The organism is Frigoribacterium sp. NBH87 (genome assembly GCF_014217665.1).
Classification (GTDB): domain Bacteria; phylum Actinomycetota; class Actinomycetes; order Actinomycetales; family Microbacteriaceae; genus Frigoribacterium; species Frigoribacterium endophyticum.
Window position 1 is genome coordinate 1 of record NZ_CP043651.1, and the last position, 52,535, is coordinate 52,535.

The 52,535-nt window shown below is 65.8% G+C and carries 69 protein-coding genes and 1 pseudogene (1 of these 70 running past the window's edge); 31 read left to right on the plus strand and 39 right to left on the minus strand.

Going from position 1 to position 52,535, the window contains the following annotated elements:
* The gene (locus tag F1C15_RS15515; protein WP_255465627.1) at positions 1-456 is read left to right on the plus strand and encodes a DUF4396 domain-containing protein; all 456 of its coding nucleotides are present in this window, start codon (positions 1-3) and stop codon (positions 454-456) included.
* Between the two features lie 144 nt (positions 457-600).
* Here F1C15_RS15515 and F1C15_RS16375 read toward each other — a convergent pair whose 3' ends face one another.
* The 5 genes from F1C15_RS16375 to F1C15_RS15540 all read right to left on the minus strand — a co-directional run bounded on the left by F1C15_RS16375 (position 601) and on the right by F1C15_RS15540 (position 5,152).
* Complete coding sequence (locus tag F1C15_RS16375) at positions 601-1,122, minus strand: helicase associated domain-containing protein (protein WP_185234541.1); 522 nt, start codon at positions 1,120-1,122, stop codon at positions 601-603.
* Positions 1,038-1,460 (minus strand): helicase associated domain-containing protein, encoded by a 423-nt coding sequence (locus tag F1C15_RS16380; protein ID WP_370543635.1) that lies wholly within the window; start codon positions 1,458-1,460, stop codon positions 1,038-1,040. Before F1C15_RS16380 ends, F1C15_RS16375 begins: the two co-directional genes overlap by 85 nt.
* 325 nt (positions 1,461-1,785) lie before the next feature.
* Positions 1,786-3,492 carry a glycosyltransferase gene (locus F1C15_RS15530; RefSeq protein WP_255465628.1) on the minus strand — a complete coding sequence of 569 codons (1,707 nt, stop codon included), beginning with the start codon at positions 3,490-3,492 and terminating at the stop codon, positions 1,786-1,788.
* On the minus strand, positions 3,489-4,697 hold the full coding sequence (locus F1C15_RS15535) for a hypothetical protein (RefSeq protein WP_185234545.1): 1,209 nt from the start codon (positions 4,695-4,697) through the stop codon (positions 3,489-3,491). The genes F1C15_RS15530 and F1C15_RS15535 overlap by 4 nt, the downstream gene beginning before the upstream one ends.
* Positions 4,691-5,152, minus strand: coding sequence for a MarR family winged helix-turn-helix transcriptional regulator (locus F1C15_RS15540; RefSeq protein WP_185234547.1), 462 nt, complete (start codon positions 5,150-5,152; stop codon positions 4,691-4,693). The genes F1C15_RS15535 and F1C15_RS15540 overlap by 7 nt, the downstream gene beginning before the upstream one ends.
* Positions 5,153-5,367: 215 nt before the next feature.
* Here F1C15_RS15540 and F1C15_RS15545 point away from each other — a divergent pair, with 215 nt between their 5' ends.
* Positions 5,368-5,952: a recombinase family protein gene (locus F1C15_RS15545; protein WP_185234549.1), complete on the plus strand. Its 585-nt coding sequence runs from the start codon at positions 5,368-5,370 to the stop codon at positions 5,950-5,952.
* Between the two features lie 154 nt (positions 5,953-6,106).
* Here F1C15_RS15545 and F1C15_RS15550 read toward each other — a convergent pair whose 3' ends face one another.
* The 6 genes and pseudogenes from F1C15_RS15550 to F1C15_RS15570 all read right to left on the minus strand — a co-directional run bounded on the left by F1C15_RS15550 (position 6,107) and on the right by F1C15_RS15570 (position 10,640).
* Positions 6,107-6,472, minus strand: coding sequence for a hypothetical protein (locus tag F1C15_RS15550; RefSeq protein ID WP_185234551.1), 366 nt, complete (start codon positions 6,470-6,472; stop codon positions 6,107-6,109).
* A 241-nt stretch (positions 6,473-6,713) separates the two neighbouring features.
* Complete coding sequence (locus F1C15_RS15555; protein ID WP_305038475.1) at positions 6,714-7,217, minus strand: CarD family transcriptional regulator; 504 nt, start codon at positions 7,215-7,217, stop codon at positions 6,714-6,716.
* On the minus strand, positions 7,214-7,564 hold the full coding sequence (locus F1C15_RS15560; RefSeq protein WP_370543634.1) for an Lsr2 family protein: 351 nt from the start codon (positions 7,562-7,564) through the stop codon (positions 7,214-7,216). The genes F1C15_RS15555 and F1C15_RS15560 overlap by 4 nt, the downstream gene beginning before the upstream one ends.
* Before the next feature lie 622 nt (positions 7,565-8,186).
* Positions 8,187-8,975, minus strand: a complete 789-nt coding sequence (locus tag F1C15_RS15565; RefSeq protein ID WP_255465629.1) for a TetR family transcriptional regulator C-terminal domain-containing protein — start codon at positions 8,973-8,975, stop codon at positions 8,187-8,189.
* A 54-nt stretch (positions 8,976-9,029) separates the two neighbouring features.
* Positions 9,030-9,284: pseudogene (locus F1C15_RS16385) on the minus strand (BLUF domain-containing protein); the annotation flags it as partial.
* A 1,056-nt stretch (positions 9,285-10,340) separates the two neighbouring features.
* A complete protein-coding gene (locus F1C15_RS15570; RefSeq protein WP_185234555.1) occupies positions 10,341-10,640 on the minus strand; it encodes a hypothetical protein in 300 nt (99 codons plus the stop codon).
* Between the two features lie 467 nt (positions 10,641-11,107).
* Between F1C15_RS15570 and F1C15_RS15575 the strand changes: the two genes are divergently transcribed.
* From F1C15_RS15575 to F1C15_RS15590, 4 genes are all read left to right on the plus strand, one after another.
* Complete coding sequence (locus F1C15_RS15575) at positions 11,108-11,908, plus strand: hypothetical protein (protein WP_185234557.1); 801 nt, start codon at positions 11,108-11,110, stop codon at positions 11,906-11,908.
* Entirely contained in the window at positions 11,905-12,360 is a 456-nt protein-coding gene (locus F1C15_RS15580) for a phage holin family protein (RefSeq protein WP_185234559.1), read from the plus strand. The genes F1C15_RS15575 and F1C15_RS15580 overlap by 4 nt, the downstream gene beginning before the upstream one ends.
* Positions 12,357-12,947, plus strand: a complete 591-nt coding sequence (locus F1C15_RS15585) for a DUF3618 domain-containing protein (protein WP_185234561.1) — start codon at positions 12,357-12,359, stop codon at positions 12,945-12,947. Before F1C15_RS15580 ends, F1C15_RS15585 begins: the two co-directional genes overlap by 4 nt.
* Before the next feature lie 451 nt (positions 12,948-13,398).
* Entirely contained in the window at positions 13,399-13,572 is a 174-nt protein-coding gene (locus tag F1C15_RS15590) for an Rv0909 family putative TA system antitoxin (RefSeq protein ID WP_185234563.1), read from the plus strand.
* 401 nt (positions 13,573-13,973) lie between these two features.
* Here F1C15_RS15590 and F1C15_RS15595 read toward each other — a convergent pair whose 3' ends face one another.
* The 9 genes from F1C15_RS15595 to F1C15_RS15635 all read right to left on the minus strand — a co-directional run bounded on the left by F1C15_RS15595 (position 13,974) and on the right by F1C15_RS15635 (position 19,333).
* Entirely contained in the window at positions 13,974-14,510 is a 537-nt protein-coding gene (locus F1C15_RS15595; RefSeq protein WP_185234565.1) for a hypothetical protein, read from the minus strand.
* An 11-nt stretch (positions 14,511-14,521) separates the two neighbouring features.
* A complete protein-coding gene (locus tag F1C15_RS15600; RefSeq protein ID WP_185234567.1) occupies positions 14,522-14,986 on the minus strand; it encodes a YsnF/AvaK domain-containing protein in 465 nt (154 codons plus the stop codon).
* A gap of 113 nt (positions 14,987-15,099) precedes the next feature.
* Positions 15,100-15,735: a hypothetical protein gene (locus F1C15_RS15605; RefSeq protein WP_185234569.1), complete on the minus strand. Its 636-nt coding sequence runs from the start codon at positions 15,733-15,735 to the stop codon at positions 15,100-15,102.
* 33 nt (positions 15,736-15,768) lie between these two features.
* Positions 15,769-16,623, minus strand: a complete 855-nt coding sequence (locus tag F1C15_RS15610; protein ID WP_185234571.1) for a DUF2382 domain-containing protein — start codon at positions 16,621-16,623, stop codon at positions 15,769-15,771.
* Between the two features lie 530 nt (positions 16,624-17,153).
* On the minus strand, positions 17,154-17,759 hold the full coding sequence (locus F1C15_RS15615; protein WP_185234573.1) for a hypothetical protein: 606 nt from the start codon (positions 17,757-17,759) through the stop codon (positions 17,154-17,156).
* Positions 17,756-18,271 (minus strand): DUF6286 domain-containing protein, encoded by a 516-nt coding sequence (locus tag F1C15_RS15620; RefSeq protein ID WP_219731615.1) that lies wholly within the window; start codon positions 18,269-18,271, stop codon positions 17,756-17,758. The genes F1C15_RS15615 and F1C15_RS15620 overlap by 4 nt, the downstream gene beginning before the upstream one ends.
* A 59-nt stretch (positions 18,272-18,330) precedes the next feature.
* Positions 18,331-18,708, minus strand: a complete 378-nt coding sequence (locus tag F1C15_RS15625) for a hypothetical protein (protein WP_185234576.1) — start codon at positions 18,706-18,708, stop codon at positions 18,331-18,333.
* The gene (locus F1C15_RS15630; RefSeq protein ID WP_185234578.1) at positions 18,705-18,896 is read right to left on the minus strand and encodes a hypothetical protein; all 192 of its coding nucleotides are present in this window, start codon (positions 18,894-18,896) and stop codon (positions 18,705-18,707) included. The genes F1C15_RS15625 and F1C15_RS15630 overlap by 4 nt, the downstream gene beginning before the upstream one ends.
* Positions 18,893-19,333, minus strand: coding sequence for an Asp23/Gls24 family envelope stress response protein (locus F1C15_RS15635; RefSeq protein ID WP_185234580.1), 441 nt, complete (start codon positions 19,331-19,333; stop codon positions 18,893-18,895). The genes F1C15_RS15630 and F1C15_RS15635 overlap by 4 nt, the downstream gene beginning before the upstream one ends.
* Before the next feature lie 258 nt (positions 19,334-19,591).
* On the opposite strand from F1C15_RS15635, the gene F1C15_RS15640 reads away from it, so the two are divergent.
* Both F1C15_RS15640 and F1C15_RS15645 read left to right on the plus strand, forming a co-directional pair.
* On the plus strand, positions 19,592-20,308 hold the full coding sequence (locus F1C15_RS15640; RefSeq protein WP_255465633.1) for a TetR/AcrR family transcriptional regulator C-terminal domain-containing protein: 717 nt from the start codon (positions 19,592-19,594) through the stop codon (positions 20,306-20,308).
* Between the two features lie 168 nt (positions 20,309-20,476).
* Positions 20,477-21,046, plus strand: coding sequence for a recombinase family protein (locus F1C15_RS15645; RefSeq protein WP_185234582.1), 570 nt, complete (start codon positions 20,477-20,479; stop codon positions 21,044-21,046).
* A gap of 1 nt (position 21,047) precedes the next feature.
* Here F1C15_RS15645 and F1C15_RS15650 read toward each other — a convergent pair whose 3' ends face one another.
* Positions 21,048-21,677 carry a TetR family transcriptional regulator gene (locus tag F1C15_RS15650; RefSeq protein ID WP_185234584.1) on the minus strand — a complete coding sequence of 210 codons (630 nt, stop codon included), beginning with the start codon at positions 21,675-21,677 and terminating at the stop codon, positions 21,048-21,050.
* A gap of 181 nt (positions 21,678-21,858) precedes the next feature.
* Here F1C15_RS15650 and F1C15_RS15655 point away from each other — a divergent pair, with 181 nt between their 5' ends.
* Both F1C15_RS15655 and F1C15_RS15660 read left to right on the plus strand, forming a co-directional pair.
* Positions 21,859-22,608: an SDR family NAD(P)-dependent oxidoreductase gene (locus F1C15_RS15655; protein ID WP_185234586.1), complete on the plus strand. Its 750-nt coding sequence runs from the start codon at positions 21,859-21,861 to the stop codon at positions 22,606-22,608.
* A 379-nt stretch (positions 22,609-22,987) separates the two neighbouring features.
* Complete coding sequence (locus F1C15_RS15660; protein ID WP_185234588.1) at positions 22,988-23,248, plus strand: hypothetical protein; 261 nt, start codon at positions 22,988-22,990, stop codon at positions 23,246-23,248.
* 151 nt (positions 23,249-23,399) lie between these two features.
* Here the strand turns inward: F1C15_RS15660 and F1C15_RS15665 are convergent, their stop codons facing one another.
* From F1C15_RS15665 to F1C15_RS15675, 3 genes are all read right to left on the minus strand, one after another.
* A complete protein-coding gene (locus tag F1C15_RS15665) occupies positions 23,400-23,585 on the minus strand; it encodes a hypothetical protein (RefSeq protein ID WP_185234590.1) in 186 nt (61 codons plus the stop codon).
* A 1,173-nt stretch (positions 23,586-24,758) separates the two neighbouring features.
* Positions 24,759-25,037 carry a hypothetical protein gene (locus tag F1C15_RS15670; RefSeq protein ID WP_185234592.1) on the minus strand — a complete coding sequence of 93 codons (279 nt, stop codon included), beginning with the start codon at positions 25,035-25,037 and terminating at the stop codon, positions 24,759-24,761.
* Positions 25,034-25,267 (minus strand): hypothetical protein, encoded by a 234-nt coding sequence (locus tag F1C15_RS15675; protein WP_185234594.1) that lies wholly within the window; start codon positions 25,265-25,267, stop codon positions 25,034-25,036. Before F1C15_RS15675 ends, F1C15_RS15670 begins: the two co-directional genes overlap by 4 nt.
* A 655-nt stretch (positions 25,268-25,922) precedes the next feature.
* Between F1C15_RS15675 and F1C15_RS15680 the strand changes: the two genes are divergently transcribed.
* From F1C15_RS15680 to F1C15_RS15695, 4 genes are all read left to right on the plus strand, one after another.
* Positions 25,923-26,489, plus strand: a complete 567-nt coding sequence (locus F1C15_RS15680) for an RNA polymerase sigma factor (RefSeq protein ID WP_185234596.1) — start codon at positions 25,923-25,925, stop codon at positions 26,487-26,489.
* Entirely contained in the window at positions 26,486-27,139 is a 654-nt protein-coding gene (locus F1C15_RS15685; protein WP_185234598.1) for a hypothetical protein, read from the plus strand. Before F1C15_RS15680 ends, F1C15_RS15685 begins: the two co-directional genes overlap by 4 nt.
* Entirely contained in the window at positions 27,136-27,474 is a 339-nt protein-coding gene (locus F1C15_RS15690) for a hypothetical protein (protein WP_185234600.1), read from the plus strand. Before F1C15_RS15685 ends, F1C15_RS15690 begins: the two co-directional genes overlap by 4 nt.
* A gap of 134 nt (positions 27,475-27,608) precedes the next feature.
* A complete protein-coding gene (locus tag F1C15_RS15695) occupies positions 27,609-27,881 on the plus strand; it encodes a hypothetical protein (protein WP_185234601.1) in 273 nt (90 codons plus the stop codon).
* 278 nt (positions 27,882-28,159) lie between these two features.
* Here F1C15_RS15695 and F1C15_RS15700 read toward each other — a convergent pair whose 3' ends face one another.
* Together F1C15_RS15700 and F1C15_RS15705 are read right to left on the minus strand one after the other, a co-directional pair.
* Positions 28,160-28,540 (minus strand): DUF2382 domain-containing protein, encoded by a 381-nt coding sequence (locus tag F1C15_RS15700; RefSeq protein WP_185234603.1) that lies wholly within the window; start codon positions 28,538-28,540, stop codon positions 28,160-28,162.
* Between the two features lie 101 nt (positions 28,541-28,641).
* Entirely contained in the window at positions 28,642-29,472 is an 831-nt protein-coding gene (locus F1C15_RS15705) for a PRC and DUF2382 domain-containing protein (RefSeq protein WP_185234605.1), read from the minus strand.
* 867 nt (positions 29,473-30,339) lie between these two features.
* Here F1C15_RS15705 and F1C15_RS15710 point away from each other — a divergent pair.
* The 3 genes from F1C15_RS15710 to F1C15_RS15720 are packed head-to-tail and all read left to right on the plus strand — an operon-like array spanning position 30,340 to position 32,662.
* The gene (locus F1C15_RS15710; protein ID WP_185233938.1) at positions 30,340-31,995 is read left to right on the plus strand and encodes an FAD-dependent oxidoreductase; all 1,656 of its coding nucleotides are present in this window, start codon (positions 30,340-30,342) and stop codon (positions 31,993-31,995) included.
* A 53-nt stretch (positions 31,996-32,048) separates the two neighbouring features.
* On the plus strand, positions 32,049-32,348 hold the full coding sequence (locus tag F1C15_RS15715) for a rhodanese-like domain-containing protein (RefSeq protein WP_185232396.1): 300 nt from the start codon (positions 32,049-32,051) through the stop codon (positions 32,346-32,348).
* On the plus strand, positions 32,345-32,662 hold the full coding sequence (locus tag F1C15_RS15720; protein ID WP_185232398.1) for a metal-sensitive transcriptional regulator: 318 nt from the start codon (positions 32,345-32,347) through the stop codon (positions 32,660-32,662). The genes F1C15_RS15715 and F1C15_RS15720 overlap by 4 nt, the downstream gene beginning before the upstream one ends.
* A 67-nt stretch (positions 32,663-32,729) precedes the next feature.
* On the opposite strand, the gene F1C15_RS15725 is transcribed toward F1C15_RS15720, so the two are convergent.
* The 6 genes from F1C15_RS15725 to F1C15_RS15750 form a co-directional block, all read right to left on the minus strand.
* Entirely contained in the window at positions 32,730-33,086 is a 357-nt protein-coding gene (locus tag F1C15_RS15725; RefSeq protein ID WP_255465617.1) for a tautomerase family protein, read from the minus strand.
* 118 nt (positions 33,087-33,204) lie between these two features.
* Positions 33,205-33,924, minus strand: coding sequence for an FAD:protein FMN transferase (locus tag F1C15_RS15730; RefSeq protein WP_185234607.1), 720 nt, complete (start codon positions 33,922-33,924; stop codon positions 33,205-33,207).
* Positions 33,925-33,928: 4 nt separating this feature from the next.
* On the minus strand, positions 33,929-34,447 hold the full coding sequence (locus F1C15_RS15735; RefSeq protein ID WP_199732409.1) for an FMN-binding protein: 519 nt from the start codon (positions 34,445-34,447) through the stop codon (positions 33,929-33,931).
* The gene (locus tag F1C15_RS15740; protein WP_255465634.1) at positions 34,444-35,724 is read right to left on the minus strand and encodes a ferric reductase-like transmembrane domain-containing protein; all 1,281 of its coding nucleotides are present in this window, start codon (positions 35,722-35,724) and stop codon (positions 34,444-34,446) included. Before F1C15_RS15740 ends, F1C15_RS15735 begins: the two co-directional genes overlap by 4 nt.
* Before the next feature lie 353 nt (positions 35,725-36,077).
* Positions 36,078-36,806, minus strand: a complete 729-nt coding sequence (locus F1C15_RS15745) for a VIT family protein (RefSeq protein ID WP_185234617.1) — start codon at positions 36,804-36,806, stop codon at positions 36,078-36,080.
* A 67-nt stretch (positions 36,807-36,873) separates the two neighbouring features.
* Positions 36,874-37,371 carry a DUF2231 domain-containing protein gene (locus F1C15_RS15750; RefSeq protein WP_185234619.1) on the minus strand — a complete coding sequence of 166 codons (498 nt, stop codon included), beginning with the start codon at positions 37,369-37,371 and terminating at the stop codon, positions 36,874-36,876.
* Positions 37,372-37,576: 205 nt separating this feature from the next.
* Between F1C15_RS15750 and F1C15_RS15755 the strand changes: the two genes are divergently transcribed.
* The 4 genes from F1C15_RS15755 to F1C15_RS15770 are packed head-to-tail and all read left to right on the plus strand — an operon-like array spanning position 37,577 to position 40,743.
* Positions 37,577-38,377: a phosphatase PAP2 family protein gene (locus F1C15_RS15755; RefSeq protein WP_185234621.1), complete on the plus strand. Its 801-nt coding sequence runs from the start codon at positions 37,577-37,579 to the stop codon at positions 38,375-38,377.
* Positions 38,374-39,036, plus strand: a complete 663-nt coding sequence (locus F1C15_RS15760) for a DedA family protein (RefSeq protein WP_185232404.1) — start codon at positions 38,374-38,376, stop codon at positions 39,034-39,036. Before F1C15_RS15755 ends, F1C15_RS15760 begins: the two co-directional genes overlap by 4 nt.
* On the plus strand, positions 39,023-39,694 hold the full coding sequence (locus tag F1C15_RS15765) for a response regulator transcription factor (protein ID WP_185234623.1): 672 nt from the start codon (positions 39,023-39,025) through the stop codon (positions 39,692-39,694). The genes F1C15_RS15760 and F1C15_RS15765 overlap by 14 nt, the downstream gene beginning before the upstream one ends.
* A gap of 20 nt (positions 39,695-39,714) precedes the next feature.
* Positions 39,715-40,743, plus strand: coding sequence for a HAMP domain-containing sensor histidine kinase (locus F1C15_RS15770; RefSeq protein WP_185234458.1), 1,029 nt, complete (start codon positions 39,715-39,717; stop codon positions 40,741-40,743).
* Between the two features lie 462 nt (positions 40,744-41,205).
* Here F1C15_RS15770 and F1C15_RS15775 read toward each other — a convergent pair whose 3' ends face one another.
* Positions 41,206-41,391, minus strand: coding sequence for a hypothetical protein (locus F1C15_RS15775; RefSeq protein ID WP_185234460.1), 186 nt, complete (start codon positions 41,389-41,391; stop codon positions 41,206-41,208).
* 164 nt (positions 41,392-41,555) lie between these two features.
* Between F1C15_RS15775 and F1C15_RS15780 the strand changes: the two genes are divergently transcribed.
* Positions 41,556-42,305, plus strand: a complete 750-nt coding sequence (locus F1C15_RS15780) for a hypothetical protein (RefSeq protein ID WP_185234462.1) — start codon at positions 41,556-41,558, stop codon at positions 42,303-42,305.
* 101 nt (positions 42,306-42,406) lie between these two features.
* Here F1C15_RS15780 and F1C15_RS15785 read toward each other — a convergent pair whose 3' ends face one another.
* Entirely contained in the window at positions 42,407-42,670 is a 264-nt protein-coding gene (locus tag F1C15_RS15785) for a hypothetical protein (protein ID WP_185234464.1), read from the minus strand.
* Between the two features lie 168 nt (positions 42,671-42,838).
* Between F1C15_RS15785 and F1C15_RS15790 the strand changes: the two genes are divergently transcribed.
* From F1C15_RS15790 to F1C15_RS15800, 3 genes are all read left to right on the plus strand, one after another.
* Positions 42,839-46,048 (plus strand): N-6 DNA methylase, encoded by a 3,210-nt coding sequence (locus F1C15_RS15790; RefSeq protein ID WP_185234466.1) that lies wholly within the window; start codon positions 42,839-42,841, stop codon positions 46,046-46,048.
* A 139-nt stretch (positions 46,049-46,187) separates the two neighbouring features.
* Positions 46,188-46,523, plus strand: a complete 336-nt coding sequence (locus F1C15_RS15795; RefSeq protein WP_185234468.1) for a hypothetical protein — start codon at positions 46,188-46,190, stop codon at positions 46,521-46,523.
* Between the two features lie 19 nt (positions 46,524-46,542).
* Positions 46,543-46,695: a hypothetical protein gene (locus F1C15_RS15800; protein WP_158612753.1), complete on the plus strand. Its 153-nt coding sequence runs from the start codon at positions 46,543-46,545 to the stop codon at positions 46,693-46,695.
* A 196-nt stretch (positions 46,696-46,891) separates the two neighbouring features.
* Here F1C15_RS15800 and F1C15_RS15805 read toward each other — a convergent pair whose 3' ends face one another.
* A complete protein-coding gene (locus F1C15_RS15805; RefSeq protein WP_056047351.1) occupies positions 46,892-47,071 on the minus strand; it encodes a hypothetical protein in 180 nt (59 codons plus the stop codon).
* Positions 47,072-47,403: 332 nt separating this feature from the next.
* On the opposite strand from F1C15_RS15805, the gene F1C15_RS15810 reads away from it, so the two are divergent.
* The 5 genes from F1C15_RS15810 to F1C15_RS15830 all read left to right on the plus strand — a co-directional run bounded on the left by F1C15_RS15810 (position 47,404) and on the right by F1C15_RS15830 (position 49,312).
* The gene (locus F1C15_RS15810; protein ID WP_185234470.1) at positions 47,404-47,607 is read left to right on the plus strand and encodes a hypothetical protein; all 204 of its coding nucleotides are present in this window, start codon (positions 47,404-47,406) and stop codon (positions 47,605-47,607) included.
* Positions 47,608-47,686: 79 nt separating this feature from the next.
* Entirely contained in the window at positions 47,687-47,908 is a 222-nt protein-coding gene (locus F1C15_RS15815) for a hypothetical protein (protein ID WP_185234472.1), read from the plus strand.
* Between the two features lie 23 nt (positions 47,909-47,931).
* Complete coding sequence (gene nrdH, locus F1C15_RS15820) at positions 47,932-48,192, plus strand: glutaredoxin-like protein NrdH (RefSeq protein WP_185234474.1); 261 nt, start codon at positions 47,932-47,934, stop codon at positions 48,190-48,192.
* Positions 48,189-48,362 (plus strand): hypothetical protein, encoded by a 174-nt coding sequence (locus F1C15_RS15825; protein ID WP_185234476.1) that lies wholly within the window; start codon positions 48,189-48,191, stop codon positions 48,360-48,362. The genes nrdH and F1C15_RS15825 overlap by 4 nt, the downstream gene beginning before the upstream one ends.
* 77 nt (positions 48,363-48,439) lie before the next feature.
* Positions 48,440-49,312, plus strand: coding sequence for a TetR/AcrR family transcriptional regulator (locus tag F1C15_RS15830; protein ID WP_219731614.1), 873 nt, complete (start codon positions 48,440-48,442; stop codon positions 49,310-49,312).
* Between the two features lie 2 nt (positions 49,313-49,314).
* On the opposite strand, the gene F1C15_RS15835 is transcribed toward F1C15_RS15830, so the two are convergent.
* The 4 genes from F1C15_RS15835 to F1C15_RS15850 are packed head-to-tail and all read right to left on the minus strand — an operon-like array spanning position 49,315 to position 51,570.
* Positions 49,315-49,608, minus strand: a complete 294-nt coding sequence (locus F1C15_RS15835) for a hypothetical protein (protein ID WP_185234481.1) — start codon at positions 49,606-49,608, stop codon at positions 49,315-49,317.
* A gap of 32 nt (positions 49,609-49,640) precedes the next feature.
* Entirely contained in the window at positions 49,641-50,759 is a 1,119-nt protein-coding gene (locus F1C15_RS15840; protein ID WP_185234483.1) for a hypothetical protein, read from the minus strand.
* Positions 50,756-51,271, minus strand: a complete 516-nt coding sequence (locus tag F1C15_RS15845) for a hypothetical protein (RefSeq protein WP_185234485.1) — start codon at positions 51,269-51,271, stop codon at positions 50,756-50,758. Before F1C15_RS15845 ends, F1C15_RS15840 begins: the two co-directional genes overlap by 4 nt.
* Positions 51,268-51,570 (minus strand): hypothetical protein, encoded by a 303-nt coding sequence (locus F1C15_RS15850; protein ID WP_185234487.1) that lies wholly within the window; start codon positions 51,568-51,570, stop codon positions 51,268-51,270. The genes F1C15_RS15845 and F1C15_RS15850 overlap by 4 nt, the downstream gene beginning before the upstream one ends.
* Before the next feature lie 197 nt (positions 51,571-51,767).
* Here F1C15_RS15850 and mobF point away from each other — a divergent pair, with 197 nt between their 5' ends.
* On the plus strand, positions 51,768-52,535 hold the start of the coding sequence (gene mobF, locus F1C15_RS15855; protein WP_185234489.1) for a MobF family relaxase. It continues 2,577 nt past the right edge of the window; 768 of the gene's 3,345 nt are visible here — the first part of the coding sequence; it begins with the start codon at positions 51,768-51,770; its stop codon lies off the right edge, out of view.

The window sequence follows — 52,535 nt, forward strand, 5'->3', positions numbered from 1 at the left end:
ATGGACACTCACGTCCACAACGCGACGACCTGGTCGATGGCCGCCCAAGCCACCCTGCACTGCCTCACCGGCTGCGCGATCGGTGAAGTGCTCGGCATGGTCATCGGCACAGCAACCGGCCTGCACAACACCGGCACAATCATCTTGTCGATCGTGCTCGCGTTCATCTTCGGCTACGCCCTCACCATGCGCGGCGTCCTCCGCTCGGGGCTGAACTTTTCCGCCGCCTTCAAAGTCGCCCTGGCCGCCGACACCGTCTCCATCGCCGTCATGGAGATCATCGATAACACGGTCATCGTCGCGATTCCCGGCGCCATGGACGCGCAGTTGAACAGCTGGCTCTTCTGGGGCGCACTCGCGTTCTCTCTCGCCGTCGCCTTCATCGTCACCACCCCCATCAACCGGTGGATGATCAGCCGTGGCCGAGGCCACGCCGTCATGCACGCCCACCACTGAAGGTGAGTACTACGTTCGGGCCCGTTTGAGGGATAACCGCCTCATTCGGTGAGGCGGTCCTGGCGCCCCGGGAGCGTGACGCCGTTTTCACCGACCGGCAGAGGCCGTCCCGTATGACGGTGGTTCACCGGACACTGGCGGGGGTCATTTTTTGGGGTGGGCTGAGGCCCAAAGCGGAAGTGCCATTTCGAGTTCGCGGAGTCGGTACGGCGGCGTTTGCCCGGTGCGGTGGAGTTGGCGCTGGCGTTGAAGCCAGCGGCCTATGGCTACATCGTCATTGTCGCGGTCTCGGGAGCGGGGGAGCGTTCCGAGGTGAGTGGTCCAGGTACGGGTGCGGTGAAGCATGGATCTGAAGTGGTTGTCGAGGTGGTGAAGCCTGGAGGTGGGGTCGGGGGAATCTCGGAGGATCCAGACCATGCCAAGTGTGTCGAGTGCAGCGATGCGGTCTGTGGGGAGCTTTCCAGCGCGGTAGTCCGCTCGTCGGGACTCGACCCACCGCCCAAGTGGGAAACCGTGGGGGTCGATGTACCAGTTGGCGATGAGGCAATCTTCATGGCTTCGGCGGTAGAGGCGCAAAGCGTTCAGCCCATCCGACCATTGCTGCTCTCGGTTTCGGACTTCCCAGACGAAGTCACCGGTTTGCAGCTCGGGCCAGAGCCGTTGCACTGCGGAAGGGTCCTTGAGGTTTTGCCGTCGACGCGATTGCACCCACACCCCAGTGGGAAGTTGTGGGAGTCCCGGTAGGCGTGCGGTACGAGACCGTGGCCGTGTTCGTCGACGAAGCGCGCGAAAGCGGCCAGCGCGGCTGTTCGGTCCGACATGGTCCACTGCACGCCTGCGGCGGTGAGGTGTTCGTGGCGTTTCGGCGGAAGGCGTTGTTGGCGAGCGAGGGTTCGCTGGCGGTGTAGCCAGGCGCCGAGGCCGTCGCCCTGGTGGGTGACGTATGACCGGGGGACATTGGCGTGACCATTCGTGTCGACGTACACGATCAGCGCATCGTGCATCAGTGCCCACCGCTGTTCCCGACCTGTCACGAGGACAGTCTTCCAGGACCCCTTGCCTTGATCTGGGAATACCTCGTTGCGGTTCGCGGCGGGGTTACTCTCATGTGTGCCGAGGGTGGTTCCCCCGACATGGGCGCCGGTCTGGGTAGGAACCTGATCCCCTGCACGTGACCAAGCCCGGCGTGCCCTTCCTAACGGAAGGGCACGCCCCCACCTCTTAGTCCCGCGGACAAAAACGTGCGTGTGGCTGCCAAAGCGTTTGCCGTGTTGAGTGTGTTCTCCGCTGGGCTTGCCTGAAATTTGTCGTAGATCTTCACGAGGAGATCTACGACGATGTGTGCTGTGTGAGCCCGTGTTCGGTTTTTTCCCAGTAGTGCGGGCGGGTGAGCAGTTGCCAGAGGCCCTTGTAGGCGGCGAGGGAGTGCAGGACCCAGTAGACGGGGTTCAGCAGCGTCCAGACCATCAGGTGGAAGGTGCCGCGCTTGAACGGGCCCATCATCGTCAGGTAGACCATGATGCTGTTTCCCACGAGGAAGTTCAGCAGGCAGATCACCAGCAGCCAGGGCGGGAACACCGCCGAGAGCACGCTCGCTGGCACGAACAGGGTGACGGCCGAGAGTAGGTAAAAGGGCAGCACGCCGAGGAAGATCGCAGGTGTCCCGCCGATCAGCAGGGTGAAGGCGGCGAAGCGGACGAGCCCGATCTCGCGGATGAGCGCCAGAGGCCGGCGCGCGTGCACGAGCGTCGTCTGCATGTAGCCCTTGATCCAGCGGCTGCGCTGGCGGACGAAGTTCGGCATCGAGGTGTTCGCCTCCTCCATCGTGGTCGAGTTGATCACTCCGACCCGGTAGCCGATGGCGCTGGCACGGATGCCGAGGTCGGCGTCCTCGGTGACGTTGTAGGGGTCCCAGCCGCCGAGTTCGCGGAGGGCCTCGACCCGGAAGTGGTTGGAGGTGCCGCCGAGCGGGATGGGCAGGTCGGCGTGGTCGAGGCCGGCGAGCATGTAGTCGAACCAGTAGCTGTACTCGAGCGTGAACATGCGGGTGAGAGCGTTCTCGTCGGCGTTGAAGTAGTTCAGAGCGGCCTGCACGCAGACCGTCTCCGCGCCTCCTCGCTTGAACGCGATCAGGGCTTTTTTCAGCTGGTCGGGGTCGGGGGTGTCTTCGGCGTCGTAGATGACGAGGAAATCGCCCGAGGCGAGGGCGAGCCCCACGTTGCAGGCTCGCGGCTTCGTCTGCGGGTGCCCCCGCGGCACCGTCACGACGTGGAAGTGGGCCGGCGGCGAGGCCGACTCGATCGCGTGCCGGGTCTCGAGGTCTTCCTCCTCGATCAGGATCAGCACCTCGAGCTTCTCGACCGGGTAGTCGAGGTCGCCGAGGTTGTCGATTAGCTGCGCCACGATGTTGGCCTCGCGGAACACCGGCACCAGCACCGTGTAGATGGGCAGGTCGTCATCATCCAGGCGTGCGACCTCGCTGTCGGTCACGCGCTCGACGACGTCGTACCGGGCGCCCTGCATCGCGACGACGAACTTGAACGCCGTGCCGGCAAGGAAGACGACGCTGATGGCCGCGACGAGGCCCGTCACGACCTGCCAGGGCCATAGGACGGCGAGCCCGGCGAGCACAACCAGCATCGCGATGCCGCCAATTGCCTGCCCGCGCGAGAACACGACTTTTGCCGAGAGCTCGGGGCTGCGGTCAAAAAGCGCGTTCGCGGCACGGTCGGCCACGTGGGCGCTGTAAAGCTCCACGAGAACGCCCTTGAGTTCCCACTCGGGGACGGCCAGCAGATCGACAGGAGCGGCTAGTTCCTCCTCGAGGCCATCGCGTAGCGAGGCGTCGTCGGCACGGTGGGCGGTGGCGACGAGCAGAGCGCCGTCGGGGAGCCTGCGGACCGGCATCCAATCTTCTGCGACGTACCGGGCGGGGTCGTGCACTGTTAGGGCACGGTCGACGTCGGCCGGACGGAGGACGTCGCGGTTGGTGCTGCGGTGACGAGACGCAGGTGTGGAGTGTGCGGTGACGGTCACCGGAGCCCTCCCCACAGGGTGCTGAGCGCCTGCATCCAGTCGAGGACAACGGGCCGATTAAACGCGGCGGCCCAAGCGATGATCACCTGGACAACAGCGATGGTGGTGATGAAAACGCTGGACCTCGTGGTGGAGGCGGCGGGCAAGATGGCGACGCCCATCACGATCATCGTCAGGTAAATGTTGCCGCCCGCGTTGGCGGGGATGAGCCCGAGGACGAAGCCGACGATGAGCGCGGCGAACAACGTGGTTGAGATGAGGATCGCGCCGGGGCGGCGGACGAGAAGTGCCAGCAGCCAGCCGCTGACCATCGACGCGAGCAGCAGGAAACCATCGAGCGTCGTGACGAGGTGGGGCAGGATGGCCCACTTTGCCGGGTCGTAGGAGATGCGGCTGACAAGTAGCGGAGACGCGCTGTGCAGGAACACCAGCTCCAAGAACGCCAAGGAGGCGAGGACGGAGAATGTGGGGAATAGCACGACGAGGATGGTCGAGGAGCGGGCGCCGCGCTCACCGTGGCGGGCGAGTTTGATCAGGGGCGCGGCGAGGGCGGCGACGGTGACGTAGAGGAGCCCGCTCGCCTGGACCAGGGACGTGGCCATAAAGAGCAGACCCGCACGAAAACCGGCCTGGGTGTCGCGGCCGGCGAGGAACTGGAGCATATCGGCGGCACCGAGCCCGAAAAGGGCGATGCCGAGAAACCCTTGCAGGTTCTGGGTGACGGTGTAGACGAACAGCGGATTAGCACCGATCGCGAGGCCGAACGCGAGGGTCTTTACGGGATGGAACCGGCGCTGCTGCATCACCTCAAGCATCTTCTGCAGGAACACCCCCGCGGCAAGGGCACCGACGACGGCGAGGCCAGCCTCACCGCCGGGCACGACGGCGACAATCAGAGCGCCGAGGGGTGGCCACACCTCGCCTAAGCGGACCAGGTCGAGGTTCGACCAGCTCAGGCCTTCAAGCCCGGCGAGGTGATCAATATTCGGGGTCGTGGTGGCCATGAGGGTGCCTGCGGGGGCAGCGACGATACCAATCAGCAGGTAGGGGAATGCCAGTACGAGCCGTAGCAGCCAACGCCGCCAGGCCAGCAGCGGGAACGGGTCGATGCGGGCCCGCGCGATTCGTCCCGTCCCGGTGGCCCTCACTTTCTCGGCTCTACGGTGTCGCAGCGAAGCGGCACGCACGTCGGTGAGGGTCACCATGTCGTCACCTCGGTTTCGAGCGCGTTGTCCAGGGCGACCAGGGTCTCAACAACCCGACTGAGGTCGTCGCCGGAGGCTCGGGCAAAGACAGCAGCGAAACAGTCGCGGAGGTGGGCGGCGATGTCGAGGCCGGCAGGCAGTGCGGTCACGACGACGCTGCGCCGGTCAGCCGGCATGGGTTTTCGCTCTGCGTGCCCGTACTGCTCAAGTCGGTCCACGAGCGGCGTGACGGCCCCGCTCGATAATCCCACCGCGACGCCAAGGTGACTGACCGAAAGTGGCCCGCGGGACGCGAGCACGATCAGAGCACGAAGGTGGATCGGCGTCACGCCATGACGCGCTTCTAGGACTGTGGTCGCGTCGGCATTGCGTCCGAGGAGGCGCTGGTACGCGTCGAACGCGTCATCCCACGTTGGGGCGGCCCGGTCAAACGACGCGGCTGATGCGGTAATCATGCATGTCTTTTCGATCAAGTATCTCGAATCTCGCTCATCTCAGCATCAATTAATCTCGACGATCGAGATAGTCCCGACTTTGGGGGGCAAGCGCGCCCAGGCTCGGAAGTCGTGGTGGGGTATACCCAAACGCAACGGACAGCTAGAGGCGCGGCGCGCGTGGCGTTAAAGCGTGTTTCGCTCCTTCTGCCACAGGTGTGTGTCAGGGTCTAGTAATGGTGCAGCACAAAACGCAGGTCGTCGCGTACGTCCGGGTGAGCTCGGTGGATCAGAACCTTGGTCGGCAGCTGGAGGCCGTCGGCGACGTCGATCGGGTCTTTGAGGAGAAGGTCTCGGGGGGCTCGCGTGCGGACCGGGTCGCGCTCCTCGATTGCATCCGGTACGTCCGAGAAGGCGACGTCGTCAAGGTCGCCTCGATGGACCGGCTGGCCCGGTCGTTGGGGGATCTTCGAGAGATCGTGGACGAGATCACGGGCAAGGGTGCCTCCGTGGTCTTCGTCAAGGAGCAGCAGACCTACAGCCGGGACACCGACGACGCGATCGGTCGGCTGATGCTGAACCTGTTGGGGGCGTTCGCGGAGTTTGAGCGGACTCTGATCCGTGAGCGGCAGCGGGAGGGGATTCGGCTCGCGCAGGCGGCGGGGAAGTACAAGGGCCGGGCGCAGAAGCTGTCGGATGAGCAGCTCGCTGACGCGCGTCGATTGATCGAATCGGGGGTGCCAAAGGCGAAGATCGCGCGTGATCTGAAGGTGGATCGGACGACGTTGTACCGGGCTATCGCGCGGGGGCTGTCGGAGTAGCCCCTCCCGGGGGAGGGGAAGGTGCCCCGTGCTGGCCTAAAGCACGGGGCACCTTGTCCCCGCCACCCTGGAAAATAAGCGGAGACGCGAGAACACCCCCGCAAACCGACCCTAACCCTGACGGAGAGTGTCCGGCCTGGCCCGCGTCCGCGGTTTAGGTTCCGGATGTCGCGGGGAAGAGCTCCGGTTCGGTGCCATCGGAGTTGAGGGAGTAGTGCCGAATGAGGTTCGCTTCGAGTTCGGCGCTCATCTGGCCGTCTTTGCTGTCGCTTCGGGGGGCTTCGGTGACCATGGCTTTGATGTAGGGGACGTGCACATCGGTGCCTTTGAGTGTGGCTTTGTCGATGGGCACGAACGTTTCCGCGTGATCTAGGGTTCCCACCTTGAGTGAGAGCCACTTCGCCTTGTCCCCAGTGGATGACAAGGCTGTGGCCCGGATCGGTCCGATCTTCTTTCCGTCTTGGTCGTAAACGTCTCCGCCGGTTTCGAAAACCTTCTCGAGTTGTGCAGTCGTGATCACGGTCAGTCCTTTTGTGGGGCGCACTCTCGTGCGAGAAGGGAGGCACCCCACGGTCACCACGAGGGTGGGGTGCCTCATTCCCCGGGATGTTTAGGAAGGACGTCGGGGAAACGAGGAAGAACTCGCAATGCTCACCGTAGCTGCGTCAAGGCTCTGGGGGCCGAACAGAATAACGCGGCGAGATCGCTCCTGCGGCGATCGCATCATGAGGCCGCAAAGCATGAGCAGGATGAGCAGCAAGTCAGGCTGTCGGGGTCGCTAGAACCTCGAGAAGGGCAATGTCGGCTTCTTCTGGTGAGGTGTCAAGTGCCAGCGCAAGTTCCGAGACAAGAATCTGTCGGGCACGGCCCAGCATGCTCTTTTCGCCGGCGGAAATGCCTTTGTCCTGTTCTCTACGCCAGACGTCCCGGACGACGGCTGCGACTTTGTAGACGTCGCCGCTGATCATCTTGGATTGATTGTCCTTGAACCGGCGCGACCAGTTCCCTTGTTCTTCGACTTCACCGGCTCGGAGAATGTCGTAGACCTTCTCCACACCGGCCTTGTCGATGACATCACGTACTCCGAGGTCTTCGGCTTTGTCGAGGGCAGCTTGAATGACGAGGTCACTGCCGTGGACCCGGAGAGTCATGTACTGGGTGGGGGTGCCCTTGATCGTGCGGGTGGTGAGGTCAGTGATGGTTACAGCCCCGTGGTGCGGATACACTAAGGTCCGGCCAACCTCGTACGTGGCAGGCACGGTCACTGAGCGGCGTTGTACGCGGCCCGGACTGAGGCAGCAATGCGTCCTCGGTCTGAAACGGTGTGACCGTTCTTCTTGGCCCAGTCCCGGATCTTCTGTAGCTCTTCCGGGTCAGACTTGCCGGAGGAAGCCCGGCCAGTCTTCCTTCGGCCACCGGTTTTCCGTCCGGCGGCAACGTAGGGGGCGAGAGCTTCGGTGAGGGCGTTGACGTGGGCCTGGCTGAGGTCGATTTCGTACGAAACCCCCTCGAGGGCGAACGTCACAGTCTTGCCGTCACCGTCGGTAAGCGCGGCGCCGTCAAGGTCGTCGACGAACTGAACAAAAGTCTTTTTGGCCATCTGTTTCTCCACGAGCGAATTGAAAGCACCAGTTTAGGTGTACCTCGTGATTACTTTCTATTTTCGTGTGCCGGCTTGGTTGGAAGGTAAGCGCGGGTTTTGGTGATCATTCAGGCGGATTTTCCACGTCCTAAGTTTTGGGCACAGAGTGGGGACGCGCACGCTTCATAAGTGCCGTCGGGGCTGCTTGGGTAGGTGCCTTTCGTGTAGGAGATTTCTTGCTCACCTTCGTTGGCGTAGGTGGTGGGTAAGGCCGGCCATCCAAGAAGGACCGATGGGGTGTGTTCCTGCGCCGGTTGTGATGAGAAACGAGCCTCCTCGAAACTTCAAGGTTCCGTGACTGACCTCCTGGGTACCGACAAGCTCGGTGATCATCCACGTGTTCGTCCCAATGAAGCTAACCGTCACGACAAACTTTGATGAGGAGACTCGAAACTGAGCCGGTGGATCCTCCGCAGTCCCAGGTAGATGGACCGGCATCATTTTTCCCGATTTAGAAACTGCGGAATCGCTCATGTGTGATACTCACCTTCGGGCAGACAGCTCTATTGAGCGGAGCTTATGTGACATCCTCCGTGAGGTGGCACTTGTCGAATACGTCGACATCGATTCTCTTTGAACTCAATCGAGAGCTTCAGATGGCGAGGTCGTGGACGGTGCCGATCTCCCAGTAGTCCGGTTGTTCGTATTGCTCAGCCCACCCTCGTCGCATGCGGGTGGCGGCACGGTCGAAGGCGTCGACGATGTCGAGACCATCGGTGAGGAGGCTTTGGATGCGCAGGCCGTCGTAGAGAGCGAGGAGCTGTTGGGCTCCGCGTTCTGGGTCCATGGTTTTGGGTTCGCGGCCGGCGGTGATGTCGTTTGCCAACGCGTTCCGGATGGTTTGTCGGAACGTTTCGTAGAGGGCACGGAAGGTGGCTGACCCTTCGGCGTTGCGGTCGCCGGAGAGGGCCAGTACTGACGCGAGCACTCGCATGAGCGCGGGCTCTTCGGCGTAAGCGACGGTCAGCGCATGGAGATACGCCACGGCGCCGCGCTCAGCGGCGAGCGGGAATAGCGGTGCGGATACTGCCCGTGACCAGCGTTCGACTGCAGCGGTGATCAGTGCCTGACGTGTCGGGAACAGGGCGTAAATCTGGTCTGGGGTGAGGCCTCCGCGGCTCGCCGCGACTTCGACGGTGAACCGGTCTGGTCCAACGTCGTGAAGGACGGCAATCGCCCCGTTTATTGCGCGTCGGCGCGTGGCGTCGCCAGAAGTTTCGTCATGACTTGTCAGGGGAGAAAGGGGGTGGGTTCGAAACCATTCCAAGAGGGCCCGAGCCCGAGATGCGCCGAAATTGTGATCGGTGGGGCGGTCTGGACGGAAGAGATCTTGGAAACCGGGAACTTCGCGAATAAGTGGATCGAGGGATTGGAATGCCATGGACCAATCCGGGAATGCCCGGGCCGCAATCGGGTCATCGCATAGGAGCTGGACGTTCGTGTGGCTGGGATGCCGTCTGACCTGCTCAAATCGGGCGCGGACGGCGTCATCTTCGCCTTCGAGAACACCAAGGCAATTGGCGTCTCGATGCGCGAGGATTCCGGTGACGCCCACCGCAGTGTTCCTTTCTCGTCCGATGGCAAGAATTTGTGCGAGCTCACCGTCCGTAAGGGGATGAGTTTGAGTGCTGGTGTAAACGAGCGATCGCATGGAAAGACCCCTAATGGTCCTGAAAAGTAGCTGACGCATAATTCAACGGTGCCGAAGCGTGGCCGACAACCCCGTCTTCGGAGGGTGCGGCCCCAATGACGGAGCACCGAAGTGGGCACGCGTTTATGCGGTCGCTCATCGGATGCTATGTGGCCCTAGGGGCCACAGAGGAAAGGCCTCGCCAGTCGTCGCGGAGGTGCTGGGTCGCGAAGTCCCATGCGTAGAGGGCAAGGACCGAGGTGTCGGCCCCGACGACGGGACCGACACCTCCACGCTGCCAACCGGACCCGAACCGGTCGGCATTGACACTCTTGCAAGAGGTGACGTAGCGCCGTAAGTCGGCATTCCCGGGGACTCTTATGGGCAGGGCTGGTGGGGCCGGCGTCACATACCCCTATGTGGTGGCCCCACCTCGAGGTGCGGACCCGAATCTTGTACCCCGGAAACAGGCACCTTATTGCTGCCTGCTTCGCGCAGAAGATACGCCTCCTGCGACGCCGCGGTGTCGTTGTGTCTTCAAGTCGAAGGTGGCGCCCTTCCGGTTCGGGTCCGGGAGGGCGCCGGTCTCCAACCGGAACGTGGGGTTGGCGTTCCGGGTGACCGTTTAGCCAACGAAGTAGGGGCTTCGGGAGACCACAACAACGTTACCCGGCACCTGTCGGGACCGACCGGGCCGCAGGCGGGTGCATTGCCCGTTCTACGCGGGAACCCGAAAGGGGGAGAGACGAACGCCAGCTGCTTGCGTTTTTATGTCCTCTGGGTGAGCGTGCACATGGGCACGCCTCGGGGTGGTCCGATTCGGGTCGGCCACCCCGAACAACCCCGACACTCAAGTAATTGGGCAACGCAGGCCTGGCTGACGATCTAGGACAAGGAGCTAGCCCTCGGTCTCGTCCAAGGTGACACGTTTTGTAGCGAAAGAACTCCCTAGCCAGACTGCAGCGCTACCCGGTCGCTGGTCCCCGGTGGGGAATCCGAGCGAACCCGGGACCCCCACCATCGGCAGCTTGGTCCGGGCTGCCCTCGCAACGTAGTCCAACGCTGGCCTGGCGCCTAGAGAACCGGACAGTCATACAAAGGAACCGAACCACGTGCTCAGCGGTCGGCACCGGAAGCGCCGAGGTGCGGGTTGAGCCTTTTCCAGGCAAGCTCGAGGGGGCCCATAACCTCACGCGGGATTACAACGGTCACTTTCTGCCCCATCGACAGGGCGGTGACGACGGTTTCGCGGCCTACAACAGTACGGGAAACAACCTCGAAACTCCGAGAGTCGACGGGTCTGAGTTTCGCGGGGTCAAACGCCGCCGCGGGTGCTGCCCCCCAGAGAAGTTGATCGTCGGATACCTCGGCCCTGTAGGTGGTGCCCCGGGTTGTCCATTGAGCGGTGAAAGCCACACTGAAGCCTAAGACAGCCCGGGGGATAGTTTCAGCGGAGGAGGTGGGCAGGCGGTTGTCGCTGTCTAGGTGTGTGCTCGGCCGATAGCGGCAAAGCGCTATCGCAAATCAATTCCCAAGTGGGCTAGAGAGAGCGGTGATTTTATGTCCCCCATGTTGGCGGGGCAACTTAGGTAATTGTCGCCAGCTGCCCGACGTAGAAGAAACGGCTTCCCAGGCGAGCGAGGCGGCCGCGCCTCAAAGGCTCCCGATCAGGTGTGCTTTTTGCTCATTGGTTGTCCTGGGACCGGAGGCACCGATTCCCTTAACCAGACGTGACCACTAAAGCCACTTCCAGTGAAGACAGGGAGCCTTGTCAACCCCTTGATCCTCCACATCGAAACGTGGTGGGGCAGGAAGGGGCAAAGTGATGAGACGAGCACCGTGCGACTACTGGTCGCAATCACTGCCAATCCGAAAGGTAAGACATGAGCGACGAAAATCGCCACGACGCTACCCCGCTGTATAACCAGGCCACGGGCGCCCTTGACGCCGATGTTGCCAGCACTCAAGCTTCGTCGGTTGGTGAGCCGATTGACCCTGCCGCCTCCGACAAGGCTGGCGTCGCAAAACGCGAGGCAGCCTCGGTCGCGAGCGATGCGAAGGAGTCGGCCCAGCAGGTCACGGGCACGACCAAGGAGCAGGCCGGCAAGGTCGCTTCAGAGGCCGCCGGCCAGGCTAAGCAGCTCTTGGGCCAGGCCACCGCCGAGCTCAAGGACCAGGCCGGCGCCCAGCAGGAGAAAGCCGCCGCCGGCCTCCGCTCCATCGGCGAGCAGCTCGACTCTATGGCTCAAGGCTCCGACAATGGCATCGCGCAGGAGCTCGTTACCAACCTCTCCGGTCGCGCGCACGGCGTCGCCGAGTGGCTCGAGGGCCGCGACGCCGGCTCGCTGCTCGCCGACGTGAAGCAGTTCGCCGCGCGCAAGCCGGGCACGTTCATCGCGATCGCCGCGGTCTCAGGCCTGCTCGCCGGTCGCGTCGTCAAGTCATTGACCGCCGACGCCGCCAGCTCGACCCCGTCGACCGGCACCGCCGCCCCGGTCGGCTTCGCCGACGTCACCCGGACCACGGCCAGCACCTCGTCCCTGGGTGAGGTCGACGACTCTGTCGCCGCTGAGTACGACGCGATGACCGAGGGCGACGTCCCCAGCTACGACGTCGACGCCACGTCCTCGTTCTCGTCGAATACGCCAACCACGTGGCCGACGCAGGGCGAGGCGCGCCCGTGACCGATCCCACCTTCGCCGGCCACGTGCCGGCTGGCGGCCCCACTCCTGGCGTACCGGACACGGAGGAGCGCGCGGCGACAACGTCGCTGGGTGATCTCCTCGGCAGCGTCACGAGCGACATCTCCACCCTCTTCCGCCAGGAAGTCGAACTGGCCAAGGCCGAGCTGACCCTCTCGGCGAAGAAGGCGGGCAAAGGCGCCGGCATGTTCGGTGGTGCCGGCCTCACCGGCCTGTTCGCCCTGCTGTTCTTGTCAATCGCCGCGATGTGGGGCCTCGGCTCCCTCATCGGGGTCGGCTGGGCGTCGCTTGTCATCGCCGTCGTGTACGCCGTTGTCGCCCTCGTGCTCTTCTTGCGCGGGCGCAAGGAACTGAAGGACATCAAGGGTGCGCCGAAGACGGTCGATTCCCTGAAGAAGATCCCCGAGACCGTGAAGCCTGGAGGGCACGCATGAGCACCGCAGATGGACAGAAGACCCCCGACGAGATCCGTGCTGAGATCGAGCGCACCCGCGCTGGGCTCGGCTACGACGTCGACGCCCTCGCTGACAAGGTGAACCCGACGAGCATCGCGCACCGCCAGACCGACAAGGTGAAGAACCGGTTCGCGAGTGTCAAAGAGTCGGTCATGGGCAGTGCCCACGACGGCTCCGGGTCCGTGTCGGGCACCGCCTCGAACACGGCCGCTGCCGCGCAGGACGCCGGCCACCAGGCCGTCGAGAAGGCCAAGGGCAACGCTCTCGCCGTGGGTCTGATCGCTTTCGGCGCCGGCGCCCTACTCGCGTCGCTGCTCCCCGCCTCCGACAAGGAGCAGGAGCTTGCCTCGCGGGCCAAGGACAAGGCCGCCCCCGCGGTTGACGCTGCCAAGGGCGCCGCGCAGGACGTGGCACAGAACCTCAAAGAGCCCGCGCAGGACGCGGTCTCGTCGGTGAAGAACACAGCCCAGGAGGCCGTCGGCACCGTCAAGGGCGACGCACAGTCGGCCGCGGGCGACGTTGCCGACAGTGCTCAGCAGTCGAAGGACACCGTCCAAGGCTCCTGAGGCGCCCCAGACAGGTAGCGATGGCCCACCTCAGCTCTGCTGGGGTGGGCCATCACCATCTCGAAGGAGGATCACCTCGAATTGATGGGCACGATTCTGGTCCCGATTACCCCGACAAGATTGCCACGTACAACGCTGGAATATCGGGGGGCACTATGAGCCGCTTCTAGTGGCCCCACCGATAAGGCGAGTGCTGTGACAGGCTGCGACGCTTTCATTCGAAGGCCCAGACCGCCGGGCCTCCGACTGCCGACGTGACCGCGGTGGCTGGATGTCCAAAAGGGCGCAGAGTTTGCCGGGAATGTGGTCCAGGCGCTAGTGGCGAAGCACACAAAGCCTTGGGCGCGGCACCCGGATAATGTTCTTGCGCCAATGTTCGGGCCCTGGATCCCTGAAAGGTGTCCACTGGTCGTGGCTTGTACATCGCGAGCCGAAATCGAAGGAGACGACCATGGGTCTGTTGGATAGCGCCAAAGATGCCCTAAACGGCGAGCAGGGTGAGAAGATCACCGACTCCGCCATTTCAAAGGGCGAAGAGACGGCCTCGTCCAAGACGGGTGGGAAGTTCGACGACAGGATCGACGCCACTGGCAACGCGGCCGACAAGAAGATCGGCAACGACTAGTCAAATTCCCAGGAGCGCGGCGCCAATCACTTGATGGGTGCCGCGCTCTTTGTCGTTGGGCTCGAGCCGGTCTCTACCGGTTGCGTTGGTGCAGTGCCATCAGCTCAATCTGAGTAACTGAGGTGCGTCGCTCTCGATGGTCATTAGGGCTTACCTTCGGACACATTTGGGTGATGTCGGCGGAAGACTCAGTCAACTCGGCCATCATGCTGACGCGTAGCGTCGAGATGGACACTTTGGCCGATCGCACACATTCAAGGCTGTGCCACCCGCCTCGCACACGTCGATAGACGGTGGTTGACCGGACACTTCCTGGACGTTGATGGCTGCCGAAGGGGGAGGAACTTCACCGGACAGACAAGTGGCCCGGGCTTCGCCCGGGCCACTTATTCCGTGCCCGTCTATCGGCGCTTGAGAAGGCCGGCGATGGGGCGCTGCTGTTCGCCCTGCTGGGCGCCGAGGATGATGAGGACACCGGTCAAGACCGGGGTAGCCCACTGGAGGATCTTCTGCTGACGCTGAGCCCTGGCGAGGTCGTCAGAAGAAGACGCTCCCGGCTCCGTGGTGCCGTCGGCACCCTCCGAGGCATGCTTAGCCATCTTCGCTCCGACCAGACCTGACCACAGAGTGGTTCCTGCAGCGGCGATCGTCAGTGTCAGTTTGAGGCCCGTGTTGGTTCGGCTTTCTTTCTGCGCCACAAGACGGCTCTTATTAGACAGAATCAGCCCGGCCCCGCCGACGCCGTGAATGACGATCGCGGCGACCTGGACAGGTGCCCACTTGGCCCAGCCGAGGCTGGACAAGGTCAGGCGCTCGGTCGGCTCCCTGGTGCCTGCTGCGGCACCGTTAAGGCCGATGGCGCCCATGAGGCCGCCTCCGAACCAGGCGGCCATGCCGAGGTCGTGCATGCTGCGGATGACGGTGTTGCGCTGTGCCATGAGGGGCTCTTTCAGGAATCGGTGGCGGGGCTTGTCGGGCTGATGTCGACGGTTTCGTGCCGGAGGGTTTCGGTGATGTCTCGTGTGCCGGCCACCTGGGTGCGGGTGAGCCGTACGCGTTCGATCGGGACGATCGTGCGGGTGATCGTGATCTGCTCTTCGTGGAGGATCAGTTCGAGGTCGGAGGGCCCGACCGTCGTCGGTGTTGCCGTGGCTGGGTCCAATGTTTCGTGCTCGAGGCGGAGTTCTTCTCGGCGAACCTGGACCGTGATGGTGCGTTCCTCGGTGACGATGACTTTCTTCAGTCGGACGCGTTCGACGGGAACGGAACGAGTTGTGGCGTGGAGCTGTTCTGCGTTGCGGATGACATCAACGGGCTCACCTGCCGGGTCGTAGTTGAGAGCCGGGGGAGCGTGTCCGAGGTCGTCTGGGATCTCCGGCACGGCGGGGTTCATGATCTCGTGCGGGTCGGTCATGGCGCTCCTAACGGAAATGAGTGATGGGGCGGGCAGCTGTCTTGGGAACAGCTGTCCGCCCCGGACCCGGCACGGCCACGTTCGGGCGCGGTCGCGAGCGGGAGTAGTGGGCGTTAGCGGCCGAGGCCGACGCGGTCGACTTTCCGGTGGAAGCGTATGCCGGCAAGCCCGCCGAGGATCGCCCCGCCGAGAGTGACGATGACCACGGCCACGAGGCTGAGGACACCGGTGAGGGTGATCTGGCCTGTGTCGAAGGTGCCAGTGGGGATGGTGCCGATCTGGGACAGGACGTCGAGCTGGCTGCCGGCGATGACACCGATGATCGCGAGGATCACGGTGATGATGATCGCCCACAGCCACACGGCGATGCCCTGCTTGGCGCCGGAAAAGCGCGCCATGCGGCCGGCGACGTAGCCGCCGCAGTAGTAAGCCAGGAGCAGGATCGCCAGGAGCACGATGATCCCGACGATGCCAGTGGTGGTGGGGTTCTGGGCGGCGTCATCGGCTGCACCGCCGTCGGTGCTGCCGGCGATGCCGGCGCCGATGGCGGTGACGAGGGCCAGGAGCAGCACGGTGAGCCCGGTGGCGGTGAGCCAGCCGAAGAATGCCGACCCGAACTTCATACCCCCGAATTCGGCTTTCTCGCGGTCAACGACACTGCGCCTGTCGCGGTCGAAGTCGGTGTCCGAGACGTTGTCGGTGTCACGGTGGGGGGTGTTGTCTTCGGGGGTTGGGAGGGCTGTGCTCATGTGCTGCTCCTGGCTAGTGATCGAGAAGGGGTATTAGCGGTCGTCGCTGGTGCGCTGGCCGGCGGGGAGGTCGTCGCCGTCCATCTCGATCTCCTCGTGGCGGACGTCCTCGGTGACCTGCTGCTGCTCGGTGACAGTCTCAGTACCGAGCTGGATGCGCTCGACGGGGACGGTCTCCTTCTCGGTGACGACCTGGTCGGCCATCAGGGTCACTTCGTGCTCTTCCTCGGTGAGGTCGCCACCGGAGAGGGCGTCGCCGCGGTTGGCGTCGGTGATGGGCTCACGGGTGATGCGGACCTCGTCGTGACTGACGGGGACGGTCTCGGTGACCTGCTCAGAGACGATGTACTTCCGAAGGCGTGCCTTGCCAGCGGCCTGCTGACGGGTACCGACGTGCAGGCGCTCCTCGGAACGGGTCATCGCGTCGTCGGTGTTGGCGCCGGAGGTGTCGTGGCCAACGTCGCCGGACTCGTCGCGGTCGTAGCCGGCGCTCTGCCCGGGGGTTTCGACGTCGCTGCCGGTGATTGTCTGGTCGTCCTGGTCGAAGAGGGGCTGTCCGGCGCGGGCGCTGTCCAGGCTGTAGTACCGGTACAGGTCCGCTTCCTGGTTCTCGCTGAGGTGGCCGTCCGAGTCGTCGCTGTGGGGGGCGTCCTTGACCATGTCCTTGCTGTAGGCGACGTGGACGTCGTCGCCCTGGACGGTGGCGTCGACGAGAGGGGCGAAGGATTCGCCGCTGCCGAAGAAGCCGGTGTTCACGGTGATCCACGCGGGCTGCCCGCCGTCGTCGTCAAGGTAGACCTGGCCGATGCTGCCGATCTTCTTACCGTCCTGGTCAATGACGTTGCCGCCGGAGCGGAGGATGGTGTCGATGTCGTTTGTGCTGATCATGATGATTCCTTTGCCGGGTGGAGTCAGACGAGATGTCTGAGCTCAGGTGGAGCAGCCCAACTGCCATCGGTGGCAGACGGGAGTACAGGGATCTCTGGGCACTCAGAGAAAGGCCCAGAGGATGACCCCACCAATAGCCGCAGGGAGCATGAGGAGGGTCACGCCTGCCACTAGCCCTCGAAGGATGCTCGAGGGAACGTGGAGACGTTGGTGCTGAGAACCGACACGGGGTCTGGGTGTCGTGGGGTCATTGGTTGGCATGACTTGCGCCTTTCGGGTGCAGGCATGCCGAAGGAAATGACGAGGGAGGAACGCCACGGATGGTGGCGTTCACGGGCGAGCCAGATCGATCTCGAGTGGCAGCGAGATGGCGCCACCGGGTAGCTCGGCGAAAGCGCACGGCTACCTCTTGCGGAAGGTACTCCGGCGGCGGGGTGTCCGCTCTGCCGGGGTCGTCCGGCGAAGTGCACGCCACAGGACACCGAAGATGGCAATGGCGGCGGGGCCGTATCGCTTCAGGGCAGACATGATCAGGACACGCGGGTGGTCTTGGCGACGCGGGCGCGGAAGCCACCACTGATCTGGATCAGGGCCGGAACCTCGAACCCGAGAAGATCATCGAGAGCATGCAGGGTGTTCTCGATGCTGGTCTGGACGTCTTTCGGGGACACGCCGCGGCGGGCAGTCGCGCTGATCTTCAACACTGTGTCGCCCTTGACGTCGTAGGTCGACACGCTCGAGGAGACGAGGTCGTCCCGGTCTTTGAGGGCGTCCTTGAGCGCGTCAGCGGCGACCGAGGACCGGACGATGGTGGAGCCGTGTTCGGTCGTCTGGTCGTGGAACACCTCACGGGTATGACCGTTGCCCTGGCGGATGATGAACGCGATGAGCAGGACCGCGATGATGACCAGGACGGCGATCAGACCGATCCACAGCCAGCTGGTTCCTGTTGACAGCAACGGTGTCGCCACCAGGGCAGCTGAGACATTCTGCTGAACCGTGGGGGCGGTGTCACCCCATCCGGTCATGATCTGCGGGATGACGCCAAGGGCAAGGGATGCTGCTCCCAGGATAAGGAGGAGGAGTCCGACGAGGAAGATGAGAGTGCGGTTCAGGCCCCGGTTAGTGGAGTTCAAGCGCCGACCTTCGCTCGCGTGATGTCGACCTTGCCCTTGAGGACGGGCGTGAAGCCATAAAGGCCGAGCTGCTCGTTGACGACGTCGAGAATCGCCTGGGAGGGCGCCTTGGTGCCAGATGCTGCGGTGACTTCGACGACGGCACGGCGGTGAGAGACACTGACGCGGGTGTTGTCGGGGCTGGTGCCACCGGCGTAGGAAGCATGCCGGGCAAGGGCCGAGGCGATCACCTCGTTGTCGACAACAGTGACTGCCCGGTCGGTGGTGATCACGTGCCGGGCGCGACGCCCCGCCGTGAGGGCCACCACGATCAGGATGAGCCCCACGACGAGGAGCACGATGCCGGCCGCGATCAGGGCCCCGACGGGGAGGGCGGATGCGTCGACGAGGGACTGACTCGCATCCTTGGGGGCTACGAGAAGGGCCGGCTGGCTGAGCATGGCGAGGATGATCTCGGTGATCGCGTAGGCGGCCGCGAGAATCAGGATGATCGCCAGGATGATGGCGAGCACGGACCGGGGCGAGTGGGTTTCGCGTCGGGCGATGCGGGTGTAGGTGGAGCGGCGATTGCTCACTTCACTCGTCTTTCTTGCTTGATGTCAATACCGGTGATGGTCACGATGACGCGGGTGATGGTGGACCCGGTGAGGGCCTGGACCCGGGTGCGGATGGTCTCTTGCGCGGCCTTCGCCCGGTCCAGGACACTTCCACCGGTCCGGGCGACAACGTCATCACCGTTCTGGACGCGGTCAAGGGAAGGCACCCGGATCGGGGTGGAGACCGTGAGAGAAAGGGAGCCGCCGTCGTCGGCGAGGTCGACCGAGACGTTCTTCGCGGTGACGCCGAGGGTGTCGGCGGTGACGGCCGAAACGACCCGGTCAAGGGCCCGGGGTGCGATCTTGGTGCGTCCGGGGTGGGCGGTGTCGCGGGTCGTTTCGGTGGTCGTCATGACGAAGAGCGCTTTCCGCGGAGGGCGTCGAGGATGCTGGTCGGGTCGAGCTTGCCTTCAATGATTCGGCCGATGAGGGCGCCGACCACCATGGCGAGGGCTACGAGGACGAAGAACCCAAACCCGAACGCGATCCACGTCAGCACGAGGGTTGCTGCGATGGCGATGCCGGTGGTGGTGGGGGTCACTTGACTCGGCTCTCGTCCTCGTTGTCGTTGTCCTCGGAGGGGATGAAGACGTCGGCGATGGTGACGTTGATCTCGGCGACCTGCATGCCGACGAGGTCCTCGATGGCCTGACCGACCGCAGCGCGTACGTCGTCGGCGACCTGCTGGAGGGCGACGGGGTACTCGGCGATGATCTTCACGTCGGCTGCGACCTGGGTCTCGCCGACCTCGACGCTGATGCCCTGGCTGTGGTCGGTCTGACCGACACGGTCGCGGAGCGCGCCGATGGCGCGGGCGGCGCCGCCGCCGAGGGCGTGGACGCCGGGGACCTCACGGGCGGCGATCCCGGCGATCTTCGACACGACGCCGTCGGCGATCTCGGTCTTGCCGAGCTCGGTGCTGTGGCCAGGGGTGGTCTTGGCGACGGTGGCGGGGGTGACAGGGGTGGTGTTCGACATGATGAGCTCCTTCGAGATGTTCAGCCGCGAATGCGGCCGAGTTGAGGGTCTGTAAGTCAGCTACGTCTAGGACGCTGCGGAACGAGCAATCGTCACGGTCCACCTCGCAGCTGAGAGCAATCAACTGTGCGCCTTACGGTGTAAGTACGAGGAAAACGTACACTGTAAGTCCGGGTAACGTGAACCACTGGCGTGCAAGTGACCGTTTTGCGCACTCTGGTTGGTCATGCGCCACTGATCGAGGAGGAGTCATCGACCGTGGTAGCTGGCAAGAAGGCAACTCAGATCACCTCGGCGGCGCCGAGGCTTAGTCGAGACCTGATCATTGCGACAGCGCTGGAGCAGATTGACCGCTCTGGCCCGCAAGGTCTTTCAATGCGATCTCTTGCTCAGGAGCTGGGCGTGGAGGCCATGTCTCTGTACCGGTACGTGCACGGAAAGGAGGACCTGCTCGAGGGTGTCATTGCGTTGCTCATGAGCAACCTCACGTCGCACCTCGCGGAGGCTGAAGGGGCGCACTGGCAAGAGTTCCTCCAAACGGTGGCTCATGCGGTGCGGCGGATTGCGACGGACCACCCCAAAGCATTTCCCCTCGTAGCGACTCGTCACCCCGCGGCCCCCTGGCTCCGTCCACCGCTTCGAAGCGTTGAAGTCGTCGATACGTTCCTGAGTGCTTTGACCGCTAACGGATTCACGGATCCCCTGGCTGTGAACGCATACCGAGCCTTCAGCAGCTTCCTACTCGGGCAGCTCCTACTGCAGTCCGTGGTCCGGGGGGCCGAAGCAGGGCCTGCAGAGGAACCGCTTGATGAAGGGAGTGCTGTCGTCCCAGAAGGCGACGGGAGCATGTCCTTGGACAACGTGCCGGAGGTTCGGCGTCTGCGCAGCCTGCTGAGCGAGGACCGCAGTGACGAAGAGTTCGAGATCTCCTTGGAGGCGCTCCTCGACCGCATCGCCCGCGATGTGTCGCAGTGAAGCGAATTAGAACACCGGATTAGGGGAGCGGTAGCCGGTCGTTCATCGGGACACTCTTCGCGACCGTGTTTGGCCGGCTGAGGTCAAGCGGCGCCTGGCCTGCGAATTCGCGTATGCCTGTCCCGCAAAAATGCCCGGTGAAGGGGGCTTGAACGCTACAGTTGTCCGATGCTCATCGGTTACGCCCGCGTCTCGACCTCGGGGCAAGATCTTGCAGCACAACGTGACGGTCTTGCAGCACTTGGTGTTGACGATCAACACGTGCATGTTGACCACGGCCTGTCGGGCGCGACTCGAGCCCGGCCAGGCCTCCGTGAGGTCCTTGCTGCGTGCAGGGCCGGCGACGTCCTGGTGGTCACGAAGCTTGACCGTCTTGCTCGGTCGCTGCGTGATGCGACCGACATCGCGGACGAGCTGACGAAGAAGGGTGTCGCCCTCAACCTCGGGGGAGCGGTCTACGACCCTACCGACCCCGTCGGCCGGCTCCTGTTCAACGTCCTCGGGATGGTGGCTGAGTTCGAGGCTGACCTGATCCGTGCGCGCACGCGGGAGGGTATGGCGATCGCGAAGGCCGCAGGCAAGCTCCGAGGCCGCAAGCCCAAGCTCACCCCCTCGCAGGAGAAGCACCTCGTGCAGCTGCACCGCACAGGCGCCCACACCACGAGCGACATCGCCGAGCTGTTCGGCGTCGCCCGGTCGACCGTCTATCGCGCGATTCAGCGAGCAGGCCAGGCCTAATTCATGCCGAGCAGGCCGCGCCAAAGAGTAAAGGTCTGAGCGCTGAGCAGACACGGGTCAGGCTGTCGTTCAACCGGTCCAGCATCGCTTCTCGACCCTCGTCCTCGTTGCGCCGATTGCGCAGCTCGGCAAGAAAGACACCATGGCATGCTCCTGCGATCGCCATCGGAACCGCATTGTTCTGATCAACACCTTCTACGAGTGCGACGTGTCTTGCGAGTGCTCGCTTCCACTTCTCCCAGTGCTCGTAAGCACCGGAGGTGAGGGAGGGATGGGTGTCGAGGAGTTGGAACCGCTCGAGCCAGACGTCGCTCGAGAGGACCGCCGAACGTGTGGACGAGACCACGGCCACCTGGACGGCCCCCAGGGGGTCGACGCCGGGCTGCTGCGCCCGGAGGCTCTCCTTGAGCGACTCAATGGTCGCGTCGAAAGGCGCCCAGATCACCCCGGGCTTCGAGCCGAAGTAGCGGAAGAAGGTCGTGCGGCCAATGCCGGCGGCCGCCGCGATCGCGTCGACGGTGACGGCGTCGTAGCCGTCGCGGAGCATCAACGACAATGCGACCTGCTCGACGGTCTCACGTGACGCCGCCGGGGGGCGACCCGGCCCGCGCGCGTCCGTCTCTGTTGCCATGTCCCTCAGCCTAGGTGCGGCCGACGAGCAGCTACCCGTTGCCCCCGCCGTGATGCTCTCAGCCATTGTGGTACTGCGGCCCACTATGTTGAGAGGTGCCGACAGGGTCCCCACGAGGGGCCGCTGCCGACTCGGTAAGGCACACCGTCGTGCCGAGAGACGTCAGAAGGAGAATCCCGACATGGGAAAGCTAGAGGGCAGAGTTGCCATCATCACCGGCGCGGCACAGGGCATGGGCGAAGCCCACGTCCGACGCTTCGTCACCGAGGGCGCCAAGGTAGCGCTCACCGATTTGAACGCCGAGCGTGGGCAGCAGATCGCCGACGAGCTCGGTGACTCCGTGCTCTTCGTCAAGCACGACGTCACCTCGCTCGCGGACTGGAAGCGAGTCGTCGCCGAGGTCGAGGAGCACTTCGGGGCCCCGGTCACCGTCCTGGTGAACAACGCGGGCATCATCGGCCCGGTCGTGAACACCGTGGACATCGAGGAGGACGACTACCTCAAGGTCGTCGCCGTGAACCAGCACTCGCAGTTCTACGGCATGAAAACCGTCATCCCCTCGATGCAGAAGGCAGGCGGCGGCACGATCGTGAACATCTCATCGACGGCAGGGATGGTTTCGATCGTCGGCGCCCCGAACCTCGCCTACGTCGGAAGCAAGTTCGCCTCTCGCGGCATGACGAAGCACGTCGCCGTTCAGTACGGGCCCGACAACATCCGCGTCAACTCGGTCCACCCCGGCTACATCAAGACCCCGATGATGGCTGCCGCGACCGACTCGGACGGCGGCGGCATCGCCGACGTCGTGCCCATCCGTCGGATGGCAGACCCCGACGAGGTGTCCAAGCTGGTGCTGTTCCTGGCCTCGGAGGACTCGTCCTACGTGAGCGGCATGGAGCACGTCATCGACGGCGGACTCACCGCCTCCTGACTCAGGCAAGCACTTCAGCGATGAGGGGGCGGGTGCGCGAAAGCGCCCCGCCCCCTCGTCGTGTCTTCGACCGGCGAAGCAACGGCTGCTCGATGATGGTCAAGCAGGCACTATGTGTCCGAACGCCCGATGGGGGATCGGTTGTCGACACGTAGGGCCGGGTGCTTGCAGGTTGTAGTGCCACGCTAGGCCGGAATTTTGGCCTGCAGGTCGGTTGGTACGTACGCGTGCGCGTACACCGGTCGTGGGCGAACCGGTACCCCTGATCCTTGCGGGCTATCCGATCTAGTCTGTGGGTGGTCGTGCTCACCGAGGGGCCATGCGTGCCGGCAACCGCCGAGTCGTGCTCTCGGGCCCTCTCGGCGCCCACCGGTGAACCATGCAAGTAGTCCATCTACAGATCGATGGCCAGTCCTTCTTCCTCGAGCCTGACGAAGACGTCGACGCACTCGAATCGCTCATCCTCGAAGCGGTGAGAGAGGGGCCCTCGTTCGTCAGGTTCCGCGCAGCCGGCTACGGGATCGTCTCTGTCCTCGTGACGCCGCGCATCGGCGTCAGGTTCGACACCCGGGAGGTCGGGGAAGACGAGGTGGCCGACTGGTCATCGCACCCTCCGGACATCGATATCCAGTTCGAATAGGGAGCGGCTCAGGCCACATGTCTTGAAGCCTGGGAAGTGCTGGGCCATCTCGATAGCTGATCTCTCACTGGGGCGGGGCGCGGAGGTCGGTCGGACCGGCGTGCCTCGTCATGCGGTGCTGAGGAGGGGTATGTGGCTGTGAGTGGTCTGTTCAGAGGTGTTTCAACGTCAGAGCTGCGTCGATGAAGGCGTTGATGACGAGCTCCTCGTAGGTGGGGTCAGCTGGAATTTGTCGAGGCGGGACGATGTCATTGGCTCTGTCGGGCTGGGGACGGTGGCGGGGATAGGGCACGATCTTGATCGGCTTGGTCTCCGGGGCGCTCTCGTACAAGCTCATGCATTCCTCCCTCCCGTGAGGATGGCAGACGCTGCCTCTGCCCGGGAAGCGAAATCGCCTCTCATCCGTTTCCTCGTCCGTGGTCCGTGCCTGTTAGGGGCCAGGACGATCACGAGTTACCGTGCCTGTGCAGCCCAGACCCCGCTGTGATCGGCAGGGCGTCTGGTTCCCACTGGGCGTCCTGTCTCGATCCGACCAGACTGCTCTCGGCGTGTGCACGGTCGCTCCCTGCAGGCCAGGATCGACGCGTGACCACCTCAAGCCTTGACGCTGCTGACTATGACGTTCCCGACAGGGTCAGCAGGGAAGTCATGTCGAAGCAGGGGGCTCGGCCGCGGGTGTCGCGGGCGGCCCTGGCGTCTTTTCCCGAGGGGGAACCTCGGTTCGGCTACGTCCTTGATGACGATGGCCAGCTCTACGTCCGTCCCAACCAACAACGGCCTGTCCGGTAGGGGATCGTTCATCGCTCGTGACCATCAGGTGGAGCGCTAGGCGTTCAAAGCGCCGGACCCGTCGTTAGCCGTAACCGTTCGACGGGTGTCGCTGGGTCGCCGTGGTTCGGGCCACGGCGACCCAGCAGGGCGGGGCGGCGTTGCTCCGCCGGGCCTCCACCTCGGCCGCAGCTAGGGATCTGCGGGTGCGTGGTGCACGGGTGGAGACGATCAGGTGAGTGAGCACTCAGGTGCCAGGGGACGTCGAAGGTGGCTTCCCGTCTGAGAGACCAGACCATATTCGTGCGTCTTGTTCACCGAGCCGTGGCACTGCGAAACGCTGCAGGAGGTAGGCGACGAGTTCGTGGTGGGGAAGTTGCCGCAGTGAGTTCGGGTAGACAGCGCTCTTGACGAGGGTTGTTCGGAGTCAGTCACGGTCGGCGAGCAGGGGGCCCATGTCCAGGGGTTCCGTCTCCGGCAGGGCAAGTCCGGCTGAGGGGGTGACGGGGGCGTTGAGCGCAAGGTTCGGGTCAGGCAGTGGCATGGCGTGTGGTGTCCTCGAAGAAGAAGTCGGCGTAGGCAGGCCCCATCTCGACGGGGCTGAGGCGGCGTCGGCGTTCCCGCCGGGGATAGATGACGATCCGGGCCCGAGGGACGTCCGGCATCGAGAGGTACGTGCTCGGCCGGCACTCAGGCGCGCGCTGCGGGTCGGGAGCTGGAGCGGCCACCTCGGGCGCCTTCGTCACCGGCCGTGCGACCACGGCAGGAGGCGTCTGCTGAGCGAGCGAGGCCGACCTGGATGGGCGGACGGTGCGGTCAGGGCTGCCTGGGCCTGGGGGAGGGTGTCGAAGGTGCCGACGACGTCGCCGCGGGCGTTGGTGGTGATGAAGGTCCCGACGAGTTGGACGGCACCGGCGATGTCCTTGCCGGTGCGGCTCGTCCACATGCCGGGGCCCGTCTCGTGCCAGGTCACCGCGGAGGCGCCGGTGGCCGTCGTCCTGCGGGGCAGTGTGGTCGTCATGCGGCGTCTCGGGCGGTGGCGTCTGCGCGGAGGCGGGCGGTTGCTGCGGTGAGGTCGCTGTAGTCGCCGAGGTACTGGCTGAAGCAGTCGCGGACGTAGAAGTGGTCGCCGTGGTGGTCAACGGTGCCGGCAAAGGCGCCGTCGGCGTTGGCGACCCAGAAGCCGGGCTCGGCCTCGGTGAGGGTGATCGCGGCGAGGCGGGTGGTGGGTGCGGGCGCGAGCAGGGTCACGGGTGTTGTTCCTCGATCGGGTCAGGCGGGAGAACGCACCGTCCTCGTCGGGTCGAGGAACTCCAGGTGTGCGTCATTGGTAGGTCGGAACGACTCCACGTTTCGTCACACCGGTCTCCAAAAATCTTTCCGGTCTATGGCTGGGGACGCGGTGTCAGGCGCGGAGCTGAGGGGACAGCGCCCGTCCCAGGAGCAATCCGAGAGCACGGACGATGCCTCTCACGTGCTCTGGCGCTCCCGTCCTGACGGGTGTGCGCCCTGGTGCGTCCAGGCTCGTGCGGATCTGGCCGTGGGCGGTCTGCCGCGCATCTTCAAGACTCTGGAAGGGAACAGCTATCGGAGGGGTACCGCTGATGGTGACGCACTGAAGAGCGGCCACGACGGCACCGTCACGATTGGCCACCCAGACGCCGGGCAGCTCTTGACACCAGGTCGTCGTCCGCGTCTCGGAACGGACGACGTCAGACAAAAGGGACGTTGTTCCCGAGCGGGATCCGCGGGCGGTGTCCATGGGCGGTGGCGTCTCCGAGAGAAGGGGCGGTCGCGTCCGGTGGCGTGACCTCTGCTACCAAGTCGTGACGGGGAAGCGATTCGTCACAGACGCCCGCGCTTTTCTCGTCGGCACGTGCAGCCGTGGACCGGGTAGAACTGACGGATGTCCGATCAGCCGCGCCGTGTCGACCTCGCGGACGCTGACGACCACACCCTCGTCGAGCGTGCCGGTCACGGCGACGTCCGGGCGTTCGAAGTCTTGGTCCGCCGCTACGGGCCGTTGATGCGCTCCTACGCGCGGCGGGTCCTGGGTCGTTCCGACGACGTCGACGACGTCGTCCAGGAGACCTTCGTCGCAGCGTGGAAGCAGCTGCCGTCGATCGAGGACCCGGCGAAGGTCAAGAGCTGGTTGATGCGCATCGTCAGCAGACGGTGCGTGGACAGGATCCGGGCCCGGCGTGACCACGACGACATCGCCGACCACGACTCCGAGGGGTCGGAGCATGAGACGCCCCACCGGATCGTGGAGGCCAGATCGCGGGAGCACGCGCTGACCCTGGCGTTGGAGGCGATGCCGGCAGCCCAGCGTCGGGCCTGGATCCTCAAGGAGATGGGTGGGCACTCCTACGACGAGATCGCGGACGACCTGGGGCTCCCTGTGTCGACCGTCCGGGGGCTCCTCTCCCGGGCGCGGAAGAACATGATCACCGAGATGGAGGCATGGCGATGAGCGCGGACCTTCCCGACGACCTCGAGGCCGCCGGCGTCAGCGGCGACGACGTGAAGACACTGTCGCTCGAGCACGACCGGCTCGACGGGCACACCATCGACGAGCTCGCCGACTACCTCGACGCCGGGATGACCCCGGCAGACCCGACGATCGACGACTCACCCGCCTGCCAGAACGCCCTCGACGCCCTCACAAGAGTCCGCATGCTCTCCCACGGAGCCCTCGAGGCCGATGCGCTCGACGAGGACGCCCGCGAGGACGACTGGATCACCGAGATCATCACCAACATCAGCCTCGAGGCCCACGCCGGCCGGGACATCCCCCTCCCGCCGCTGAAGAAGACCGAGAACTCCGTCATCACCGAGGGAGCCGTCCGCAGCATCGTCCGCCGAGCCGGCGACACCGTCGACGGTGTCCTCATCGGCAGGTGCACCCTCGAGGGCGACGTCACCACACCCGGCGCCCCGGTCGTCGTCCGCGTGTGGGCACGCATCGTCCGTGACCACGGCGCGACGAAGGACGCCGTGACTGACGCGGTGTGCTCAGCCGTCGAGGAGGCGCTGCGGACGCACACGGAGATGAACGTCGAGAGCATCGACGTCACGATTCGCGCCGACGGCGCAGCGCCCGTCCGGGAGGAGGAACGATGACCAGCCACGAACTCGGCGACGACGCCCGTGACGCACTGGCCCTCGAACTCGAGACGCTCGTCGACGACATCCCCGGTGTGGCGCACATCTACCAACCACGGGCGACCCTGCCCGCTCTCCTCGCAGCCCGGCAGGCGCCCGATCCCACGACGCCACCACCGCCTCCCCGGATCGAGATCTGCGACGACGGCGTCATCGCCCTCACCATCGCCACCGACGCCGACAGCATCTCGCCCGACGTCGCCCACCGCGTCCATGACGCCCTCATGGCTTACCTGGACAAAGCGGGCATCACAGCCACGAGGATCGACGTCCGCATCGCGCGCGTCGACTAAGCCCCCCCGAGGTTCGGCTTAGTGCGCAGCGCCGTAAGCCTGCTGGGGCGTCTTCGCAGCCGGTTGACCGGCGGGTCTGCGGTGCGCATGCGATTTCGTGCGTCTTGTTCACCTGGCGGGGGTATCAAGATCGCATGACGAAGAAGATCGACACGGCCGCGAAGGAACTCATCCAGGCAGTCGAGAAGCACGCCCAGTTGTCGGGTCTGAAGCCGGTGCCGCCGAAGAAGGTGGCACGAGCTGCCGTAGACCTTCGAAAGGCCGCCGCGGCGTACACCGCTGTGGTGGAGGAACGCACGGGACAGGTCAACCCGTTCATCGACGTCCTCGACGCCGGCACGGTCGACTCGCTCATCCGAGAACGAGACCGGCTAGCCAAAAAAGCCCGCAAGGCCGACAAGTCCTAGGGGCGGTACCGGGTCAAGAATTCATCCGCTCGTAACACTCTGCTGCTGTCTCGAGGCGCACGATGGGCCGATGACCTTGCTGGCATGCATCGACACCGAGTGCGGCGGAGTGGGACTCAGCAGTGACCACAGCGTTACGCCTGACCAGCGAGAAAGGCGTGAGTCCGAACAGGCTTTCTGTTCGCTCTGCGGCCGCTCGTGGCAAGTCACCGCGTGGCCTGCCATGGACGAGGTCAGCGCCTGGCCTTAGCCCGCGTCCCTCCAGACTGAGGTCGCGTCTAAGGAATCAGGTCGACGTCGACGACCTCACGGGCGACCGTCGCGTCGACGGGCTCCTGGGTGACGACCCGGTCGACGATCACCCGGACCCGCTCGACCGGCACGACCTGTCGGCCGAGCGTGAGCTGCTCCTCGTGCAGCACCATCTCGATGACCCGCGGCCCGTCCTCGGAGGGCGTCGCGGCTCCCGACGCCACCTCGTCCCTGTCGACGGGCTCGCGGGTGATGCGGAGTTCCTCGCGCCGGACCGTCACGGTGATCGTGCGCTCCTCCTCGACGACGACCTTCTCGTAGCGGATCCGCTCCACGGGCTCGGCGACGGTGCGCACACGGAGCTGCTCCTCGTGGCGGACCACGGTGATGGGGTCGTCGGGGTCCATGGTCGTTCTCCTGCTCGGCTGGGCCGTGTGGTGTCGTCATCGGGGAAGAAGCGGAGGAGCGGGGTGCCGGGGACGCCGGCACCCCGCTCCTCGTCGTGGGCCTACGGGCGGGTCGTGGTGTCCCGGGCCGTGCCGTCCTCGTCGAGCTCGATCTCCTCGTGGGAGACGTCCTCGGTGACCTGCTGCTGCTCGGTGACGGTCTCGGTGCCGAGCTTCACGCGCTCGACCGGGACGGCCTCCTTGTCGACGACGACGCGCTCCTGGTTGAGCACGACCTCGTGCTCCTCCTCGCTGAGCGCGGGGCCGTCGAGGGCGTCGCCGACGTTGGCGTCGGTGATGGGCTCGCGCTCGAGGCGGACCTCGTCGTGCGAGACGGGCACGGTGACGGTCTCCTGCTCGGTGACGACGTACTTGCGGAGGCGGGCACGGCCGGCCTGGGTGGTCTCGGTGCCGACGTGGAGCTGCTCCTCCGAGCGGGTCATCGCGTCGTCCGTGTCAGGGCCCGAGGTGTCGTGCCCGGCCGACGCGGTGGTTGAGACGTCGTCGGTGCGGTCGGTGTCGACGTAGCCCGCACCGGCCGTGGTGTCGACGTCGCGGTCGCCCGTGGTCGACGAGGTACCGCCGCCGAGACCGTAGTGGCTGTAGAGGCGCGCCTCCTCGTCCTCGCTCAGGGCACCGTCAGCGTCGATGCGCGGGGCGTCCTTGACGGTGGCCTTGTCGTAGGAGACCGTAAGGTCCTCCCCGACGAACGTGGCGTCCTCGACGGGCACGAACGACTCGGACGTGCCGAAGAAGCCCGTGTTGACGGTGACGAACTGGGCGTGGCCGCCGGCCTGGTCGACGTAGACCTGCTGCACGGTGCCGACCTTGTCGCCGTTGCGGTCGGTGACACGGGCTCCGAAGAGTCCAGAGATGCTGTTGCTGTCGATCATTCGTTCCTCCTGTGGTGCGGTGGTGGGGAATGGAAAGGGGCTGCAGCAGTCCACAGGCCAGAACGAGTACCAGCTGCGGCTGCTGATTACAGGCGTACCCGCCTTCACTCCGCGTCCCACGAACGGGGGACAAGACCGATCACGCTTGGCCAAGGCGGATATTGATTCACGGACCTGGCACGAGGTCGTGGATAGTCCGAGGGGGGCCACAATGTTGCTGTGACTTCCTCCCCTTCGAGCTTGGATGCTGCTGACTACGACGAGGGCACGACACCTGCTCGTCGTCCCGCTCAGGGAATCCAGGACGTCATCCCGAAAAGCGTGCTTGCGTCCTTGCCGGAAGGTTCCCGCACCTTCGGTTACATCGTGACCGACGAGGGACAGTTCCTTGTCCGAGCATCTGAACCGCGCTCGCACTAATGAGCCCGCGACCATTGCTGTCGGTCTCACTTAGTACGCCCAACAATCCGGTGCTCCACTTATCCATGCCCGATAGGGGATCCCTCACCGAGAGGGATTCCGGGCCGACCTACCGAGACGATCCGCGTTCTGCAACTACGGGAGAGTGGCCGGCGCCGTCGAGCGTCCCGCGACCGATCGACTTCTTCGCGGCCAGGCGGAGGTCACCGTCCGAACAGGCGCGAGAAGAAACTGCCCTCGCTCTTTTCCTTCACGTGGCCAGGGCATCGGTCCGCCCGTCGCACGCCGGCCATCACCTGGTCGACATGCTGGCCACAGCCAGCCCAACTTGCCTTGCCGCACACCTTGCAGGTCACCTGTCGGCACATGGGGAGTCCTCTCGTTCAACGGTCGCCGTCGACTGACGGCACTAGACAAACGTATACCCCCCGGGGTATCGTGGCAAACATGAGAACGATCATCATCGGAGGTGTCGCCGGCGGTATGTCCGCGGCGACTCGACTGCGTCGCCTGGACGAGAGTCGCGACATCCTGGTCTTCGAGCGGGGCGCGTACGTGTCCTTCGCCAACTGTGGCCTGCCCTACCACGTGGGCGGCATCATCCCGGATCGCTCGTCGCTGCTGCTGCAGACGCCCGAGTCCTTGTCCGCGCGCTTCGCGCTCGACGTCCGCGTCCGCCACGAGGTCACCGCGATCGATCCCGCCGCCAAGACCGTGGAAGTCGTGGACCTCGCGACCGGGCGACGCTCAGTCGAACCGTACGACGACCTCGTGCTCGCTGCGGGCGCTGGAGCCTCGGCCGGCGTGACGGCAGGCGTCATCCCGACGCACACCCTGCGCAGCGTCGATGACGTCGACCACGTCAACGCCGTTCTCGACGGAGCCCCCGGGCAGGCCGACGTCCTCGTGATCGGGGCAGGATTCATCGGCCTCGAAGCCGTCGAGAATCTCCTTGCCCGCCATGCACGGGTCACCCTCGTGCAGCGTGGAGCGCACGTCCTCTCTCCTCTCGACCCCGAGATGGCCGCTCCGGTGCACGACGCGCTCGTCGCCGCCGGCGTCGACGTCCGCACGGGCACGACGGTGACGGGGACATCCGGTGGCCTGGTGGAACTCAGCGACGGAACGACCGTCGCCGCTGATCTCGTGATCGAGGCAAGCGGTGTCCAGCCCGAGAGCCGCCTTGCCCGGGAGGCGGGACTCGTCATCGGGCCCACCGGAGGAATTGCCGTCGACGCTCACCAGCGGACCAGCGACCCGTCGATCTGGGCGGTCGGAGACGGCGTCGAGAAGATCGACCACCTCGACGCTGAACCGACCCTCGTGACCATGGCAGGGCTCGCCAACAGGCACGGCCGGGCTGCGGCGGACGACATCGCCGGCGCCTCCTCGACCGCAGCCCGGCCCGCCCTCGGGACGTCGATCCTCGGCGTCCTCGGACTGACCGTCGCGTTGGTCGGGTGGAACGAGAAGCGTCTCCGCGCGGCAGGACGTGACGTCCGGGTCGTGCACACCCACCCGTCCTCGCACGCCGGCTACTACCCAGGAGCACAGCAGATGGCGATCAAGTTGATGGTCGACCCGGTGACCGACCAAATTCTCGGCGCCCAGATCGTGGGGCGTGACGGCGTCGACAAACGCATCGACGTAATCGCCGTTGCGATGACCGCCGGCCTCACCGGCAGTGCCCTCTCCGAGCTCGAGCTCGCCTACGCACCCCAGTACGGCTCGGCGAAGGACGCGATCAACATGCTCGGCTACGTCGCCGAGAACACTGCAAGAGGTGCGACGCGCACAGCGCAGTGGCACGAACTCGACGCGCTGATGGCGTCCGGGGCGACCCTGATCGACGTCCGTTCAGCGGCTGAGCACGAGGCAGGTTCCATCCCCGGTGCCATCTCGCTTCCCCTGGACGATCTCCGGGCTCGGCACACCGAACTGCCGGCCGGGCCGCTCGTGGTCCACTGCCAGGTGGGTCAGCGTGGCCACACGGCCGCCAGACTCCTCACCCAGCTCGGCCACGACGCCCGTAACCTCGACGGCGGCTGGCTCACCTGGCGCGCCGGCATCGCAGCCCACCGCTCTGCCACAGCAACAGCCTGACCCCACGACACTCGCAGAATCGCCGATCCGAAAAACTCCACGAAAGAGAACCCATGAACCAGATCACCGTCGACCAGCTCGCCGCCCTTGAGGACCCCGTCGTCATCGATGTCCGCGAGGCAGACGAATACGCCAGCGGCCACGTCCCCGGCGCCCGCAACCTCCACCTGTCCCAGCTCGAGGATCGCCTGGGCGACGTGCCCACGGGCACCCCGGTGCACATCATCTGCCAGTCCGGAGGCCGAAGCGCCCGCGCGACCGCCACACTCACCGCCCACGGCTACGACGCCGTCAACGTGGAAGGCGGCACCTCCGCATGGATCGCCGCCGGCAACCCGGTCGACCGCGCATGACCGACACCGCCCCCACTGACGGCGCCCTGCACGACCCCGCCGCGATCCGCAAGGTCGCCAACCGTCTCAAGCGCGCCCAAGGACAGCTCGCCGCCGTTATCACGGCGATCGAGAACGGGGGCGACTGCCGCGACGTCGTCACCCAACTCGCCGCCGTAAGCAGCGCCCTCGACCGCGCTGGCTTCGCTATCGTCTCGACCGCGATGCGCGAATGTCTCATCGCCGACGAGGACACGAAGCCCGTCGACGGCATCGCGGCGGGGCGCAAGCTCACGGTCGACGAGATCGAGAAGCTCTTCCTCACCCTCGCCTGAGCGCACCATGGAAGTGTCCGTCAGGCAATCGGCTGTCGCGACAGTGTTGGGGCACTGGTGTTGGTGGTCAGTTTCCCGGGGTGGTGAGTTCTCCTGTCGTGTACTGGGCGCGGCCGAAGCCGAACGACCAGTCGGCGGGGCCGTTCTCGACGAAGCCGATCACCAGGTCCTCGCCGGCGACCCCCGCCGCGGCCAGGTTCTCGGCCAGGGTGCGGAAAAACTCCTGCTTCTCGTCGGTGCTGCGCCCGGCCTGCGTGAAGATCTGGATGATGACGACCTGCTCGGAGCGCTCGATGCCGAGCCCCACGTCGAGGGCGGTGAGACGGCCGGGGGCGTGCTCGGTGACGATCTGGAAGCGGTCGCGCTCGGGCAGGCCGTACACGTCGACGAGGGTCCGCATGAGGGTGTCGCCGATCGCGGCGATCTACTCGTCCGAGCGGCCCTCCACGAGGTCGATCCTGATGAGGGGCATCCGTGTCTCCTGTCGTCGTGGCGGGGCGGGAGCGGCGGCTCCGGCACCAGCTGTACTCGGGCCGCCTGGGTCACGGCCCCGAGCTGGACGCGGGCTCACCCGTGCGGTCGACCGTGACGATTTTGACGGGCCAGCCCCGTTCGGCGAGCGACCTGGTCGGGGGGCCGCCGGCGAGGATCGCGGTGGCGAGGACGTCGGCGGTCATGAGGTCGTCGGCGACGACGGTCACCTGCCGGTAGGTGCTCTCCGGGTCGGTCCGCCAGACGTGCTCGCCGCGCTGGCTCGTGCCCGAGGTCGCGACGGCTCGTCGCGCGCCGTGGAGCGACACCACCCGCAGCACGTGCTGCGGGTGGTCGGGGTCTGCCAGCGCGACGTTCCACGGGTGCGCGGGTGTGCCTCCTCGGGTCAGGATGTCGCCCCCGGCGTTGAGGCACCAGCGCTCGTGGCCGGTGGCGTCGAGGACGTCGCCGGCGGCCTCGGTCGCGGCTGCCTTGATCGTGCCCGCGAGGTCGACCGTGCCGTCGGGGCGGTGTGGCGTGAACGCCCCTGCGGTGTCGGCACGCCAGCGGAGGGCTTCGGCGTAGCACTCCCTGTGAGCGTCCGACGAGCGCAGGAGCGACAGCCGGCCGTCGGCGATCCGCGACGCGGGGGAGTCGGGGCGCCAGCGGCTGAACTCGCGGTCGAGGTCGTCGAACACCGCCTCGACCGCGTCGAGGGTCGCCGTGTCGGGAGCGCCGCCGTCGACGAGGACCGACACGACGGTGCCCATGGCGCGGAAGACGTGGGTCACCGTGTCACCGGGCCTGGTCGAGGGCGGACTGCAGCGACTGGAGGTACCCGTCCGAGGTGTAGGTCGCACCCGAGACGGTGTCGATCGACGCGGACTGGGCCGCGACGGCCTCCTGGGCCAGGACGGGTGCGGCGCGGGCGCTGATCTGGACGCTGCGCCCGTCGTCGTCGGTGAGGTGCAGCGCGGTGACGTCGCCGAAGGTCCCGCCGCTGATCGTCACCTGCACCTGGACGGTGCCGTAGCGGGTGGAGACGGCCGTGCCGGTGTACGTGCCGTCTGTGAGGCCGGTCGTGGCGGCGGGACTGCTGCCCGAGGTGTCCGACGACGACGGGCTCGACGACGGGGCCGCACCGGCGGTGCCCGAGGTGCCTTCGGTGCCGGTGCCGCCCGACGACGGAGCCGCTCCGGCCAGTGGCTGCACGAGCGAGGTGGTGGCGGACAGCTGGGTCACGGTCGACTCGACGCCGACGGCGAGGATGCCGGCGGAGACGAGGAGGCCGCCGATCACGATGCGTGCTCTCACCAGTCGAACCTCTCCCTGTGCAGCTGGTCGGCCGGCAGCCCGGCTGCGGCGGCGTCCTGCTCGACGAGGTCGCTCCAACGTCCGGGGCCGCAGACGTACAGGTCGGAGTGGGCGAGGTCGGGGAACACGCTCGCGGCCGTGACGCCACGCGAGGTGTCGCCCTCGGCCAGCCAGGACGCGGGCCCCCTGCCCCGGGGGCCGACGCTGACGGCGACCTGGTGACTGCGGGCGTGCGCCCAGGTGACGATCTCGTGCCAGAGGAACGTCTCGCGCTCGGACCGGGCGCGGAGCAAGATCGTCACGGCCCCGGGGGGTGCGTCGAGGCGCTCGAGGAACGCCCGGACCGGGGTGACGCCGATGCCGGAGGCGGCGACCGCGACCCTCGTTGAGGTGCGGACGGCCTCGGTGAAGATCCCGTAGGGGCCGGCGAACGAGACACGGGTGCCGGGGCGGAGGGACGCCAGGGAGGCGCTGCCCCGGCCCAGGGCGCGGACCGTGAGGCGCATGCCCGTCGCGGTCGGCGCGGCGGAGAGCGAGATCGGGTGGGCGTGCCACCAGAGCCCGGGCGCCCAGAACCGCCACACGAAGAACTGGCCGCCGACCGCGCCGAGGCGGTCGAGGTCACGGCCGTGCAGGTGGACGGAGACGACGTCGTCGGCGATGCGCTCGACGCCCGTGACGACCACGCCGTGCCGCAGGGACCTGAAGGCGGGGAGCGCGAACCGGAACACGGCCACCGAACCGAGTGCCACCACGTACAGGGCGATCCAGTACGCGCGCTCCCAGCTGCCCTGCGCGAGCATCTGCCCCTGTGAGAGCTGGTGGGGGATCGCGACGGCGACGGCTGCGTACGAGAGCAGGTGGATGGCGTGCCACCCCTCGTAGGGGAGCACTCTGCGGACCGCGACGATCGAGGTCCACACCACGGCGACGAGGCCTCCCAGGCCGAAGAACGCCAGCAGCACGTCGGGGGTGTTCCACAGGCCGACTGTCTCGGCCACGACGCTGTCGCCTGCCTCGACCGCGTAGCCGCCGATGAGCAGGCCCGCGTGCGTCAGCAGCAGGTACAGGGCCGGCTTGCCGAGCTTGCCGTGATGGGCCATCGCGGCGTCGTGACCGACCAGCCGGTCGATGACGGGCAGGCGCGCGGCGAGGACGAGCATGACCAGGATCAGGTCGGTGCCCACTAGGCCGGTGACGATGCCGGCGGAGATCAGGACTTGCCCGGGGCCGGAGACGTCGACGCTGCCCGAGGTCAGCCAGAGGGTGACCGCCATCGCCGCAGAGGCCCACACGGCGATCCCCAGCAGGTCGACTGCTGCCCGGCGACGGCGTGCCTTGGCGGCAAGGGGACGGACGGCCGTGAGGTCGCGTCGTGAGGTCGACCGAGTGGGTGGGGAGGGCGGAGCCGGTGGGGTGTGGTGCAACGTCGCGGTCATGGTGTGTCCGTTCGGGAGCGGCCTGCCGAGCCTGCGGGTCTCACCGGAGAGGTGGACAACACCGATCAGAACGCGTGAACCTATGGGCCACCTATGACAAAACCCGGGTCAGGCCATGGGTTCTTGATGCTCTCGGCAAGTTCCCGAGATGGGGGTTTTCTGAGTCGGTATGTGCTGTCGGGGAGGCCGGCTCAGGCGATCCCGGCGGTGCCGAGCAGGGTGCCGACGAGGTAGGTCGCCGCCAGGGCGAGCGCGCCGCCGACGACGACGCGGAGGGTCGCGCGTCCGACGGCACCCTGGCCCAGGCGTGCGCCGAGTGCGCCGGTCGCGGCGAGGGCGAGGAGCACGACCAGGACGGTGACCGGCACGCGCAGCCTGGCAGGCGTCAGCAGGATGGCCAGCAGCGGCAAGATTGCACCGGCGAGGAACGCGATGGCGGACGAGAGGGCGGCGTGCCAGGGGTTGGCGACGTCGGCCTCGTCGATGTGCAGCTCGGCCGACAGGTGCGCTGCGAGGGCGTCGTGCTCGGTGAGCTCGGCGGCGACGCGGGCGGCGGTGTCGTCGCTGAGTCCCTGGGCGCGCCAGAGTGCGGTCAGCTCCTCGAGTTCTGCCTCGGGGTCGGCGGCCAGCTCAGCGCGCTCTTTCTCGATGAGTGCTCGTTGGCTGTCGGTCTGGTTGCTGACCGAGACGTACTCACCGAGGGCCATCGAGATCGCGCCGCCGACCAGGGCGGCGATGCCGGCGGTGGCGATGGCCGGGGTCGATGTTGTCGCCCCGGCAACACCGACGACGACTGCGGCGACGGAGACGATTCCGTCGTTTGCGCCGAGGACGCCGGCACGGAGCCAGTTGAGGCGCCCGGCCAGGCTCCCGGCGTGGGGCTCGTCGGGATGGGTGGGGAGAGGTGACGCGTCAGTCATGACGCCATCACAGCACCCGAGGGGTTCGGCTGCCACGCAGCGGAGCCTGCCCTCACCATCTCGGGTGTCATCCCTCGCTCGAGTCCGACCAGACGGCCTCCGCGCCGGAGTGACCGATCCGGACCGTCGTGACGATCCCGCCGATGCTCGTCCCCACGGCCAGCACGATCAGCAGGGCGCCGACGATCAGTCGTGCGCTGCCACGGACCGCAGGACGAGGCCGCTGCGCCTCAGGCGTCAGCACCCAGTGCTGCCACGCCCACTGCGCCACGGCCACGACGAACACCGCGATCGCCCAAGGAAGCAGGGTGTCGCCCAGCTCCGTGTGGGTCTCGAGTAGTGCGCTGCCACCGACCCGCTCTTCCAGCGATTCACCCGACGACGTCGCGAGGGGCACGGCGATCAGCGAGACCAGGGCGATCAGTGGGGTGATGATGCCGAGTCGTCGTCGAAGCGCGGGCCAGAATGCCCCGACCAGGATCAGCAGGGACGCTGTCGGGAACGCGACGGTGACGAGGTGGACGATGAGCGGGTGCAGGGGGAGGCCGTTGAGCTGCCAGTCCATGGATGGTCTTCTCTTTCTCGCAGTTCACGGCGATCAAGTCGCGATTAATGCCCGGGGTGAGGGCGAGGAAAAACCCCGTAGTGACTTTCGCGCGTCAGCTCCCAGAATTCCCCCAGAAACTCGCTGGGCAGCGACGGCCCGGATGCTGACGAGCCCGCGAGTACGTCTGGGCGGTTTCTGGGACGGCCGGGCGGAGCCTGCGTGCATGACCGTCTTGCACCGTGCGCCCTCATCGGCGCCTCCTCGCGGCCGCACCGCGCCTCCTGTGTTCCCCGCCGTCCGAGCGGTCGTCCACGACCGGGCGTGGGCGGCGTGGGGCGCGACCGGCATCGTCGGCGTGGTCGTCGCGGGGCTGCTGATCACCGCGGGCGCGGGCGGCGTGAGCGAGGTCGACCTCGACCTCGTGCAGCGCGCGAGCCGTGCGCACGTTCCGGTGCTCGACGAGGCCTCCTTGCTCGTGGATCGCCTGCTCGCGCCGCAGCTGGGCGCGGCCCTCGTGCTGCTGCTGGTCGTGGCGGTGTGGGTCGTGAGCCGTCGCGCGGCTGCCGCCCTCACGGTGCTCGGCGTCGCGGTCGGGCCATGGGCCGCGGCCGAGCTGGTCAAGCTCGTCGTGCAACGCGACCGACCCGACCCAGGGCTCCTCGTCGACCCCCTCATCATCGAGCCGCACTCCTTCTCGTTCCCGAGTGGCCACACCGCCCTCGCGACAGGGCTCGCACTCGCACTGGTCCTGATCGCCTGGGGGCATCGCCGCACAGGGGTCGTCGTCGCCATGTGCGGGGCGGCGGTGGCGGTCGTCGGGCTGTCGCGCGTCTGGGTGGGCGTGCACTACCCGAGCGACACGCTCGCCTCGGTCGTGCTCGGCTGCTCGGTGGTGGCGCTGGCCCTGCCGCCGTGGCTGCGCCTCCTCGACCGGATCGAGCAGCGCTCGGTGTCGGCCCACCCCCTCGGGCCGTCGGCGCCGAACCCCTCCGCGACCACCGACCCAGGACGGACCCGCTCATGAGCATCCTCGACCCCCAGACCCTCCTCGCCGGCATGGGCCCGTGGGCCCTCGGCGGCCTGTCGCTGATGATCTTCGTCGAGTCGGGCCTGCTCTTCCCCTTCTTGCCCGGCGACTCTCTGTTGGTGACCGCGGGCCTGCTGCACCAGAGCCTCGGGCTGAGCGTCACCGTGATCGCCCTCTGTGCGTTCCTCGCGGCGGCGGCCGGCGACCAGGTGGGGTTCTTCCTCGGCCACCGGTTCGGGCGTCGCTGGTTCCGCCCCGACGCTCGCGTGCTCAAGACGGCACACCTCGAGCAGGCCCAGGCGTTCTTCGAGCGGCACGGCGGCAAAGCGCTCGTGCTCGGCCGGTTCGTCCCCGTCGTCCGCACCTTCGTGCCCCTCGCCGCCGGCACCAGCGGCTACCCGTACCGCCGGTTCATCGTGTGGAACCTCACCGGTGCGTTCCTCTGGGCCGTCGGCATGACGGTGCTCGGATCACTGCTCGGTGGCCTACCGTTCGTGGCAGACCACATCGACCTGCTCGCCGTCGGGCTCGTCGTCGTGTCGGTGCTGCCGATCGTGGTCACCGCCCTGCGGCGTTCGCACGCCGCCCGGGCCTCGAACGACACCGAGCCGACGACGACGACCAGAGACGAGGAGGCGGTGGGTGACCGGTCCTGACACGCGCCCGCGCCTCCTGCTGGTCGAGGACGACCCTGGACTCGGGCCCATCGTGGCCGACGTGCTCGGCGAGGCCTGGCAGGTCGACCTCGTGGCCGACGGCCGGCGGGGGCTCGAGGCCGCACGAGCTGGTGGGTACGCCGTGCTGGTCGTCGACCGGCGCCTCCCGGGGCTCGAGGGCACCGAGCTCGTCGCGACCCTGCGTCGGGAGCACGTGACGACGCCGGTGCTGATGTTGACCGCGCTCGGCACGACCGCCGACCGCGTCGCGGGGCTCGACGGCGGGGCTGACGACTACCTCGTCAAGCCGTTCGAGTTCGACGAGCTGTTCGCCCGGCTGCGCGCCCTGACGCGGTCGTTCGCCGCCGAGGAGCGCTGGCTCGACGTGGGGGAGGCCCGCCTGTATCCCGAGAGCCGCATCGTCGTCACTCCGTGGTCGAGCCGCGTCGTGCTGAGTGAGCGGGAGACCGCCCTGCTCGCCGAGCTGGCCCGCCACCCCGGCCACACCTTCGACCGGGCGGACCTGCTCTCCCGGGTGTTCCCGCACGGCGAGCAGCTCGGCACCGTCGACACCTACGTCAGCTACCTGCGCCGCAAGATCGACCGCGACGTCGTGCTGACCGTGCGCGGGCGCGGGTACCGGGTGGGTGCCCTGTGAGAAGGCAACGAGAAACCAGAGTGGGCTCGGCCGCCGACGACGCAGCACTACGGACCGCCACGCGATCAATCGGCCTGCAGATCATGCTTGTCTCGGCCCTCGTCGTAGTGGGCGCACTCGCCCTGACGATCGCGTGGGTGCTGCACCAGACCGTCCCTAAGGAGCGACTTGAACAGGTCGCCGCCGCTGGCCAGGGCGAGGTCTTCGTCTCAGCAATCGACGTCGTGGCCGGCCTCATTGTGCTCGGTATCGGAGGCGTCGTCTTCGCCGGCCTCGTGACCGTAGTCATTGCTCGACGCGCCGTCCGGCCACTCGGTGACGCGCTCCGCGTGCAACGACAGTTTGTCGCCGACGCCAGCCACGAGCTCCGGACACCTCTTGCTGTCCTGGACGCCCGCCTCCAGGCGCTGCAGCGCAAGATCACCGGAGGCGCAGCGACAGCCGACGACAGGGTCACCGCTGACCTAGCGAGACTCCGTGACGACTCGCGGGCCTTGATCGACATCGTCGGCGACCTGCTCGAAGCAGCGGGAGGAGACTCTTCCGCTGCGGCGACCATGTCCGACCCCGTGCATCTCAACGAGGTCGTCGAGGACGTCCTTCGGTCAATGTCAGTCCTCGCTGACGAGCACGATGTAGCCCTGCGGTACGACGCTGCTGGCTTCGCACTTGTTGATGCGTCGGCTGCGAGCCTCCGCCGGGCGGTTCTTGCTGTGGTCGACAACGCCATCGGCCACGCGCCCCCGGGATCAACCGTGACCGTGTCGACCCGTCTCGAGCGTGACTCAGCCGTCATCACGGTAACTGACGAGGGGCCAGGCATAACGGGTATCAAACCAACCCGGGTCTTCGACCGGTTCGCCCGCTCAGACCCGGCACCCGAGACCACTGGGACGAACGCACACGCCAGCCGTCCCAGCTTCGGCATCGGCCTCGCACTCGTCAGGGAGGTTGCTCTTCGTCACGGCGGCAGTGTGCGGGTGGCCGCAACGTCTGACACTGGGACGACGCTTGAGCTGGTCTTACCGGCCTCAAGTCAGGGGACCTGACATCAGTGACCCAGGCGCCCGGTAGGAGAGCCTTCACCGAGATGCGTTTCGGACTGACCTATTGAGACGGCAAGGTCAGCGCACTTCCGGGGGAGTGGTCGAAGTGCGGCAGCGTTCGGTGAACGATCGCCTATCGAGACACCTATTTCTGCCAATATCTAGGCATGCCAGTCCCCGATACAGCAACACTCCGTGATCTCGTTGGGGCCCTTGTAGGCGCCGTCAATGAGTCCACTCACCAAAAGCTTTATGAGCGGCTGTGGGCTCTCTATCTGGGCCTTTCCGAGCGCAATGGGGCGGTCTCAGAGCGCGATCGGCTCGACGCGATTGAGGAAGTGCGGCCTCTCCTTCCTCAGGTCTCAAAGTTTGGCTCTGCGGGATACAACGCCGTCAATGCCTTCCGGAATCGCATCGCCTGAGCATCTGTCATGTGTCTGATGACGGATCGTCTATCGAGACGCCTCAATAGCCCACGATGGCGTGCTTGATGCGAGCGACCCACCAGCCGATCGTGGCCCAGTAGAGCCCGCGGCCGATGACTGTGACGACGAACCAGAGGCCGGCAGCCGCCTTGTTCGCCACGAGTGCGATGAAAGCCAGACCGATTGCTGCGATGAGGGCTTCGGCGCCCGTGGGAAGCATTTCCATGGCCGGACCGTAGCGGCACCCACCGACATTGCTCGGTTTAGCGAGACGGGCACGTGGACGTACGCCCGGTGCCCGTCTTGCTGCCCTGTCGGATCAGTACCTGAGGGCCGACGTGGGGCTCACTGACACCGAACTGTGTTCCGGTCCACCGCTACCGTTTGCTCATGAGCGAGCATCTGTCAGTCCCCGAACTTGCCGCGCAGATTGGCGCCGATCCTAAGCGGGTGCGCGAGTGGATGCGTACGCAGGGATGGCGGCACCCGACTGAGGCGGGGCAGCCCTGGGCCCTGACCGGCGAGCAGGTCGCGGTTCTTGCGGCCCGGTTTTCGAGGAACCCCGCAGGGGCGATCGCGATGGAACCAAGTGTGACTCCGGAGACGAACGACCTCGACGACGTCGCTGAGGAAGACGAAACGCCGCTCGCGCACCTGACCGTCGGGGAACTGCTCGACACCTACACCGACGTTCTTGCCGAGCTTCGGACCCGACATCTTGTTCGCACTAATAACGCACCCATCGGAGACCTTGCGGAGTTCTGCGCCGCGATGGTCTACGACGGGCTGCTCGCCCCGAATTCGGAAAAGTCGTACGACCTTGCCGCTGCCGATGGTCGCAAGGTGCAGGTGAAGGTACGACTGGTGCGGCCTGGCATGGCTAGCGGTGCCGTGTTCTCACCGATCCGGTCGTTTGACTTCGACCTGTGCGCATTCCTGGTCATCGACAACGAGGTCGGGCAGGTCATCGCGGCGAGAGAGTGGACCCCGGAAGAGGTCCGCGAGCACGGGTCGTTCAAGCAGCACACGAACGGCACTGTTGTCACGGTCTCGCAGCTGCGATCGTCGAAGGCGCGCGGCGTCGACCGGACAGCGGACTTCAATACGGCTTGGCAAGAACTGCTTAGCCAGACTCGCTGAGCTGCAAGGAGTCGACCTATCCGTATGGCGAGCGGCTATTGGACACCTCCGCCTCGCTGCCACGAGCCTTCCTTTCTAGGCCTGCGGGATGGCGCAACGCTCTACGGGGTCTCCAGCACGGCGCGGATTCCGGCTTGAACTCGATCGGCAACCGTACGGGGGACGCCAGCGCCGGCGTACATGGACACGATCGTCGCGTGAGCAGTATCAGGATCAAATTCGACTCGTGCCTCCCAGGCGGTCCGCCGCGCCTGGACTTCAAATATCACCACCCAGCCTTGAACTGTGACGTTCTGGAGCCTGTAAATATCGGTCGTTTCTTCGCGCACAATTTGTTCGAATATTGCCTGCGTGAGCTCCGCCATTGCTGTCCCCGTTTCGTCGTGGTGCCACCTGCGCAGAGCGTATTCGGTGCACTCCTCAGACATCCCGGCTGACTAGAATTGGCTCGCCCTTTCTGGGGGCCATGCGTGTCCCAGGCACGCCCACAACTGAGGTACGCGGCTTCAGAAGCTGCTGAGAGTAGGAACTCCGTGGCGCCAGGACTTGACTCCGACCTTCGTCAATATGGGCTGAGGCACCCCGATTTCGCAGCCGTTCTTCGTGACGCAGCTCGGGCAATCAACGCCATTGCTCAGACTTCCGCGAACGAGGCGACGATCTCTGCCGCGTTCGACACGCAGCTCGCGATGGCGCTCCAGCGGATTGGTGTCGAGTACGCACCGGTCAAAGAGCAAGGGCTCTCGCTCGGAGCCAAGCGCCTTCGTGGGCGGATCGATAGTCGAGTTGGCGACGTCATCATCGAGTTCAAACAACCCTCGACGTTTAACACCCCTCGGTTGCAGGAAGCCGCCACGCGGCAGGTAACGGCCTACGCCCACAGCTTGTTCGCCGACGACGGCCGCACCGTCGCGGCCTACGTCACCGACGGCGTCAAGGCCAAGCGGCTAATAGTCAATGCCTCAGGAACGTTCGAGGGGCCTCTGCGTCCGCTCGACGGCGACTTCTTGCTTGAGTACGCGCAGGCCGTTGTAAGCACCACGCTTAGAGCACTCTCGGGCGAAAACTTGGTCAAGCATTTCACCGGTTCCACTGCATCAACTAAAGAGTTGGCGACCGTGCTTTACAACGAACTCGCCTCAGAATCGGCCGTAGGACGTACTCAGATGCTGTTCCAAGAATGGCAACTGTTGTTCAAGCTGGCCCACGACGATACGTCGAAGCAGCAGGCGATTCTTGATCGACGGTCTGCCCTGGAAGATGCCGTCGGGGTATCCCTCGACGAATCGAGCTTCCTGCCGGATTATCGGGCGCTCTTCGCTTTGCAGACCGCCTACTCCATTGTCCTCAAGTGCATTGGCATGGGCGTTCTTCAGGGGGTTACGCAGTTCCGGCCATCAAGTGATCTTGCGAGCGTCGCCATGGCCGACCGCGCCACCACGCAACGGTTCCTCGAAGCGATGGAAGACGGCAGCGAAGTAAGAGACCGCGGAGTCGAGAATCTCCTCGAAGGCGACTTCTTCTCCTGGTACGCACAAAGCGATCAGTTCACGCCGGTAATTCATCGAGCCGTCCAGCCAGTGCTTCAGGATATCGCCGAATTCGAGGCACTCCCCGCATTCCACGGCGATCGCGTCGCGGCACGAGATTTGTTCAAAGACTTCTACATGCACATGATCCCCGAGAAGGTCCGGCATTCTCTGGGGGAGTACTACACGCCGTCATGGCTTGCCGACGACACCATCAACCAAGCCATCGAGCAACTCAGCACTTCCGACGCAGAGGCCTGGCGACTGCTTGATCCCACCTGCGGCAGCGGAACGTTCCTGACAATGGGAATGCAGAAAATCCTGGATGAAACCCACGATCTGCCGCTCGCAGATCGCCTGGACTCTGTGCTCCAACGAATCGTGGGCATCGACCTAAACCCTCTTGCAGTTCTCACCGCGCGGATGAACTACTTCATCAACATCTCACCGTTGCTCGGAGACCGGCCCGCGTTCCATATCCCTGTGTATCTCGGCGACGCATCAGTCACTCCTGAACCTACGGTGATAGACGGTGTCGATTGCCTCAGTTACTCCATTCGGACGCTTCAGCAGCCACTGCAAGTCACAATGCCGAGGTCAGCCTTGCGCGACGTGGCCAAATTCACCACGGAAATGGCCCGGGTCGAGTTTTTCACCAAGGCAAGAGACCGAAGCCGTATTCAGGCTGCCCTTCTGGCGCTGGTTGCCGAAGACGAACGCACTGAGGCAATTACAAGCGAAATTGGTCAACTGGCCGATCAACTCGTGGAGCTCGAAGAACGAGAATGGAATGGCATCTGGCCGCGCATCATTGCCGACTTCCTGACAACCGGCGCCATCGGTAAATTTGAGATCGTTGTCGGTAACCCCCCGTGGATCGACTGGAAGAACCTTCCCGAGAACTACCGACGATCTCTAGTCGAGCTGTGCATTGAGCGGGACATCTTTTCCGGTGATGGCGTAACCGGCGGCATCAACCTCAACGTCTGCGCACTCATAGCTCTCACGGCGGCTGAGAACTGGCTCGCACCTGGTGGGGCTCTGGCCATGCTGATGCCCGACACCCTCCTCTTCCAGCAGTCCTACGAAGGTTTCCGACGTCTCAAAACAGGTCCCTCCGGTGACCGCATCTATCTGTCAAAGCTCACCGACTGGCAGAAAGCGGGCCACCCATTCAAGCCCGTACAGCAGAAGTTCTTCACCTACGTGTTCCTCAGCGAAAAACCCGCCGACTGGCCAGGTGTCGCCGTTCGCGAGTTGCACAAGGCCCGAACAGTTCCCCTTCCTGACCCTTCGACGTCCTACCGATTCAGTGAACTACCGGAGGACCTCTTCGTCGAAAAAGCCACGTGGGCGGAACCCATCCACGCGGGCAAGTCCTACTTCTCCCGGGGCGCAAGCGCACCAGAAGTACACGCCTTCGCCGCCGTAGCGGGGGAGTCTCCTTACCGAGGACGAGAAGGTATCGAGTTCTACCCGCAGGAGCTACTGCTCTTCGAATACGTCGGTCCAGGCAGCACCCCCACGACCGCCAAATTCCGCAATTACCAAAGCCCCAATTCAAAACATCGTATTCCCGCAATGACCCGCGAACTCGAAACGAGCGTCATGCGGCCCCTAATCAAGGGGCCCATGATTTCTCGATTCGGTATCAAAGCACCCCAGTTCTATGTGCCCTTCTACTATTCCCCGGACTTCGCTACTGGACGAAGCCCTCTTCCGCTCGACCGGCTGATGGATGAATACCCGCAGCTGGCGCGGCTGCTGGTTGCCTACCGAAACGTCTTCGAGAGCCAGACTCAGTACAACCAGCGCATCATTGGCGAAACTCATTCGACTGAGTTTTACGCGGTGGCGCGAGTTGGTGCTTATTCCCATGCAAGCAACTACGTCTGCTTCAGGGACAACACGAAATGGGGCGCATCAGTCCTGAGTGACGTTGCGACGCCTTGGGGCACTACGACCAAGCCGGTGTTCCAGAACCACGCCGTCTCGATTTCCGAACGCCCGGACGGGGCTTTCATCTCGCTAGATGAGGCGCATTACATATGTGCGGTACTGAATTCAACGCTTGTGTCTAACTTTGTCATTCGTTCCAGTGAGGCAGCGGTCGTTCAAAATTCGCGTGCCCGTGAGCATCCCAATTTTCGACTCCGGCAACGGCAACCACGCAGCGCTGGCAGAACAATCTCGTCTCGCCCACGGCTCAAATGAGCAAGGGATGATCAGCGTGCAGCAAAATATCGATGACCTGGTCGATGAACTCTTCCGGGTAAACGGCGGATCGTAGCGGTCAGGGAGACACCGCTGTGAGCTCCTCACGACTGACAGTGGCGGACCATAGGGTCACCGCGTGGGAGTCCAGGGATCGGGTGAAGTAGCTGCCCGCGTTTTGCGCCGTCCGATTCCGACGCACCCGTTCGCAGTCCCGCCGATCCCGGGGACGTTCGGTGTCTGGAAGGTCCGCCGAGACCGTGCCGCGCCCCTCGGCTATGTCCTGTCGCGCCCCGAGCTGGGCGGCTTCGTCTACCACTGCTACGCCCACGGCCGAGACGATGCCGGCGGCCGGCCCTGGCTGCACCGGGAGGATAGCTTGAACAGCGCCGTCGCGTGGATGATCCAGCACGAGGCCGAGCTGTCGGCCCTCACGGGCCGGCTGCACCCTGAGCCGGACGAGTGGCCGTCATGACCGCGGGTAGCGCCCAGGCATGAGCTGGTTCGTCAGGCACCGCCCCAAGGGCGACACGAGCGCCGAGGCCGTGGCCGTCGAGACAGGCGCCCCGACGCCGGCCGACGCGATCGACCAAGTGCGCGCCACGCTCCCCGAGGATCGCATCGTGACCTCGGTCGCTCCCTACTGAGCCCGAGAGAGCCGTCAGGGGCCGCGCGTAGCTTGGCTCCGGTCAGCTTCCCCCCGAGCTGGCCGAGAGCTGCCGGGCGGCCCCTAACCCGCTAGGCAGCAGCAGCCCCCGCATTCCGGCTCCCCCCAGCCGGGCGGGGGCTTCTTCGTGCGCACAGACCGTTCTCGAGTCCGGTGCCGGCCGACGAGTGCTCGTGTCAGATGACGGCGTAGGCGATGGTCGCGGCCGCGACGATGCCGGCTGCGCAGAGCGTCATGATTGCGCGCCTAGACGCGGGGCGATTGGCGCGAATGTCTTTCACCATGAGCACCATTGCGACCACGGCGATGACCACCATGAGGCCGACGCCTAGGAGGATCACGACTCGCATCATCACGGGTCGACAGTAGCGAACGGCCCGCTTTGCGGTCCGGGGGAGTCGCTGCGCTCCCGGGGAGCCGCTGCGCGGCGCTCAATGCCCTTCGGGCACGTCTTTTTGCCGTGAAGCCTTCGGCGGCTCGGTCGCTGCGCTCCCTCGTAGCCACCTCCGGGTCTCCGTTCAAGTGGCTGCGCCACCGGCTCCTCCGAGATTTTCGGCACGCGGTCGCAAGCTCCCTTATTTCGCGCCGAAATTCTCTCCCCTGCCGCCCTTCGGGTTGCACTGCGCCCTCCGGTCGCTAAGGCGGGAAACCGCCTTCACGGCAAAAAAACGAGAGGGAGAGGAAGCAAATGCAGAAGCAGCAGATCACCACCATCACGACGTTGGTCCCCGTGGTCAGCGAGGAGGCGTTGAACCGTCAGCTTCGGAAGATCGGGGAGCGCGACAGCGACCTCGCCCAGTACGCGAGCAACGGGTGGGCCCTCGTCCACACCCACGCGATCGCGGGCGTCGACTACACGACCTTCGTCGACACCCTGACCCGCAGCGAGTAACGACAAAGCGGGAGGGGACGAACCGTATTCGCCCCCTCCCGCTTCCCATCCTCACCGATCAGCCCCAGGAGCAGAAGCCATGACCACCACCACCACCCCCACAACGCCCTACGTCACCAACGCCTGCCAGTTCTGCGGTGCCTCCAGCACAGTCGAGCTCACCGCGGCCGAGGTCGCCGCGTGGGTCACCGGCGCCCCGATTCAGGACGCCATGCCCGACCGCCCCGCCCCGAGTCGCGAGCTCGTGCGCAACGGCACCCACCCCGAATGCTGGACGGCGATGTTCGGCAGTCCTGAGTGACAATAACCCGAGGGGGAATCGACATGATCACCGTCTACAGCAAGCCCAGCTGCGTGCAGTGCACCGCGACGTACAAGAGCCTCGACGCCAAGGGCCTCGAATACCGGGTCGTCGACGTCACCACCAACGACAACGCCCTCGAGTACGTGAAGGGCGAGCTCGGCTACCTCGGAGCCCCGGTCGTAGTCGTCTCCGAGCACGACCACTGGACCGGCTTCCGGCCCGACCACATCGACCGCGTCGCCGCCGGTGGCGCCACTGAGAGCGAAGGGACAGGCGCATGAGCACTAACACCACCCCCGAGGACACCAACCCGTGGGCCGCCGCGATCAACGCCGGGCCCGTCCGCGACGCTGAGGGCCGCTTCGTCTACGACCCCACCTACAACCCCGAGGACGGCGACAAGTTCGACGACGACACCCACCTCGCCGGGCTCGACGACGAGGCCTCCTAAGCGCACCGGGGGAGCGCCAAACCGGCGCCCCCCGGCTAGTGCCGCCCCGCTTGCTCGGTCGCCAGTACGGTGAGCGGATGACTCGTCCCGACCCGACCGCGAGCGAGATCCTCGCGGATCTCACCGCCACCGGGCAGGCACGCCCCCGCACGTCCCTCCCGGGGCCCGTCCAGGCCGCAGAGTGGCGACGTCTGGCTCGTGCAGCAGGGCGCAGCATTGGCCGCCCCGTGCGCACCTACGCCGGCCCCGACGGTCCGGTCGCAGCGCTGCACGACTGGCCCGTCGACGACGTCGAACGAACCATCCACGAGCGGGCACTACGAGACGCCGTCGACGGCGCAACCCTCGAAGCGATACCTCATCAGCGAGGCCCTGGCCGCCCCCGGAAAGGCAGCGGCCCCGGCGCCCGAGAGCGCATCATGACCGCCGCGGAGCACCTGTTCAAGACCGACGGATTCCGCGCCTCGGGCGTGGACACCATCACCGAAGAGGCGGACGTGGCCAAAGCCTCGTTCTACAAGTACTTCGGCTCCCGCAGCGAGCTCGAAGTCGCCTACCTCAACCTGGAGCACCAGCGCAGCGTCGACGACCTCGCGGAGCGCGAGCAGGCCCACCCCGTGGCCGCCGATGCCCTGGTCGACGTCGTCGACGCAGCCGCGTCACTCCTCGCTGTGGCGCCGGCCGCGAACGTGTTTATCCTCGCCACCGTCGAGTACCCCGAGACGGACCACCCCGCCTGCCTCGCCGCACAGACGCACTTGCAATGGCGCCACCGCCAATTCACGAGACTCCTCACCAGCGCCGGCCACCCGTCGCCCGTGACGGCCGCGACCGACCTCGCCGCGGCCCTCGATGGCGCCGAGCTCCTGGCTCACGTGAGTGACCACGACACCGCGGCCGGCAGCGCCCGCCGCGCACTGGCCCGCCTGCTCGTGGAAGCGTCGCAGTAGCCCTAGGCGCTGGGGCTTGTCACGACCGACCCCTCCGACCAGTTGTAGTCACCGCTCCCGCCCACGCGCGGGAGCGAGTCGCAGAACGCAACGGCCGCCGCGATCGACTCGTGCGTCGCCAACCACGGCCGCTCCGACACCTGCTCGTGATGGCCGTACACGTGCACCGCCGATGCCTCATTGGAGGCGTCCACGTATGTGACCCGGAACCACGCCAGGGGCGCAGGCTGCTCGACGTCCTCCGGCCGAATGCGGGCGGTGTCGAGGCCCTCAAATACGAGTCGGTAGGCAGTCACCTGCCAAGCCTCGCACGCGGTGTCTGAGGGCTTTAGCTGGCGACTCGCAGAGGTTCTTTCGAGAAGCCGAAGTCCATGTGAGCGTGGTCGCAGCTGTCTCGGAACTGCGTGAGGTTCGGCCAGGTCTGCCCGCTGCGGCACTGGACCTGCCCGATGCGGCTGCCCTCGGGAGCGACCGAGGAGAACAGGTCGATGACTGCCAAATCCTGCGAGGTGTTCCCCGTGAGGGCGACCCCGTCGATTTGGTAGAAGTCGAGTGCACGCCCGCCGCCGTCGCGGTAGTGCGCCGAGGCCGTGCCGGCGCCAATGAGGGAGCCGGTGCACTTGCGGTTGAGTGAGCCCACCCCGACGGACTCGAACTTGTTGAGGGCCAGGGTGATGACTTGCAGCACCCGGAGGTCGAGTTGGCAGTCGGCAGACGCCGACCCGTTGGCGACGTTCTTCACCTGCTCCTGGTAGCGGGGTTCGAGGAACTTCAACGAGCCGTTGTCCATCGCCGTGACTAGCCCCTGAGCGACCTCCTGCGCGTCACCCGAGACGCTGCATCCCGAGGTGCCGCCGCCCGGAGTACCGCCGAGCTTGGCGAGGTAGTCGGTGATCGCGACGGCGTCGGCGCGGTAACGCGAGTAGTGAAACGGGTCAGCGTTGATCTGAACTTTGTTGATCGCGATTGACGAGTCGAGCCCTTCCCAGTCGGGCACGCCGGTGAGGCGCTGGAAGAACAGCGAGGCTGACGTCGTCGGGTCCATCCGCTGCTCCGTGGTTCCCCACGACGACTGCTGCTGGAACAGTCCGATGGAATCAGCCACGGAACCGTCAGGGTTGATCGCGTTATCGCCATAACCGATGTTGTTCAGGCTCGATTCTCCGATCGCTGCTTGAACGCCGAGGGCCTGCGCCGCCTCGGGCATCGTCAGGGTTGCGGCGGCGTTGATGATCGCCGCGGCGTTCCCCAGCTGCTCACGCCCGAACGCTCCAACCTTTGCGTCCGCGGGGATCGCTGCCGCGTCCACGGGCCCGGCGGACGCCGGCGTGCATCCGCTCGCGGACGAGCTCTCCGAGGACGACGCGGCCAGCACGATACCGAGGACGATCGCCACCGGGACCGCGAGGGCCAGCGCCGCGATGGCGCCACCACCTGCCTTGTTCATGCCGGCGGCGCCATTCGCTCGACGAGCCACGGGGAGTCCGTGTCGGGGCGCGTGGTGTACGTCTCATAGACGCCCGCGTCGGTCGGCACGCTGACGATGAACGTGTACACACCGTCACCGTCGAGCACGCCGGCGTCGCCCGTCACCGACGTGCACGGCACCGTCGCCGGGTCGACCGTCTCGTATGCGGTGATCCCCCGATCAGTGAGCAGGGGCGACAGCGACACGATCCACTCGGGGTTAGCCGTGCCGGGCCGGCAGTAGGACGCGACGGCCCTCGCCGCGGCGGCGACTGCGTCGCTCTCCGCTGATGCATCCGGCTCGGGTTCGGCGTCCTCGATCGGTGCCTCCGTCGCGGCATCGGTCGGGGCCGTGGTGCTGCTCGGAGGGGCGGTGTTGTCGTCGGTGGAAGAGTCGTCGCCGGCGTCCGGGGAAGTGCACCCCGTGAGGGTGCCGAGGGTGAGAAGGGCGGCAGCAACCAGGAGCCCGCCCGACCGAGCTCCGCGTGTCACTGGTCGCCTTCGCCTGTGCCCGAGGTGGTGTCCTCGGAGGCAGCGTCGGCGGTGCCCGCGGGGGTCGCGGCCGGGCGCCGGCGGGTACGTGTCTTGGACGCCAGTCCGAGACTCTTTAGTTCGCTCTCGGTCCATCCGGCTTTCAGTGCTGCACGGCGCGAGCGTGCTGCTTCCGCTTCGGCCTCTGCGAGGGCGGCGGCCTGCTCTTCGGCGGTGGCGACGGCGGCTTGCAGCGCCTCACCCGCCTCGATCTTCGCGGCGACTTGTTCGTGGACGAGCTCTTGGACTGTCTTGGTCATGGTCTGAGCCTACGTCGATATGGGGATATCGACTAGACGTGTCTGTTCTGTTGTTCTGCTTCGCGCAATCTTCGATTGCTGAAGCAGAACCTTGATCCGTTTCTAGCTTCTGCTCTTCGCCATCTTCGATGTCTTGGATCAGAATCTAAAAACGGATGCACGTATGCTACCGGCTCTGCCCGTAGTACTGTGGGGCCATGCGTGGCGGACTGGTCTTCTTTCGAGGTGCGGGCGCCGCTGCGCGTGCCTACCTCGAATCCGACCACTCGCACGCCGACGAGTACTACCTCGCGGACGCTGGCGCTGTGGCCCAGTGGTCCGCCCTCGACAACGAGGGAACCGTTTATGAGAACGGCTCTCTCGACGGTGTGGAGTACCAGTCATGGGTCGACTGGATCGACCCCGAGTTCCACGAGCAGCGCGGTACGCCGCGCGCTGAGACGCGCATCGACCGCAACGGCGAGGTTGTCGTGCTGCCCGCGTCTCCTCGCTTCGTGGAGATGACGGTCAACTGCGACAAGAGCCTGTCCGTCGCGGCGGCTCTCGACCCCGCCGTCTCGGCTGCGCTCGACGAGGCACAGGCGACTGCCGCGTCAGCTATGACCGCGTACATGGCGCAGAACTCCGTCACGCGGGTTGGCCCGCGTGGCGCGCAGTACTTTGTGCCGGTCGACCGGCTGGAATCCGTGTCGGTCGTGCACCGCTCGTCACGGGCCGGCGACCCGCACCGGCACGTGCACGTGCAGTGGAACACCCGCGTCCTGGCACAGGGCCAGTGGCGCGCGCTGCACACCGCTGCGACGTTGAAGCAGCAGGGCGCGCTGCGTGGTGTGGGTGAGGCCGCGATCAACTCCCACGACGGCCTCCAAGAAGCACTCGCCGCCGCCGGCTACGAGTTTGACGCGAGCTCGGGCCGCGTCACGAACCTGGAACAGCACGCCCGGACCATGTCCAAGCGGGCGAAC

Excerpts from the sequence above, each read along its gene's own strand:
- F1C15_RS15515 (WP_255465627.1), top strand. The coding sequence starts at position 1 with ATGGACACTCACGTCCACAACGCGACGACCTGGTCGATGGCCGCCCAA.
- F1C15_RS16380 (WP_370543635.1), bottom strand. The coding sequence starts at position 1,460 with ATGCACGATGCGCTGATCGTGTACGTCGACACGAATGGTCACGCCAAT.
- F1C15_RS15535 (WP_185234545.1), bottom strand. The coding sequence starts at position 4,697 with ATGGTGACCCTCACCGACGTGCGTGCCGCTTCGCTGCGACACCGTAGA.
- F1C15_RS15540 (WP_185234547.1), bottom strand. The coding sequence starts at position 5,152 with ATGATTACCGCATCAGCCGCGTCGTTTGACCGGGCCGCCCCAACGTGG.
- F1C15_RS15545 (WP_185234549.1), top strand. The coding sequence starts at position 5,368 with ATGGTGCAGCACAAAACGCAGGTCGTCGCGTACGTCCGGGTGAGCTCG.
- F1C15_RS15565 (WP_255465629.1), bottom strand. The coding sequence starts at position 8,975 with ATGGCATTCCAATCCCTCGATCCACTTATTCGCGAAGTTCCCGGTTTC.
- F1C15_RS15575 (WP_185234557.1), top strand. The coding sequence starts at position 11,108 with ATGAGCGACGAAAATCGCCACGACGCTACCCCGCTGTATAACCAGGCC.
- F1C15_RS15585 (WP_185234561.1), top strand. The coding sequence starts at position 12,357 with ATGAGCACCGCAGATGGACAGAAGACCCCCGACGAGATCCGTGCTGAG.
- F1C15_RS15590 (WP_185234563.1), top strand. The coding sequence starts at position 13,399 with ATGGGTCTGTTGGATAGCGCCAAAGATGCCCTAAACGGCGAGCAGGGT.
- F1C15_RS15595 (WP_185234565.1), bottom strand. The coding sequence starts at position 14,510 with ATGGCACAGCGCAACACCGTCATCCGCAGCATGCACGACCTCGGCATG.
- F1C15_RS15600 (WP_185234567.1), bottom strand. The coding sequence starts at position 14,986 with ATGACCGACCCGCACGAGATCATGAACCCCGCCGTGCCGGAGATCCCA.
- F1C15_RS15605 (WP_185234569.1), bottom strand. The coding sequence starts at position 15,735 with ATGAGCACAGCCCTCCCAACCCCCGAAGACAACACCCCCCACCGTGAC.
- F1C15_RS15610 (WP_185234571.1), bottom strand. The coding sequence starts at position 16,623 with ATGATCAGCACAAACGACATCGACACCATCCTCCGCTCCGGCGGCAAC.
- F1C15_RS15625 (WP_185234576.1), bottom strand. The coding sequence starts at position 18,708 with ATGACGACCACCGAAACGACCCGCGACACCGCCCACCCCGGACGCACC.
- F1C15_RS15635 (WP_185234580.1), bottom strand. The coding sequence starts at position 19,333 with ATGTCGAACACCACCCCTGTCACCCCCGCCACCGTCGCCAAGACCACC.
- F1C15_RS15645 (WP_185234582.1), top strand. The coding sequence starts at position 20,477 with ATGCTCATCGGTTACGCCCGCGTCTCGACCTCGGGGCAAGATCTTGCA.
- F1C15_RS15650 (WP_185234584.1), bottom strand. The coding sequence starts at position 21,677 with ATGGCAACAGAGACGGACGCGCGCGGGCCGGGTCGCCCCCCGGCGGCG.
- F1C15_RS15655 (WP_185234586.1), top strand. The coding sequence starts at position 21,859 with ATGGGAAAGCTAGAGGGCAGAGTTGCCATCATCACCGGCGCGGCACAG.
- F1C15_RS15660 (WP_185234588.1), top strand. The coding sequence starts at position 22,988 with ATGCAAGTAGTCCATCTACAGATCGATGGCCAGTCCTTCTTCCTCGAG.
- F1C15_RS15665 (WP_185234590.1), bottom strand. The coding sequence starts at position 23,585 with ATGAGCTTGTACGAGAGCGCCCCGGAGACCAAGCCGATCAAGATCGTG.
- F1C15_RS15670 (WP_185234592.1), bottom strand. The coding sequence starts at position 25,037 with ATGACGACCACACTGCCCCGCAGGACGACGGCCACCGGCGCCTCCGCG.
- F1C15_RS15680 (WP_185234596.1), top strand. The coding sequence starts at position 25,923 with ATGTCCGATCAGCCGCGCCGTGTCGACCTCGCGGACGCTGACGACCAC.
- F1C15_RS15685 (WP_185234598.1), top strand. The coding sequence starts at position 26,486 with ATGAGCGCGGACCTTCCCGACGACCTCGAGGCCGCCGGCGTCAGCGGC.
- F1C15_RS15690 (WP_185234600.1), top strand. The coding sequence starts at position 27,136 with ATGACCAGCCACGAACTCGGCGACGACGCCCGTGACGCACTGGCCCTC.
- F1C15_RS15695 (WP_185234601.1), top strand. The coding sequence starts at position 27,609 with ATGACGAAGAAGATCGACACGGCCGCGAAGGAACTCATCCAGGCAGTC.
- F1C15_RS15700 (WP_185234603.1), bottom strand. The coding sequence starts at position 28,540 with ATGGACCCCGACGACCCCATCACCGTGGTCCGCCACGAGGAGCAGCTC.
- F1C15_RS15705 (WP_185234605.1), bottom strand. The coding sequence starts at position 29,472 with ATGATCGACAGCAACAGCATCTCTGGACTCTTCGGAGCCCGTGTCACC.
- F1C15_RS15710 (WP_185233938.1), top strand. The coding sequence starts at position 30,340 with ATGAGAACGATCATCATCGGAGGTGTCGCCGGCGGTATGTCCGCGGCG.
- F1C15_RS15715 (WP_185232396.1), top strand. The coding sequence starts at position 32,049 with ATGAACCAGATCACCGTCGACCAGCTCGCCGCCCTTGAGGACCCCGTC.
- F1C15_RS15720 (WP_185232398.1), top strand. The coding sequence starts at position 32,345 with ATGACCGACACCGCCCCCACTGACGGCGCCCTGCACGACCCCGCCGCG.
- F1C15_RS15740 (WP_255465634.1), bottom strand. The coding sequence starts at position 35,724 with ATGGCGGTCACCCTCTGGCTGACCTCGGGCAGCGTCGACGTCTCCGGC.
- F1C15_RS15745 (WP_185234617.1), bottom strand. The coding sequence starts at position 36,806 with ATGACTGACGCGTCACCTCTCCCCACCCATCCCGACGAGCCCCACGCC.
- F1C15_RS15750 (WP_185234619.1), bottom strand. The coding sequence starts at position 37,371 with ATGGACTGGCAGCTCAACGGCCTCCCCCTGCACCCGCTCATCGTCCAC.
- F1C15_RS15755 (WP_185234621.1), top strand. The coding sequence starts at position 37,577 with ATGACCGTCTTGCACCGTGCGCCCTCATCGGCGCCTCCTCGCGGCCGC.
- F1C15_RS15760 (WP_185232404.1), top strand. The coding sequence starts at position 38,374 with ATGAGCATCCTCGACCCCCAGACCCTCCTCGCCGGCATGGGCCCGTGG.
- F1C15_RS15775 (WP_185234460.1), bottom strand. The coding sequence starts at position 41,391 with ATGGAAATGCTTCCCACGGGCGCCGAAGCCCTCATCGCAGCAATCGGT.
- F1C15_RS15780 (WP_185234462.1), top strand. The coding sequence starts at position 41,556 with ATGAGCGAGCATCTGTCAGTCCCCGAACTTGCCGCGCAGATTGGCGCC.
- F1C15_RS15785 (WP_185234464.1), bottom strand. The coding sequence starts at position 42,670 with ATGGCGGAGCTCACGCAGGCAATATTCGAACAAATTGTGCGCGAAGAA.
- F1C15_RS15800 (WP_158612753.1), top strand. The coding sequence starts at position 46,543 with ATGAGCTGGTTCGTCAGGCACCGCCCCAAGGGCGACACGAGCGCCGAG.
- F1C15_RS15810 (WP_185234470.1), top strand. The coding sequence starts at position 47,404 with ATGCAGAAGCAGCAGATCACCACCATCACGACGTTGGTCCCCGTGGTC.
- F1C15_RS15815 (WP_185234472.1), top strand. The coding sequence starts at position 47,687 with ATGACCACCACCACCACCCCCACAACGCCCTACGTCACCAACGCCTGC.
- nrdH (WP_185234474.1), top strand. The coding sequence starts at position 47,932 with ATGATCACCGTCTACAGCAAGCCCAGCTGCGTGCAGTGCACCGCGACG.
- F1C15_RS15825 (WP_185234476.1), top strand. The coding sequence starts at position 48,189 with ATGAGCACTAACACCACCCCCGAGGACACCAACCCGTGGGCCGCCGCG.
- F1C15_RS15830 (WP_219731614.1), top strand. The coding sequence starts at position 48,440 with ATGACTCGTCCCGACCCGACCGCGAGCGAGATCCTCGCGGATCTCACC.
- F1C15_RS15840 (WP_185234483.1), bottom strand. The coding sequence starts at position 50,759 with ATGAACAAGGCAGGTGGTGGCGCCATCGCGGCGCTGGCCCTCGCGGTC.
- F1C15_RS15850 (WP_185234487.1), bottom strand. The coding sequence starts at position 51,570 with ATGACCAAGACAGTCCAAGAGCTCGTCCACGAACAAGTCGCCGCGAAG.